The organism is Acinetobacter sp. CAU_H_S170_2, from assembly GCF_058890445.1.
Map to the genome: position 1 here is coordinate 1381933 of NZ_JBZYAE010000001.1, position 57671 is coordinate 1439603.

General features: G+C 40.8%; 57 protein-coding genes (2 of these 57 only partly in view). 36 read left to right on the plus strand and 21 right to left on the minus strand.

Annotation, left to right across the window (positions count from 1 at the left end; all coding sequences use genetic code 11):
• The 8 genes from AC5EUN_RS06755 to pyrF all read left to right on the plus strand — a co-directional run.
• Positions 1-529, plus strand: partial view of an enoyl-CoA hydratase/isomerase family protein gene (locus AC5EUN_RS06755; RefSeq protein ID WP_005401160.1) — the final stretch only. 593 nt of this gene lie to the left of the window's left edge; 529 of the gene's 1122 nt are visible here — the last part of the coding sequence; its start codon lies off the left edge, out of view; its stop codon occupies positions 527-529.
• A 5-nt stretch (positions 530-534) separates the two neighbouring features.
• A complete protein-coding gene (tadA, locus tag AC5EUN_RS06760) occupies positions 535-1035 on the plus strand; it encodes a tRNA adenosine(34) deaminase TadA (protein ID WP_005401161.1) in 501 nt (166 codons plus the stop codon).
• 75 nt (positions 1036-1110) lie between these two features.
• On the plus strand, positions 1111-1542 hold the full coding sequence (locus tag AC5EUN_RS06765; RefSeq protein ID WP_010326848.1) for an SRPBCC family protein: 432 nt from the start codon (positions 1111-1113) through the stop codon (positions 1540-1542).
• A gap of 17 nt (positions 1543-1559) precedes the next feature.
• Complete coding sequence (gene cmk / locus AC5EUN_RS06770) at positions 1560-2243, plus strand: (d)CMP kinase (RefSeq protein ID WP_005401162.1); 684 nt, start codon at positions 1560-1562, stop codon at positions 2241-2243.
• 113 nt (positions 2244-2356) lie between these two features.
• Positions 2357-4033 (plus strand): 30S ribosomal protein S1, encoded by a 1677-nt coding sequence (rpsA, locus tag AC5EUN_RS06775; protein WP_004696863.1) that lies wholly within the window; start codon positions 2357-2359, stop codon positions 4031-4033.
• 161 nt (positions 4034-4194) lie between these two features.
• Positions 4195-4500, plus strand: a complete 306-nt coding sequence (locus AC5EUN_RS06780) for an integration host factor subunit beta (RefSeq protein WP_004696865.1) — start codon at positions 4195-4197, stop codon at positions 4498-4500.
• 17 nt (positions 4501-4517) lie between these two features.
• Positions 4518-4883: a lipopolysaccharide assembly protein LapA domain-containing protein gene (locus AC5EUN_RS06785; protein WP_004696867.1), complete on the plus strand. Its 366-nt coding sequence runs from the start codon at positions 4518-4520 to the stop codon at positions 4881-4883.
• A gap of 238 nt (positions 4884-5121) precedes the next feature.
• Positions 5122-5802 carry an orotidine-5'-phosphate decarboxylase gene (pyrF, locus tag AC5EUN_RS06790; RefSeq protein ID WP_004984814.1) on the plus strand — a complete coding sequence of 227 codons (681 nt, stop codon included), beginning with the start codon at positions 5122-5124 and terminating at the stop codon, positions 5800-5802.
• A 127-nt stretch (positions 5803-5929) separates the two neighbouring features.
• Here pyrF and AC5EUN_RS06795 read toward each other — a convergent pair whose 3' ends face one another.
• Together AC5EUN_RS06795 and AC5EUN_RS06800 are read right to left on the minus strand one after the other, a co-directional pair.
• Complete coding sequence (locus AC5EUN_RS06795; protein ID WP_010326845.1) at positions 5930-6838, minus strand: LysO family transporter; 909 nt, start codon at positions 6836-6838, stop codon at positions 5930-5932.
• A gap of 45 nt (positions 6839-6883) precedes the next feature.
• On the minus strand, positions 6884-8389 hold the full coding sequence (locus AC5EUN_RS06800; protein ID WP_010326844.1) for a flavin-containing monooxygenase: 1506 nt from the start codon (positions 8387-8389) through the stop codon (positions 6884-6886).
• 148 nt (positions 8390-8537) lie between these two features.
• On the opposite strand from AC5EUN_RS06800, the gene AC5EUN_RS06805 reads away from it, so the two are divergent.
• From AC5EUN_RS06805 to AC5EUN_RS06820, 4 genes are all read left to right on the plus strand, one after another.
• Positions 8538-9545 (plus strand): AraC family transcriptional regulator, encoded by a 1008-nt coding sequence (locus AC5EUN_RS06805; RefSeq protein WP_010326843.1) that lies wholly within the window; start codon positions 8538-8540, stop codon positions 9543-9545.
• A gap of 85 nt (positions 9546-9630) precedes the next feature.
• Entirely contained in the window at positions 9631-10782 is a 1152-nt protein-coding gene (zapE, locus tag AC5EUN_RS06810) for a cell division protein ZapE (RefSeq protein WP_004696878.1), read from the plus strand.
• A gap of 362 nt (positions 10783-11144) precedes the next feature.
• Entirely contained in the window at positions 11145-13307 is a 2163-nt protein-coding gene (locus tag AC5EUN_RS06815; RefSeq protein WP_493352227.1) for a malate synthase G, read from the plus strand.
• A gap of 260 nt (positions 13308-13567) precedes the next feature.
• On the plus strand, positions 13568-14230 hold the full coding sequence (locus AC5EUN_RS06820; RefSeq protein ID WP_348960559.1) for an SOS response-associated peptidase family protein: 663 nt from the start codon (positions 13568-13570) through the stop codon (positions 14228-14230).
• 5 nt (positions 14231-14235) lie between these two features.
• On the opposite strand, the gene AC5EUN_RS06825 is transcribed toward AC5EUN_RS06820, so the two are convergent.
• Positions 14236-14700: a MarR family winged helix-turn-helix transcriptional regulator gene (locus AC5EUN_RS06825; RefSeq protein WP_004696885.1), complete on the minus strand. Its 465-nt coding sequence runs from the start codon at positions 14698-14700 to the stop codon at positions 14236-14238.
• A 153-nt stretch (positions 14701-14853) separates the two neighbouring features.
• Positions 14854-15171 carry a hypothetical protein gene (locus tag AC5EUN_RS06830; protein WP_058869726.1) on the minus strand — a complete coding sequence of 106 codons (318 nt, stop codon included), beginning with the start codon at positions 15169-15171 and terminating at the stop codon, positions 14854-14856.
• A gap of 539 nt (positions 15172-15710) precedes the next feature.
• On the opposite strand from AC5EUN_RS06830, the gene AC5EUN_RS06835 reads away from it, so the two are divergent.
• Both AC5EUN_RS06835 and AC5EUN_RS06840 read left to right on the plus strand, forming a co-directional pair.
• Entirely contained in the window at positions 15711-17237 is a 1527-nt protein-coding gene (locus tag AC5EUN_RS06835) for a TerC family protein (protein ID WP_010326838.1), read from the plus strand.
• 246 nt (positions 17238-17483) lie between these two features.
• Positions 17484-18215, plus strand: coding sequence for a hypothetical protein (locus AC5EUN_RS06840; RefSeq protein ID WP_005401169.1), 732 nt, complete (start codon positions 17484-17486; stop codon positions 18213-18215).
• A gap of 24 nt (positions 18216-18239) precedes the next feature.
• Here the strand turns inward: AC5EUN_RS06840 and thiM are convergent, their stop codons facing one another.
• From thiM to AC5EUN_RS06855, 3 genes are all read right to left on the minus strand, one after another.
• A complete protein-coding gene (gene thiM / locus AC5EUN_RS06845; protein ID WP_005401170.1) occupies positions 18240-19115 on the minus strand; it encodes a hydroxyethylthiazole kinase in 876 nt (291 codons plus the stop codon).
• Positions 19116-19126: 11 nt separating this feature from the next.
• The gene (locus AC5EUN_RS06850) at positions 19127-20284 is read right to left on the minus strand and encodes a hypothetical protein (protein WP_005401171.1); all 1158 of its coding nucleotides are present in this window, start codon (positions 20282-20284) and stop codon (positions 19127-19129) included.
• A 186-nt stretch (positions 20285-20470) separates the two neighbouring features.
• Positions 20471-20728 carry a hypothetical protein gene (locus tag AC5EUN_RS06855; RefSeq protein ID WP_005401172.1) on the minus strand — a complete coding sequence of 86 codons (258 nt, stop codon included), beginning with the start codon at positions 20726-20728 and terminating at the stop codon, positions 20471-20473.
• A gap of 423 nt (positions 20729-21151) precedes the next feature.
• Between AC5EUN_RS06855 and pepN the strand changes: the two genes are divergently transcribed.
• Positions 21152-23761 (plus strand): aminopeptidase N, encoded by a 2610-nt coding sequence (pepN, locus tag AC5EUN_RS06860; protein ID WP_010326837.1) that lies wholly within the window; start codon positions 21152-21154, stop codon positions 23759-23761.
• A 248-nt stretch (positions 23762-24009) separates the two neighbouring features.
• The gene (locus AC5EUN_RS06865; protein ID WP_010326836.1) at positions 24010-24228 is read left to right on the plus strand and encodes a hypothetical protein; all 219 of its coding nucleotides are present in this window, start codon (positions 24010-24012) and stop codon (positions 24226-24228) included.
• Positions 24229-24291: 63 nt separating this feature from the next.
• Here AC5EUN_RS06865 and AC5EUN_RS06870 read toward each other — a convergent pair whose 3' ends face one another.
• Both AC5EUN_RS06870 and AC5EUN_RS06875 read right to left on the minus strand, forming a co-directional pair.
• Positions 24292-24735, minus strand: coding sequence for a universal stress protein (locus tag AC5EUN_RS06870; protein WP_004696899.1), 444 nt, complete (start codon positions 24733-24735; stop codon positions 24292-24294).
• Positions 24736-24820: 85 nt separating this feature from the next.
• Positions 24821-25264, minus strand: a complete 444-nt coding sequence (locus tag AC5EUN_RS06875; RefSeq protein WP_010326835.1) for a universal stress protein — start codon at positions 25262-25264, stop codon at positions 24821-24823.
• A gap of 302 nt (positions 25265-25566) precedes the next feature.
• On the opposite strand from AC5EUN_RS06875, the gene AC5EUN_RS06880 reads away from it, so the two are divergent.
• From AC5EUN_RS06880 to AC5EUN_RS06890, 3 genes are all read left to right on the plus strand, one after another.
• Positions 25567-26580: an alpha/beta hydrolase gene (locus AC5EUN_RS06880; protein WP_010326834.1), complete on the plus strand. Its 1014-nt coding sequence runs from the start codon at positions 25567-25569 to the stop codon at positions 26578-26580.
• An 83-nt stretch (positions 26581-26663) separates the two neighbouring features.
• Positions 26664-27008, plus strand: coding sequence for a DMT family transporter (locus AC5EUN_RS06885; protein ID WP_005401176.1), 345 nt, complete (start codon positions 26664-26666; stop codon positions 27006-27008).
• 5 nt (positions 27009-27013) lie between these two features.
• Positions 27014-27571 (plus strand): TetR/AcrR family transcriptional regulator, encoded by a 558-nt coding sequence (locus AC5EUN_RS06890; RefSeq protein WP_010326832.1) that lies wholly within the window; start codon positions 27014-27016, stop codon positions 27569-27571.
• Positions 27572-27636: 65 nt separating this feature from the next.
• On the opposite strand, the gene AC5EUN_RS06895 is transcribed toward AC5EUN_RS06890, so the two are convergent.
• The 4 genes from AC5EUN_RS06895 to aceR form a co-directional block, all read right to left on the minus strand.
• Positions 27637-28812, minus strand: a complete 1176-nt coding sequence (locus AC5EUN_RS06895; protein WP_010326831.1) for a benzoate/H(+) symporter BenE family transporter — start codon at positions 28810-28812, stop codon at positions 27637-27639.
• 125 nt (positions 28813-28937) lie between these two features.
• Positions 28938-29588 carry a leucine efflux protein LeuE gene (leuE, locus tag AC5EUN_RS06900; protein WP_010326830.1) on the minus strand — a complete coding sequence of 217 codons (651 nt, stop codon included), beginning with the start codon at positions 29586-29588 and terminating at the stop codon, positions 28938-28940.
• A 70-nt stretch (positions 29589-29658) separates the two neighbouring features.
• Positions 29659-30645 (minus strand): transaldolase, encoded by a 987-nt coding sequence (tal, locus tag AC5EUN_RS06905; RefSeq protein ID WP_010326829.1) that lies wholly within the window; start codon positions 30643-30645, stop codon positions 29659-29661.
• Between the two features lie 92 nt (positions 30646-30737).
• A complete protein-coding gene (gene aceR, locus AC5EUN_RS06910) occupies positions 30738-31625 on the minus strand; it encodes an HTH-type transcriptional regulator AceR (RefSeq protein ID WP_063454283.1) in 888 nt (295 codons plus the stop codon).
• Positions 31626-31724: 99 nt separating this feature from the next.
• Between aceR and aceI the strand changes: the two genes are divergently transcribed.
• Complete coding sequence (aceI, locus tag AC5EUN_RS06915) at positions 31725-32159, plus strand: chlorhexidine efflux PACE transporter AceI (RefSeq protein WP_010326827.1); 435 nt, start codon at positions 31725-31727, stop codon at positions 32157-32159.
• Between the two features lie 46 nt (positions 32160-32205).
• On the opposite strand, the gene AC5EUN_RS06920 is transcribed toward aceI, so the two are convergent.
• Positions 32206-32757 carry a hypothetical protein gene (locus tag AC5EUN_RS06920; protein ID WP_010326826.1) on the minus strand — a complete coding sequence of 184 codons (552 nt, stop codon included), beginning with the start codon at positions 32755-32757 and terminating at the stop codon, positions 32206-32208.
• Positions 32758-32864: 107 nt separating this feature from the next.
• Positions 32865-34382 carry an acetyl-CoA C-acetyltransferase gene (locus AC5EUN_RS06925; RefSeq protein WP_029575037.1) on the minus strand — a complete coding sequence of 506 codons (1518 nt, stop codon included), beginning with the start codon at positions 34380-34382 and terminating at the stop codon, positions 32865-32867.
• 240 nt (positions 34383-34622) lie between these two features.
• Between AC5EUN_RS06925 and AC5EUN_RS06930 the strand changes: the two genes are divergently transcribed.
• The 5 genes from AC5EUN_RS06930 to dnaX all read left to right on the plus strand — a co-directional run bounded on the left by AC5EUN_RS06930 (position 34623) and on the right by dnaX (position 41225).
• Positions 34623-36014, plus strand: a complete 1392-nt coding sequence (locus tag AC5EUN_RS06930) for a 3-oxoacyl-ACP reductase (RefSeq protein WP_130235073.1) — start codon at positions 34623-34625, stop codon at positions 36012-36014.
• A gap of 147 nt (positions 36015-36161) precedes the next feature.
• Positions 36162-37016, plus strand: coding sequence for a MaoC family dehydratase (locus tag AC5EUN_RS06935; protein WP_130235072.1), 855 nt, complete (start codon positions 36162-36164; stop codon positions 37014-37016).
• A 74-nt stretch (positions 37017-37090) separates the two neighbouring features.
• Complete coding sequence (locus tag AC5EUN_RS06940; RefSeq protein ID WP_227557097.1) at positions 37091-38335, plus strand: serine hydrolase domain-containing protein; 1245 nt, start codon at positions 37091-37093, stop codon at positions 38333-38335.
• A 71-nt stretch (positions 38336-38406) separates the two neighbouring features.
• The gene (locus AC5EUN_RS06945; RefSeq protein ID WP_130235070.1) at positions 38407-38862 is read left to right on the plus strand and encodes a copper resistance protein NlpE N-terminal domain-containing protein; all 456 of its coding nucleotides are present in this window, start codon (positions 38407-38409) and stop codon (positions 38860-38862) included.
• A 260-nt stretch (positions 38863-39122) separates the two neighbouring features.
• The gene (gene dnaX, locus AC5EUN_RS06950; protein WP_131230386.1) at positions 39123-41225 is read left to right on the plus strand and encodes a DNA polymerase III subunit gamma/tau; all 2103 of its coding nucleotides are present in this window, start codon (positions 39123-39125) and stop codon (positions 41223-41225) included.
• On the opposite strand, the gene AC5EUN_RS06955 is transcribed toward dnaX, so the two are convergent.
• A complete protein-coding gene (locus AC5EUN_RS06955) occupies positions 41218-41661 on the minus strand; it encodes an acyl-CoA thioesterase (RefSeq protein WP_130235068.1) in 444 nt (147 codons plus the stop codon). The two genes, dnaX and AC5EUN_RS06955, sit on opposite strands and share 8 nt — an antisense overlap.
• Positions 41662-41713: 52 nt before the next feature.
• The gene (locus tag AC5EUN_RS06960) at positions 41714-42874 is read right to left on the minus strand and encodes an iron-containing alcohol dehydrogenase (RefSeq protein ID WP_010326818.1); all 1161 of its coding nucleotides are present in this window, start codon (positions 42872-42874) and stop codon (positions 41714-41716) included.
• A gap of 114 nt (positions 42875-42988) precedes the next feature.
• On the opposite strand from AC5EUN_RS06960, the gene AC5EUN_RS06965 reads away from it, so the two are divergent.
• From AC5EUN_RS06965 to AC5EUN_RS06980, 4 genes are read left to right on the plus strand one after another with little or no spacing between them, the layout of a single operon-like run.
• Entirely contained in the window at positions 42989-43498 is a 510-nt protein-coding gene (locus tag AC5EUN_RS06965; protein WP_010326817.1) for a low molecular weight protein-tyrosine-phosphatase, read from the plus strand.
• A gap of 13 nt (positions 43499-43511) precedes the next feature.
• A complete protein-coding gene (murB, locus tag AC5EUN_RS06970; RefSeq protein ID WP_010326816.1) occupies positions 43512-44549 on the plus strand; it encodes a UDP-N-acetylmuramate dehydrogenase in 1038 nt (345 codons plus the stop codon).
• A gap of 4 nt (positions 44550-44553) precedes the next feature.
• The gene (locus tag AC5EUN_RS06975) at positions 44554-45666 is read left to right on the plus strand and encodes a YdcF family protein (RefSeq protein ID WP_010326815.1); all 1113 of its coding nucleotides are present in this window, start codon (positions 44554-44556) and stop codon (positions 45664-45666) included.
• The gene (locus AC5EUN_RS06980) at positions 45666-46697 is read left to right on the plus strand and encodes an alpha/beta hydrolase (protein WP_010326814.1); all 1032 of its coding nucleotides are present in this window, start codon (positions 45666-45668) and stop codon (positions 46695-46697) included. The genes AC5EUN_RS06975 and AC5EUN_RS06980 overlap by 1 nt, the downstream gene beginning before the upstream one ends.
• Before the next feature lie 58 nt (positions 46698-46755).
• Here AC5EUN_RS06980 and AC5EUN_RS06985 read toward each other — a convergent pair whose 3' ends face one another.
• Positions 46756-48426: an FMN-binding glutamate synthase family protein gene (locus AC5EUN_RS06985; protein WP_010326813.1), complete on the minus strand. Its 1671-nt coding sequence runs from the start codon at positions 48424-48426 to the stop codon at positions 46756-46758.
• Positions 48427-48724: 298 nt separating this feature from the next.
• Between AC5EUN_RS06985 and AC5EUN_RS06990 the strand changes: the two genes are divergently transcribed.
• Both AC5EUN_RS06990 and AC5EUN_RS06995 read left to right on the plus strand, forming a co-directional pair.
• The gene (locus AC5EUN_RS06990; protein ID WP_004696942.1) at positions 48725-49411 is read left to right on the plus strand and encodes a LuxR C-terminal-related transcriptional regulator; all 687 of its coding nucleotides are present in this window, start codon (positions 48725-48727) and stop codon (positions 49409-49411) included.
• Positions 49408-51306, plus strand: coding sequence for a sensor histidine kinase (locus tag AC5EUN_RS06995; protein WP_010326812.1), 1899 nt, complete (start codon positions 49408-49410; stop codon positions 51304-51306). Before AC5EUN_RS06990 ends, AC5EUN_RS06995 begins: the two co-directional genes overlap by 4 nt.
• 26 nt (positions 51307-51332) lie before the next feature.
• Here AC5EUN_RS06995 and AC5EUN_RS07000 read toward each other — a convergent pair whose 3' ends face one another.
• Positions 51333-52499, minus strand: a complete 1167-nt coding sequence (locus tag AC5EUN_RS07000) for a ribosomal protein uL16 3-hydroxylase (RefSeq protein WP_010326811.1) — start codon at positions 52497-52499, stop codon at positions 51333-51335.
• A 193-nt stretch (positions 52500-52692) separates the two neighbouring features.
• On the opposite strand from AC5EUN_RS07000, the gene AC5EUN_RS07005 reads away from it, so the two are divergent.
• Complete coding sequence (locus AC5EUN_RS07005) at positions 52693-53115, plus strand: hypothetical protein (RefSeq protein ID WP_010326810.1); 423 nt, start codon at positions 52693-52695, stop codon at positions 53113-53115.
• 114 nt (positions 53116-53229) lie between these two features.
• Here the strand turns inward: AC5EUN_RS07005 and AC5EUN_RS07010 are convergent, their stop codons facing one another.
• Both AC5EUN_RS07010 and AC5EUN_RS07015 read right to left on the minus strand, forming a co-directional pair.
• Positions 53230-53823, minus strand: a complete 594-nt coding sequence (locus tag AC5EUN_RS07010; RefSeq protein ID WP_010326809.1) for a Maf family protein — start codon at positions 53821-53823, stop codon at positions 53230-53232.
• Positions 53820-54206: a DUF2237 family protein gene (locus AC5EUN_RS07015; RefSeq protein WP_004984725.1), complete on the minus strand. Its 387-nt coding sequence runs from the start codon at positions 54204-54206 to the stop codon at positions 53820-53822. The genes AC5EUN_RS07010 and AC5EUN_RS07015 overlap by 4 nt, the downstream gene beginning before the upstream one ends.
• 139 nt (positions 54207-54345) lie before the next feature.
• On the opposite strand from AC5EUN_RS07015, the gene AC5EUN_RS07020 reads away from it, so the two are divergent.
• The 4 genes from AC5EUN_RS07020 to AC5EUN_RS07035 all read left to right on the plus strand — a co-directional run.
• Positions 54346-55536: a phosphoglycerate kinase gene (locus AC5EUN_RS07020; RefSeq protein WP_010326808.1), complete on the plus strand. Its 1191-nt coding sequence runs from the start codon at positions 54346-54348 to the stop codon at positions 55534-55536.
• Between the two features lie 148 nt (positions 55537-55684).
• Entirely contained in the window at positions 55685-55960 is a 276-nt protein-coding gene (locus AC5EUN_RS07025; RefSeq protein WP_004696954.1) for a hypothetical protein, read from the plus strand.
• A gap of 121 nt (positions 55961-56081) precedes the next feature.
• Entirely contained in the window at positions 56082-57119 is a 1038-nt protein-coding gene (gene fba, locus AC5EUN_RS07030; protein WP_004984718.1) for a class II fructose-bisphosphate aldolase, read from the plus strand.
• Between the two features lie 89 nt (positions 57120-57208).
• Positions 57209-57671 carry the 5' portion of an EamA family transporter gene (locus tag AC5EUN_RS07035; protein ID WP_010326807.1) on the plus strand. Its footprint extends 395 nt past the window's final position, so the window shows 463 of its 858 coding nt (coding positions 1-463); the start codon lies at positions 57209-57211; its stop codon lies beyond the right edge, outside the window.

Genomic DNA, 57671 nt, shown 5'->3' on the forward strand with positions numbered 1-57671 from the left:
TAATACGGTGCTTGAGAAAGTTATTAATATCGACTGGAGTCATTATCCAGCAGGTGATTTTAGAGCCATTGATGACACATTAAACAGTATGCATCGTCCTGTAGGTCCAGGTCCATTACAGAACTCTTTGGATGTCATTCATAGTGTATGTCGTGGTGTGAACTTCGAGCATGATTATGATGCTATTGTTGGTTTAAGTGATGCGCGTAGCGATTGGCTTCGTCAAGCCAGTGAGAACTTACAAAAAGGCTCACCAACAACTGCTGCATTAACATGGTTGCTATGGCAGTGGGGCAAGCAGGTTCATTCTTGGAATGAAGTGTTCGAGCTTGAAACCCAAATTTCGGACTGGAAAATCCGTCATGCAGACTTTGTTGAGGGTGTGCGTGCGCGTTTAGTGGATAAAGACTTGTCGCCAGCCTGGAAACAAGGGGCTAGTAATAGCTTAAAGGGTATTTTCGCTGGTAATCCACCAACAACGAGTATTGAAAGCTGGAATGAACTCCTTAAACATTACGATGTAATCTAATCTTTATGACTGATGTTTTAAAAATAGATAGTGAATGGATGCAGCTTGCTTTAGAGCAGGCTGCTATTGCAGCGTCAAAAGGTGAAGTCCCTGTTGGGGCGGTCATTGTGAGTCAAAATAAAATTATTGGTTCTGGCTTTAATGCTCCTATTACGCTAAATGACCCTACCGCGCATGCTGAGGTTCAAGCACTTCGCGATGCTTGCCAAAATACACAAAACTATCGTTTGCCTGATGATGCGGTCATGTATGTGACACTTGAGCCTTGTACTATGTGCGTGGGCGCTTTGGTGCATGCACGCGTTTCAAAAGTAGTCTTTGGTGCGACAGAGCCGAAAGCTGGCTCTCTTATAAGTGCACGTAAATTATTTGAAACGGGTTATTATAATCATCAGTTCTTGGTTGAGTCGGGTTGTTTACATGAGCAATGCTCACAGCAGCTCAGTCACTTTTTTAAAATGCGCCGCGAACAAAAGCGACTATCCCGTCTACAAGAAAAGGGATGAATCCATTCGTAAAATAATAATTTCATGTAAAATGAAATGACAATAATTATTGTCAAATAAGGCGTTGGAACCACCATGAATAATATTCAGATTAAAAAAGAATTTAATGCACCCGTAGAGCAGGTATTTGATTTACTTTCTAAACACTCAACGTATAACGTTGCTTTTGCACCAGTTCAAGTTGTGCGAGTGAAAGATTCAGCAGATCCAGAACGTCCGGATGGGCTTGGTTCTGTACGTCGTATGGGGTTTGGTCCAATTAAACTGTTGCAAGAGCAAATTACATTAATGAATGTGAATGAGCGTATTGAATACAAGATTATTAAAAATCCACTCATCAAACATCATTTGGGTATTATTGAGTTTGAGCCGATTGACTCGAATAAAACGTTAGTGACCTATACGATTGAATTACAAGCACGTGCACCTTTTGTAAGTAAATTAATCCTTGCACAGCTTAAATCTGCGATTAAACTAGGTTTTTCAAAACTCGCTAAATCTGTATAACAAACTTTGGGTAAGCAATGACAGTTCAAATAATCACAATTGATGGTCCAAGTGGTTCGGGTAAGGGCACACTAGCTGCGAAAATAGCAGCTCATTATCAATTTCATTTACTTGATTCGGGAGCGTTATATCGCTTGTTGGGCCTGTCATTGCATCAACAGGATTTGTTGGATGCTTTGTCAAGTGAATTGAGTCAATGTGTCGAAATTGCTAAACATTTAGACATACAATTTTTAAGTTCTGCACAAGGCACACAAGTCTTGCTCAATGGTGAGGATGTTAGTCAAACCATTCGAACTGAGCGAGTTGGTGAGTTTGCATCAAAAGTTGCAACAATTCCTGAGCTTAGAGCTGCGCTGGTTGATCGCCAGCATGCTTTTGCACAAGCACCGGGCTTGGTTGCAGATGGTCGAGATATGGCCACATCCATCTTTCCAGAGGCTCAAGCCAAGATTTATTTAACCGCTTCAGCCCAATCTCGTGCTGAACGCAGAGTAAAGCAGTTGCAGGGTATGGGGCTGGATGCTAAAATAAACGATATTTTAGCTAATATTGAGGCGCGTGATAAACGTGACATGGAGCGCGAAGTTGCTCCACTCAGACCAGCAACTGATGCCTACATCATTGATAGTTCTGAATTGAACATTGATGAGGTGTTTCAGCTTATGATGGCTTATATTGATAAGCAATTAGCAAACTAACGAATTTTTATATTCAGCAGAAGCATAGCTTGATCAGTTCAAAATGGACTATGTAGACGCTTAACTAAACCGGCCTTGTCTGATCCAAGACCGCTGACTTTATCAGGTATATCATGACCGAATCTTTTGCAGCCCTCTTTGAAGAAAGCGAATTAAACCTCAACGTTGAAAAGGGTGCTGTCATCCAAGGCGTTGTAGTAAACATCGATTCTGATTGGGTAACAGTTGACACTGGCCTTAAATCAGAAGGTATTGTTGACCGCGCTGAATTCTTAAATGAACAACGCGAACTTGAAGTTCAAGTTGGCGACACTGTTGATGTTGTTGTTGAAGCGCTTGACAACGGCATGGGTCAAACAGTTTTATCACGTGAAAAAGCGAAACGTGCTGAAACTTGGACTAAACTTGAAAAAATCTTTGAAGACGGCGAAATCGTTACTGGTGTTATCTCTGGTAAAGTTAAAGGCGGTTTCACTGTTGACATCGGTCCAGTTCGTGCGTTCCTTCCAGGTTCTTTAGTTGATACTCGTCCTATTCGTGATACTACTCACTTAGAAGGTAAAGAGTTAGAATTTAAAGTAATCAAACTTGATGCTAAACGTAACAACGTTGTTGTATCTCGTCGTGCTGTTATGGAAGCTGAATCTTCAGCTGACCGTGAAGCTCTTCTTGCTCAGCTTGAAGAAGGTCAAACAGTTACTGGTACTATCAAAAATCTTACTGACTACGGCGCATTCGTTGACCTTGGCGGTATTGATGGTCTTCTTCACATCACTGACATGGCTTGGAAGCGTATCAAGCACCCATCAGAAGTTGTTGAAGTTGGTCAAGAAGTTACTGTTAAAGTACTTAAGTTTGACAAAGAACGTAACCGCGTATCTTTAGGTCTTAAGCAATTAGGCGAAGATCCATGGTTAGCGATCATGAACCGTTACCCTAAAGGTTCAATCGTTAAAGCTCGCGTAACTAACTTAACTGACTACGGCTGTTTCGCAGAAATCGCTGAAGGCGTTGAAGGTTTAGTACACGTTTCTGAAATGGACCACACGAACAAAAACATCCACCCATCTAAAGTTGTTCAGATTGGTGATGAAGTTGATGTTATGGTTCTTGAAGTTGACGAAGAGCGTCGTCGTATTTCTCTTGGTATCAAACAAACTCGTGCTAACCCATGGGAAGAGTTTGCTAAGAATCACGACAAAGGTGAAAAAGTTTCAGGTACGATCAAGTCAATCACTGACTTCGGTATCTTCATCGGTTTACCAGGCGGTATCGATGGTCTAGTTCACTTGTCTGACATTTCTTGGAACGAACAAGGCGAAGAAGCTATCCGTCGTTACAAGAAGGGTGACACAGTTGAAGCGGTTATCTTGTCTGTAGACGCTGAAGGCAACCGTATCAGCCTTGGCATTAAGCAAATGAACAGCGATCCGTTCAACGATTTCTTAGCTGCTAACGAACGCGGTGCACTTGTAAAAGGTACTGTAACTGCTGTTGACGCTCGTGGCGCAACACTTAAGTTAGCTGACGAAGTTGAAGCGACTCTTAAAGCATCTGAAATCAACCGCGACCGCGTTGAAGATGCAACTAAGTTCCTTGAAGTTGGTCAAGAAGTTGAAGCGAAAATCATCAACGTAGATCGTAAATCTCGCTCTATCAACTTGTCTATCAAAGCGAAAGACGAAGCTGAAGAGAAAGAAGCAGTTGCTAACTTGAAGACAGCAACTACTGGTCAAGACAATGGTCCTAAGACTATTGGTGATTTGATCAAAGCTCAAATGGGCAACTAAGTAGATGTTTGAATTGTATTGTTAATGTAAGTTAACTAATACTTTTTACACAAATACAATAAACGGTAGCGTAGTATTCACTTATTACGCTACCGTTTTGTATTTAAACAGGTTATTATCAATCTATCTACAAGGTAGCTTGATAATTAAAGAGGTCGCAGATGACTACTGAAGCACTTAATAAGTCTGACTTAATAGAGCGTATTTCTCTTAAAAACCCGCACTTAGCAGAGCCATTAGTGGAAGAAGCTGTTAAGATTATGATTGATCAAATGATTGCATCTTTGTCTTCAGATAATCGTATTGAAATTCGTGGTTTTGGTAGTTTTGCACTCCATCACCGTGAGCCTCGTGTTGGGCGTAATCCTAAAACGGGTAAGTCGGTAGAAGTGGCTGCTAAAGCTGTTCCACATTTCAAACCAGGTAAAGCATTACGTGATGCAGTAAACGAGACTGCAGGCGAATAAAATTTATTGGGGTGCTTATGCGTTACGTATTATTCGCATTATTAATTGTACTGTTTGGCTACTGCCTAGCTTTGGTACTACAAAACGGAACTGAGCTAACCGTTGATCTGTTGTTTATACAGGTTCCAGCAATGCGTTTAGGTCTATTGTTATTATTGACAATGGCTTTAGGAATTGTGTTGGGTTTGTTAATTGGTGTTCAGGTATTTCGTGTATTCCAGAAAGGTTGGGAAATTAAGCGACTACGTAAAGACATTGATCACCTTCGTAAAGAGCAGATTCAATCCGCTCAGCTGGCTGCTGCTGAAGCTGCAGCACATACAAGACATGAGAAAACGGTGTTAGATATCAATCCTAATGATCGTCCATCTACACCGCTTTAAGCCACAATATGAATTAAGGTTTTTATCTTAGAAGTATTGAAGCAAGTTTGATTTAAACGCCTTTGGATATATAGCCAAAGGCGTTTTTTATTGTGCTTTAATATATTGATAACTATATAAAAAGTATATGAATAAAGAACTTAGTTTAAATTTTAAATAGTTTTTAGAAAAATAGTCTTGGTCGTTTTGGGCTTAATCCGTATAATGCCATAATTTTGTGAGTTTGAAGGGTCTCCCCATGAGTATTATTGTTGCCTTAGACGCAAAAAGTCATTATGACGCAATGACGATTGCTGGGCAATTAGACCCTCAATTATGCCGTGTAAAAGTCGGTAAAGAATTATTTACCCATGAAGGCTCATCTATTGTTAAAGCTTTACATGGTGAAGGCTTTGAAGTCTTTTTAGATCTAAAATTTCACGATATTCCAAATACGACTGCGCAAGCGGTATGTGCTGCTGCAGATATGGGTGTTTGGATGGTAAACGTCCATGCTTCAGGTGGCCGTAAAATGATGGAAACCTGCGTTGAGCGCTTAAAGGCTGGCAACTATAACACTCAACTAATTGCAGTAACGGTGTTAACCTCAATGGGCCGTGAAGACTTAGCTGATATTGGTCTGGATATTGAACCATTTGAACAAGTCAAACGTTTAGCAAAACTGACTAAAGATAGTGGTTTAGATGGTGTGGTATGTTCAGCGCAAGAAGCAAAAATGCTGCGTGAGGCTTTGGGTTCAGAGTTTGCATTGGTAACACCGGGCATTCGCCCTGAGGGCTCAAGTGCTGATGACCAAAAGCGTATCGTAACGCCAAAACAGGCAATGTTAGACGGTGCAACACATCTAGTGATTGGTCGACCAATTACACAGTCTGCAAACCCATGTCAGATGCTCAAAGATATTTTAGCGACGCTTTAAGCATCTAGAAATCTAAAAAGCCTTTCATTTGAAAGGCTTTTTTATGGATTAAATTTTAAAAAGAATTGTTGGTGAGCGAAGTGGCAATAGCAAAATAAAAAGACAGAATTGAATAGAGCACCATGCTTTACAGAGCCGCCAATACACTGACGACAATCGGTGCCAAAACTGACAGGATGAAACCGCTCACCATGGCATGTGGAATAAAGTCATTCCCACAGGCTTGTTTGACCATCGGTAGGGTGACATCCATTGCTGTAGCTCCTGCAGATGAAATCGCAGAGCGAGGGTAACGCCAGCCAATGATGTACATAGACACAATCGCAAAAATTTCTCTGAACAAATCATTCATCAGAGCAATACTGCCTAAATGTGCATTCTTTAACTCCGTGACCACAATGCCAGTCATGGAGTAGAAACCATAACCTTGAGACAACATAATCAGATCTTTTAGTTGAATGCTCGGCACAAAATAGCCAGTTACAAACGCCCCGATAATTGAACCTAGAATACAACCAAGTGGAACGAGCAGGATTTGCCAGTTCAACCATGAGCGATCTAGTGGGGAATAGGCTAAATCAAGCCCGATCAGGAACATGAAAACCAGTAACAAGTTCCATGTGCTGATATGAAGCATATAGCCGAAACTTGAAGATAGCTCTGCCAAACCATAACCCAAGGCCAGTGCGATAAATGCATAACTGATATTGATTAATGATTTGCTCACAAGGCTCATGTATACTTTGCCATGACTCGGTTGGTAGCCTAAAAGTTTAAATAATATGTAACAACAGATAAAAGCACCGATACTGGTCATAACTGCTAAAAGCGCTGCATGATTGAGTATCTGCCAAGGTTCGGCAATGCTATGCAAAGTCGTTGAAAACTCAATCGCAATTGCGATTAAGAGAATATACGTAAAATAGGGTAGGATTTGAAAGGCAAGTCGTTCAAGCCATTTGGGTAAACGACGCGCCAAAACAAATCCAAGTGCTAAACAAATAAGAAGCTGAAAAATCAACCAAAACGATTGCATGTCAAATAAAGTGTGAAAAAATACTAACTTATTATGACCGCGATCTTAATTTATTGCTTGACTATCTTGCTTAGAATTTAAAAAACGATAGTCTGCTGGATTGGCTTTTCGTGTTTTTAGCCAATACTTCCATGTATAGCTGGGCCATAAAGAGAAATTTTTCCCGTCCGCTTGTTGATACCAGCTGACACAGCCAGATTGCCAAATGGTATCTGTAAATTGACTTTGTACATGGTGATTAAATTGGTCTTGAGTATCTGCTTTCACAACGATTGCTTGAGATTGGGTTTTTTCTGTCATCTCGATGAGCTGTAGAATGTAATTTACTTGTGACTCAATCATAAAAATAACTGAGTTATGACCTAAGACTGTATTGGGCCCTAAAAGCTGAAATAAGTTTGGGAAACCTTTGGTGCTAATTCCATAGTAACTTTCGGCCCCATCTTGCCATGCGTCTGTAAGCTCAATATGATTCAGCCCTGTGCAGCTAAAGGATTTAAGATAAATACGAGGGTCAGTCACAAAACCTGTACCATAGATGAGGCAGTCAATTGCACGCTTTTTTCCATCTTTGGTGATGATACTGTCCTCAGTTAATTCCAAAATATCATTGGTAACCAACTCCACATTTTTACGGTTGAAGCTTGGATAATATTTGTTGGAGACCAGGATGCGTTTACAACCCATAATATAGTTGGGAATTAACTTATCTGCGGTTTCAGGATCTTTGACTTGATGGTGAATATACGTTTCTGCTAGTTTTTGTGCATATTTCATGACCTGTGGTTTCATAATGGGAACTACACGAGATTCATTTGTCCAATACAGACGAGCTCGATGAATTTTTCGAAACCAATCAAATCGATTAAACAGTGTTTTCTCAATGGGTAAATAACGACGTTCATCCCGAGGAATAACCCATGCTGCTGTCCTTTGTAGTACGTAAAGTTGTTTCACTTTTTCTGCAATTTCAGGAATATATTGAATCGCGCTTCCCCCAGTGCCAATAGAGGCAACATTTTTATTGCTGAGGTCATAGTTATGATCCCACTGTGATGAATGGAAAACTTTGCCCTTAAACTTCTTGATGCCCGCAATATGTGGAATTTGTGGTACATGCAGTGGACCAGATGCGAAAATGACAAATTGAGCGGTCAGAGTTTCATTTTGATTAAGGGTGAGTTGCCATAAACACTGATTATCTAAGTAATGTGCAGCACTGACTTCGGTGTGAAAGCGGATATAAGGCTGCAATTGATGCTCAGCGGTAAGTGTTTGCATGTATTGATAAATTTCAGGTGCTTCAGCATAACGTTTAGACCAGTCGGTCTTGGGTGAAAAAGACAAGGAGTAGAGATGTGACTGTACATCACAAGCAGCGCCCGGATATTGGTTTTCACGCCATGTGCCACCTATTTCACTGGCTTTTTCCAAAATTACAAAATCACGAATATTATTTTGCAAAAGGCGAATAGCCATCGCTAAACCACCAAAGCCTGCACCAATAATGGCGATTTTTACCTGCGGGGGTGTTGAATTTGCTGCCTGCATTTGTTTTTCCTTTTTGTTTTACTTTATTGTAGAGCAACTATCCAGAAGGTCTATGATAGCCCTGACAAGAAAATTGATAGATTCGGCAATTGTTGTACGCTAGGTGGCTGTAGTAAAACATAGGCCAATATTTTGCTTTTAATTGATTATGAAACGTTCTGTACTTGGCTTGATGTATTTGATTCAAGGAATGCGTAAAGCAGGAGTCGCAGTCGATCAAAAGTTACAAAGCATTGGCTTACGTGTGGAGTCGCTTGATCCGAATGCGATCATCCATCCTGCTCTAGAGTGGGATATTTTGAAAATCATTGCAGAGGATATTGAGCCTGAGCAAGGCTTGTTCATTGGTCAGCATTATGTCTTGGCAGGATATGGCCCTTTACTGATGTTATTGATGACCAGTCCAACGACACATACCGCGTTAGAACAGGGTATTCGCTATCAAAGTTTGACACATTTGAGTGGCTTATTGGGTTTAAAAAAACAAAATGATCAAGTCGCACTGTGTTATCTACCACGAGACTTGCAAACACCTGTGGGACAGTTGCGTGCACATTCTGAAATAGCGGGAACCTATAAGTTTTTACAAGATATTTATAAGATGATTGGGCTGGAAATGCCTGAGATTCGAATTACTTTACCTGTTGCACGACCTGATGATGCGAAAAAACTGGCGCTCTACCAGCAGGTTTATGGTCAGCAAGTCAGTTTTGGTACGCAGCAAGCTGAATTTTGGTTTGATGAATGGGTTTTAAATGTACCAATTCCCTCAGCAGATTTGATGACATTTAACGTTTATGCAGGCAAATGTCAGGTGGAATTACAACGTTTGGAAGAAACGGCAGAACAGCCGAGTCTGATTCAGCGGGTACAGGATTATTTGGAGTTACAACGTGGTTTACTGCCGACCATGGCTGAAACCGCACAAGCGTTGAATTTGCCAGAGCGAACCTTAAGACACCAGTTGCAACAGTTAAATAGCAGTTATAAACAAATTCGTGAGCAATTAATGAAAGACCGTGCACTACATTTAATGGAATATCAGGAATATTCCATTGAAATGATTGCAGAGTTATTGGGTTACTCGGAGCCTGCAGCCTTTAATCATGCATTTAAACGGTGGTTTGGTTACAGTCCACGACAATATGGGAAATAGCCTAAGCATAATTATGCCAAAGTGTTATATATTAACTTTTCCACTCCGCTATAATTGATATAGCCTAAAAACAGTATTAAATGATATGTCAGATTTTAATTCACCTACCGCATTCAGTCCCTTATCTCCTGCAGAGCGTTATGCTCAAGCCTTAGCATCCGGGCAGTTCATGTCTGATGAGGCACAAGCTCAGGCCGTTCATGAGTTGGATCGCGTTTGGCATGAATTAATTCAACGCTTTAAGGCATCTAAAAAAGCATTCCGTCGTTTCCGTCGTCAAACTTCTCCCCGTGGTGTGTATATGTGGGGTGGTGTAGGCCGTGGTAAAACATGGTTGATGGATCAGTTTTATGACTCAATTCCATTTCGTCGTAAAACACGGATGCACTTTCACCATTTTATGCAACATGTACATCGTGAGCTCAACAAGCTTTCAGGTCAGCGTAACCCTTTAGATGCGGTTGCGGATCAAATTTATAAAGAAGCAGTGGTCATTTGTTTCGATGAGTTCTTCGTCTCGAATGTGACGGATGCCATGATTCTTAGTGATTTGTTCCAAAAGCTTTTTGCACGTGGCATTACCTTGGTGGCAACCTCAAACATTGCGCCAGATGGTTTATATAAAAACGGTATTCACCGCGATCGTTTCATTCCAACCATTGAAATGGTGAAACAGCAGTGTGTGATTTTAAATGTAGATGCAGGCGTGGACTATCGTTTGCGTGTTTTAAAGCAAGCGCAACTCTTTAAATCTCCTTTAACACATGAGCACCAACGTTGGATTGCGCAGCGTTTTAGCGCACTGACCCAAACCCAAACCATTTCAGATGAGCCGATTATTATTAATAATCGTATTGTAGAAACGGTCGGACATACCGAAGATGTCTTATGGTGTGAATATTCAGAGTTGTGTTTAAAACCACGTAGTCCTGCTGACTTTATCGAAATTGCAAATATTTATAATACGGTGTTGGTGAGTAATGTTCCGCATTTGACCGATTATCTTTCTGAAGGGACGCGTCGTTTTATTTATCTGGTTGATGAGTTTTATGACCGTGGGGTAAAACTGATTTTAACCTCAGAAGATACAATTATCGATTTGTACTCTGGTGATAAATTAGCCTTTGAAATTGAACGCACGCGTTCACGTTTATTGGAAATGCAATCAGATGATTACTTGAATGAAGCACATCGACAAATACAAGCTGAAGCAAGTAAACAACAAGAAGAAATTTAAAAATATAAGCACCCAAAAGGGTGCTTTTTTTATGTGCATTTTCATCGATTAATTTATCGACTTTTTTGAATAATCATGGCTTAATCAGGATTGAAAATAGGGAGAATATTGGTTTTAAGTGTAAAAAATATACAAAACTGCACTTAAGTCTAATTTCGGCATTTCAAAAACTTAATAAACTACTAAAGAGCATTTTGTAAATTGATAATGCTTGTGCCTTGAGCAGTATTTTATTTGGTAGTTTGTATACTTTATTAAATAAAAAATGATCACTATTTCGCACGGTGATATTACTATTCAGCCAAGTTTAAATCGGTATACTAGAATCTCTTGTATAAAAAGTAGCAATATCAGGAAAGACAATGACTGCACGTATTCAAAAAGGCAAGTTAGCGATTGCTAAAGAACTTTACGATTTCATCGAAAATGAAGCACTTCCAGGTTCAGGTTTGGACAGTGAAACTTACTGGAAAAACTTTGAACAAGTCGTTGTCGATCTTAGCCCAAAGAACAAAGCACTATTGGCTAAGCGTGACGACATTCAAGCGAAGATCGATGAATGGCACCGCAACAACAAATTTGAACTTGGAGCTTACAAAGCTTTCCTTACTGAAATTGGCTACTTAGTACCAGAAGTAGAAGATTTCCAAATCAGCACAGAAAATGTAGATGAAGAAATCGCATTATTGGCTGGTGCGCAATTGGTAGTGCCTGTGCGTAATGCACGTTACTGCTTAAATGCTGCAAACGCGCGTTGGGGCTCTTTATACGATGCACTTTACGGTTTTGACGTGATCCCAGAAGACGGTGGCGCGGAAAAAGGTAAAGGCTATAACCCTGTGCGTGGCGACAAAGTTATTGCATTTGCTAAAAACTTCTTAAATGAAACCTTCCCATTAGCGAATGGTTCGCATGCTGATGCGACAAAATATGCAGTTGAAGGCAAAAAGTTAGTTGTGACGTTAAAAGACGGTTCGACATCGACTTTGGCTAAAGAAGCACAATTTGTTGGTTTTAATGGCGAAGAATCTGCTCCAACAGAAATCGTACTTTTAAACAACGGCCTACACGTCGTAATTGAAATTGATGCAAACAGCCCAATTGGTAAAACAGATGCCGCTGGCGTAAAAGATTTAGTACTTGAGTCTGCTGTAACGACTATTCAGGATTTAGAAGATTCGATCGCTGCTGTAGATGCAGAAGAGAAAGTTGAAGGCTACCGTAACTGGTTAGGTTTGATGAAGGGTACGCTTTCAGAGTCTATCGAGAAAAATGGTAAAACTGTTACGCGTACTTTGAATAAAGACCGTACGCACAAAAACTTGATCGGTGGTGAAACGAAACTTCATGGCCGTTCATTGATGCTTCTTCGTAACGTGGGTCACCTAATGACCAACCCTGCGATCTTGGTAGATGGTGCTGAAATTTACGAAGGTATCATGGATGCATTAATCACTCCGCTATTGTCTTTTGCAGACATTAAAGGTGAAAACGAAAACAAGAACTCTCGTAAAGGTTCTATGTACATCGTAAAACCTAAAATGCATGGTCCTGAAGAAGTTGCTTTTGCTATTGAGTTGTTTGAGCGTTCAGAACAAGCGCTTGGCTTGCCTGCAAAAACTTTAAAAATCGGGATCATGGATGAAGAACGTCGTACTTCTGTAAATTTGAAAAACTGTATTGCGCAAGCAAAAGACCGTACGATCTTCATTAACACAGGTTTTATGGACCGTACAGGTGATGAAATCCATACCTTTATGGAAGCAGGCCCATTCGTTCGTAAGGGTGAAGTAAAATCACAAATTTGGTTCCCAGCATATGAAAACCGTAACGTAATGATCGGTCTTCAAGCTGGATTACGTGGTAAAGCGCAAATTGGTAAAGGCATGTGGCCAAAACCAGACATGCTTTTAGACATGTACAACACTAAGATTGAACATCCAGAAGCGGGCGCAAGCTGTGCATGGGTTCCATCTCCATCTGGTGCTGTTATTCACGCGATTCACTATCACCAATGCAACGTGTCTGAGCGTCAAAAAGAATTATTGAATACTCAGCCTTTATCATTAGATGATCTATTAACACCGCCTTTAGCGACAGACACAAACTGGACTGAAGAAGAGAAAACCAAAGAGCTTGAAAATAACCTTCAAGGGATCTTGGGTTATGTTGTGCGTTGGGTTGACTTGGGTGTAGGTTGTTCGAAAGTTCCAGACATCAACAACGTTGGTTTAATGGAAGACCGTGCAACTTTACGTATTTCATCTCAACACGTTGCAAACTGGTTGCGTCACGGCATCGTATCTGCGGCGCAAGTTGAAGAAGTGATGCAGCGTATGGCGAAAATCGTTGATGAGCAAAACGCAAACGATCCGCTTTACACCCCTATGGCGCCAAGCTTCGATGGTTATGCATACAAAGCAGCTTATGACCTTGTGTTTAAAGGTGGTGAGCAGCCATCAGGTTATACAGAACCACTTCTACATGCTGCACGCTTGAAGTTAAAAGGTTATACAGGTGACTAATCTGTAAAGCTAAAAAAGCCTCTTCGGAGGCTTTTTTATTGGCTGGAACAAGTCGTACTCTGTCTATAGAGGAAAACAATAAGACTGATTTAATTTCGGGTAATGGTGATCTATAGATTAGGACTTGCTCAGAGCTATGAATGGGTTTAAGCGTAGGGCTAAATCAGTATCTCAACTAGACGCTGCGGATAAAAGCCTTATACAATTCGTTATATAAAGCTCGTCATACTATTGTTAACCATCAAGTTGGATGAAAATCCATGTGCGCTAATTTTAAACCTCTAACCCTTGCTCAGGTACAACAGTTTGGTCTACCTGAAATTCCGTTTGATTATGTCGAAGAAGTCTATCCTGGTTATGAGTTGCCTTTATTGTTCAAATCAAATTTAGGTTTTGAGTGGCGTAAGGTACATTTTGGCTTAATACCGAAATGGGCAGAAGATAAGAGCATTGCAAGCAAAACCTATAATGCTCGAAGTGAGACACTTCTGCAAAAGGCTAGTTTTATTGAAGCGACTTCAAAGTATCAGTTTGGGGTGATTCCCGTTTTTGAATTTTATGAGTCAAAATATATAGAACAAAAGCCGCAGAGATGGGGTGTCAGACGACAGGATGGTCAAGTGATATTTGTTGCTGCACTTTATGAAATCTGTCGTATAACAGGTGAGGTAGTGCGTTCAGCAACCATGCTTACAATGGATGCTATAGACCACCCAATGATGCGGGAGTTTCATGAGCCGGGGAATGTGAAACGCTCAGTGATCGTGATTCCACATGAACGTTTAGAGGAGTGGCTCAGCTGGAAATCACCAAATATTCAATCCTTTGTACAAGGCTTTCCTGTTGAAGAGTTTGAGTGTTCACATGTGCCGAAAATAAAAGTCGAAAAAGAGAGTCCCCAACTCAACTTTTTCGACTTTTAAGCGGTTTAGCGAGCTAAATTTTTAAACACGTGTTTTAAGCTTTCCATCATTTTTTCAATTTGCAAAGGTGTTAAGCCTTCAAATGATTGCTCAAGTACAACACTGGTGAGATCATTGATCTTATTGGTCATTTCAACACCTTTTTCGGTGAGAAGGACACGGGTAATACGGGCATCGTCTTCACAAGAATAAGTTTCAACCAATCCTTCATCTTTTAAACGATAGACAATTTTGGTGGTTGTCGACATTTTAGAGACCACCATGTCAGATAAATCAGAAACACTGGCATGTGGCTTTGAGTCTAGAGCCAGTAAAATACGACGACGTGAGTTATCTAAACCATACTTTTTTAAAGCGTGATCGACATTGAGTACATACTGTGCATGTACTTGCGTTACCCAGTAAAATGGAAAACTTTCTAAAGAAAAATCTTCAGAACCTGGTAGGAACTTACTGTACTTTTTGGTCATGTGACGGATTCCCCGTGAATCGTATTTTTATTTTATAGATCATTTGAACACATTTTATGTGAACACTCATACACTTATCAATACAAAATTACTGGATTTATCACCATAAACGAAATTTGTTAATGGATAACCTTGGCCAGTAATCAAGAAAAGTTAAGCGTGGCTGTTTAGAAGAGACAGGGTATAGCCGTCTTTATCTTGATGGAAGCTCACAATGCTTTGTGCAAATTGTACAACTTCATCTTCGACTTCAGCATTCTGGTGAGAATCTAAAGAGAGTTTAGCCATGGGAACACCGTCCTGTAGAACGATAGGCAAGTGCATTTCAAACTTTTGGTTATTATGCGAAACCACAACTTTAACTTGATGCTGATCAAATGAGGAGTCTAAATGCAGATATGCGCCTTCATAGCTAGTATTGGCAAGCATTTTTGACGTCTTATTGAAGGTCAATGCTTTTTCATTGTTCATAGCGATGAATCCTGTCTTCGATTACTTTGATCGGATTGTCAATCCGCGCATCCTTGGTTTGGGTAATTGACCACTTTTACAACAATGCTGGTCGTGTTTCATTTTAGTGAAAAAAATGGATTTGTGAACTAGTGTTTTTAACAAAAAGTGTCATTCTTGGAAATCATAAATGTAGTGAATTGATATTTTTTAACTATTATTAAAATAAATAATTAAATAAAAACAATTATTTGGTTTTTATTTGAGATGGTTTTAATTAGAAAAACTAAAAAATGACCGTGGCGTCTAATCTTTATAGAATGCGATAATTGGCATTAAGTGACAAAATTGCGAACAGAGATTTCGATATTTTTATGTATTTTTTGCATAATAAGTGGTCGAATATTAAAATTTTGTTAAAAACCATAAAAAAATTATTACAAGCCAAACATCTCAGGCATAATTATTTCATCTTTAGTTGAATAGGTCACAAATATGGATCCGTCGCCGTGCAGGTCTATGCTTTTAAAACAGAAACATAATTCTGGGGTAATAAAATAATGGAATTTTTATTAGATCCGGGAATATGGGTAAGTTTACTTACGCTGATTATATTAGAAATTGTTTTAGGTATTGATAACCTAGTCTTTATTGCCATTTTGGCTGAAAAACTTCCCCCTGAGCAACGTGATAAAGCGCGTGTCATTGGTCTGTCGCTTGCACTTTTAATGCGCTTGGGCTTGTTGTTTATCATTACTTGGTTAGTCACGTTGACTCGACCGCTGATTACTGTCTTAGATTGGACATTCTCTGGGCGAGATCTCATTCTTTTATTTGGTGGCTTGTTCCTAGTCTATAAAGCCGTTACCGAATTGCATGAAAAAATTGAAGGTAAGCCCGAAGTTAAGCTGACCACCAATGTGGTCTACGCAGGTTTCACCGCAGTTGTGGCACAGATTGTGATCCTTGACGCGGTGTTCTCACTGGATTCGGTGATTACCGCGATTGGTATGGTCGACAACATTAATGTGATGATGGTGGCTATGGTCGTTGCCATGGTGGTCATGCTGTTGGCGTCGAAACCATTAATGACTTTTGTAAACCGTCATCCGACTGTGGTCATCTTGTGTTTAAGCTTCTTACTCTTGATTGGTATCAGCCTGATTGCGGAAGGTTTCGGCTTCCACATTCCTAAAGGTTATATCTATTCGGGTATTGGTGTTGCCATTGCGATTGAAGCCTTTAACCAGTTTGGTGAGCGTAATGCGGCAAAACATGAAGCGAAAATTCCACTACGTCATCGTACTGCGGATTCTATTTTAAAACTCATGGGTGGCAAGCTCCAAGCTGAAGACCCTGATCAGCTTCAAGCACAAGAAACTTTTGCGGATGAAGAACGTTATATGATTGGCGGTGTATTGACATTGGCTGAACGTTCGGTCGCGTCGATCATGACACCGCGTAGTCAAATTTCGTGGGTCAATCTTGATGATTCACCTGAGAAAATTCGTGAACAGGTACTGTCTGTGCCGCACAGTTTATTTCCAGTGTGCCGCGGTAGCTTGGATAAAGTGATCAGCATTGCGCGCGCCAAAGAATTGCTCGATGTCTTAGATGATGAAGAGCAATTGAAAGACCTGATCAAACGTCATCGTCCAATTTACATTTTTGAAAAAATGAAAGTCATTGATGCGATTAATACGTTAAGAACGTCTAAAGGTTCATTGGTTTTGGTGAGCGATGAGTTTGGTAATGTGCAGGGCCTTGTTTCACCGCTTGACGTATTTGAAGCGATTGCTGGTGAATTTCCCGATGCCGATGAGCAACTTGATTTGGTGAAGGTTGATGATCAGACGTGGAAGGCGACAGGCATGCTGGATTTATATCAGCTTGAACTGGAACTTGGGATGATCGATTTGGTTGAAGAAGATGCGGGCTATATTAGTGTTGCCGGTTTAATCCTAGATAAAACTCATGGTGATGTACACGTTGGGACTCAACTGGACTACCGTGGTGTTCACTTTGAAGTGCTTGAGTTGGATTCAAACCGAATTAAGACCGTGAATATTAGCTATCGTACTGCTTAATCATTGCAATAATAGATTGTGAGAAAAAATGCCAGCTTTGTGCTGGCATTTTTTCTGCTTATAAAATAAGCGCTATGCACTTAAATAAAAAGCAGTTATTCTATGCCCGCAATTGGGTTGTCGTATTGCGTACTTGAAATTACCTGTTTGGTGAAGACAGCTTGTTTCTATCCCTATGGTTATCAAAGCATTGCATTTAGACTATAGCAGTAAAACAAGTGATCAAAATAAGAACGGAAATACTTCATGCAACTTATGGAAAAGGTCGTTGATTTTAAAAAGCTTTCAGTAGAGAAAAAACAAGTTCTATTTGAAGAGCTTGAAACTTTTGATCGACAAATTTTCCCAAATGCAATCCAAGAAGAACTACATCAATTAGTATATAACCCTGATGTAGTGGCATTACCAATTATTCGTTTTTATCATCGCGGAAAAATAGTTGGGCAAAATATTATTGCTATATTGAAGCTTAAGACAGCGCATCAACCTTTATATATTCTTAGCTCGCGTGCAGCTTTTTTACCTGATTACCGAAATCAAAACAGAACACTTTTATCCGCAATTCGAGTGACCTTGGGTTATCGTTTAAAATATCCCACGCGTCAGTTATGGTTTGTTTCGAGTTTGATGCAGCCAAAAGTATATCGGCTGTTTGCTTCACGTTCAAAACGCTTTTATCCGCGTGCAGAAGTGCCAATGCCTAAGGATTACTTACAGGTTCTTGATCTAATGCAAAACCGTCATGTGAATGTGCAACAGCGCAGTGAGGATGTGTTTGTGCATCCTTGTGTACTGCCGCAGACCACGCCTGAACAATTGATTCGGCTTCGAAATCGAGCCAGTCGTCATATCAACTTTTATATGCAACATACGCCTGATTATTTTATTGGTATGGGTTTAATGTGTATCTGTAAATTAGATGTGCTGACTCTGCTAGAAGCGGCGATGAACGTGCTTTTAGGGCGAGAAGTTACCTAAGCAGAAACTCTCGCCATACTTTATTTAGGCTGAGGTACGGATAAGCTGTATATCCGCATATTTATAAATGGTTTCAGCTTTCATTTGATGAATGTGATCCATAAACGCTACATTAAAACTTCCTGTGCTTTGGCTTCGGGCATATGCAAGCTGCCCAGCAATGGCAAAGTGGACATGCGCAGACAGCGCTGCAATGACAGGATTGGTGACTGCGCTATAGGCTGCAATTAATGCACCAAGGGCACAACCTGTAGCAGTAACTTTGGGTTGTAAATGTGAACCACCATTGACTTGGATTACAGCATCAAGTTGTTTGGAGAGAATATAGTCAGACTCACCAGAAATGGCAATGACTTCAGCCTGCGCTAAAAGTGTTTTTGCTTGATGGTAAACATCAGCACTGCTTGCAGTACTATCAACGCCTTTGGTTTCGATCTGGTTTCCCGCAAGTGTGCTGATTTCAGATGCATTTCCACGAATAACCGTGGGTTGAAAAGCTAACAGCTGATTCACCATTTCAGAGCGCCACTTTAAAAACGGCCCATATCCCACAGGGTCTAATACCCACGGAATGTTTTGCTGCTGCGCGGTTTGTGCCGAGATTTGCATGGCTTGCATTTGTTCAGAGGTTGGCGTACCTAGATTAATACTGAGCGCTGCACTAATGCGTGTGAAACTTTCAGCTTCAAAGGGATTATCAATCATGGCAGGTGAGGCGCCTGCAGCCAATAAAACATTGGCTGCATAGTTGGCAGCCACACTGTTGGTGATACATTGTACCAAAGGTTGTTGCGTTTGCAGGGCAGTCCAAGCTTCAGCAACATATGCCACCAAGACATCGGTTTGGTCTTGAATCGATTGTTTTGTGTTAAGCAAGGACAGGTCTAAAAGCTGGGTCATAGTGGATGCCCTTATTTGGTGAAATAGTGGTCTTGATGCTTACATTTGCGACAAAATAAAGTCACATATTGGTCGGCATCATAATCTACGGTGAGCTCATTTGAACCGCAGTACATACAGCGTTTTTGTGAGTAGAAACTTAAACGTGGTTCAATTTTTTGCCATGAACGAGAGACAGGCTGAAAGAAAATGGCTTCGTCATAGCCTAAAAATCGGAAAAATAAGACTTCGCTCATTTTGCTGAATGGTAGGTTATGTGGTCGAGGCAGAGTTGATGTTTCCCATTTTTCAGCCACACTGCGTTCACGGTATTGTTGTAGAGTTTTTTTCAGTAAGTTGGTGTTAATAAAGTTTTCATTTCTGGGTTGTAAGGCTTTACGTTCATATAAATACTCCAATGCAGTTTGGATTAAATAATAAATTTGTCCGACCGCGAGTACATCGAGTAAACGATAACAAAACACTTGGAAACTGTTATTTCCTGCAATTTGAATGCCCCAAGTACGACAGTAAAACTGCATAAATTGGATAATTTCCTGATAGAGCAATTGGTACAAGGCATTTTTGACTTCATCCGCGGTCTTAAAAGGCACACCAAGGCTAAGGTTTTCATAAAACCAATAGCGTAACTGCTGCGTAACACTAAATAGGCTGGGTTCAGAGTAGCCGTCCAAACGCACATTAATATAATACTGATGGGCTTCACTGGCAAAATCTTTGGCAACGAGGATTTGTTCTTTTACCAGTTGTTTGACGAGACTATTTTGAAATAGATAATTGGGGGTGACACTAAAATATTTGATCTGTTCCCAATCAATAAACTCTTGATGCTGTGTATGTTCTTGTGCGTAGCCATCTAACAGGGCCAATAAAAATAATTTATGCATAAAACTGAGTTGACCCAGTTCAAACTCATAAATGTCCTTGGTTTTGGTTTTATGCTGTTCTTGCTGACGAGTTTCTTTCAATATTTTTTTGCGCTGGGCTAAACAACTGTCGCAGTGGCAATTTAGATTGGAATTGCTAAAAACACGATGTTGGCAGTGGCTACATTCATGAAAGTTAATTTCTTTGTCGTATTGTTCAGCATCCACCCAAAACATGGCCGCCTGACAAAGTGGACAAGGCGTGCTCTCATCAAGTTGTTTGTGCAAAATTTGAAGCGACATAAGATGAATTTGAAACTCAGGATTTTCTCAAATTATACACGCTAAAATTTCAGAAAGGCGTTGTAAATTGCAGTGTAATTGAACAAGTAGAGGTGCTTTGTAAACGCTAGATGGGTGAAGCAACGCAGTGGCGAATATAGGGCAAAAAAAATACGGCATGCACCGTATTTTTTGGACTAGTAGAATTTAAACGGGGCAAGGTAGAGAGTCATCTTCCATACCTAGTTTTTTAGCTTCAATCATGGCTTGAACTTTTTTGCTCGGCAACTTTTTGCTCCCTAGTGTGTCGTAGTGATTTAAAATGCTACTGACATCGTGTGCTTGTAAAGGTATTCCTTCACAGCTCATGAACAGGGCAATGACTTTATGATCAATTTTTGCAGCATGCATTGCTTGCAGCATTTTTATATTTTCGACGCGGACGATATGGTCTTTTAAGTACATCTCACACCTCTTTTATTTTGCTTAAGTTTTATCATGCGCTATGCATATTTAGATACAAGCAAAAACTGTGCACAAAATGTAGCCGATTTGAAAATTAAGTTGGATATTTGAAAAGAGCTGGCTTTAGATCTTATCGATGTCTTTAAGTTTCTCAGCGTTTGAATGGCGGAGAGCTAATGGCACTGTGCAAGTCTAAAGGCTGGTGCAAATATTGCTAGACAAGCACGGCACGATGTGAGGAGTTGTCTGTTTCTTATTCACTTGGTGCAGTCATATGAGCGGGATAAGAACAATAGAATTGAAAAGCCTGTTCAACGTGCCCATATAAATATCATTCAACATACACAGACAGTATGGCAAACTTGTCGTATGATCAAAACATACACAATATAAAGCTGTAGACCAATAGCATTAGGACATGACATGAATATTGCGGCAAATCCAATTATTGAAGCAGATCAAACCGTCTATTTAAAAGACTATCAAAAACCATCTTTTTTAGTAGACAGCATTCACCTCGATATTCAAGTCTATGATGAGCATAGCCAAGTTGATGCTGTACTGGAGCTGACGCGCCAAACCGAGGGTGATTTGGTTTTACTCGGTCGTGATTTAGAGCTGAAAAGTTTAGTGCTGAATGGTCAGCAACTTAGCCAAGAGCAATATGCGCTTGATGCAGAGCAGTTGGTGATTCGTAATGCACCAAATCAGATCAAGCTTGAGACATCGGTGATCATTCATCCTGAGTCAAATACACAACTTGAAGGTTTATACCAAGCCGCATCAGATTTGTTTGTTACCCAAAATGAGCCTGAAGGATTCCGTAAAATTACCTTTTACCCAGACCGTCCTGATGTCCTTTCAGTTTTCACCACACGTGTAGAAGCCGATAAAAAATATCCAGTGCTCCTTGCCAATGGTAACTTGATTGAAGCGGGCGAGGCAGGCGAAGGTCGTCACTATACCATTTGGCAAGATCCAACCAAAAAACCAGCGTATTTGTTTGCTTGTGTGATTGGTGATTTGGCTGTTTTAAAAGACCGTTATGTGACCTCGGAAGGCCGTGATGTGGCTTTAGAAATTTATGCCGAAGAAAAAGATATTCCGAAATGTCATATTGCAATGGAAGCCTTAAAGCATTCAATGCGTTGGGATGAAGAACACTATGGTCGTCCCTATGATTTAGACAACTATATGATTGTGGCTACCAGTGCGTTTAACATGGGTGCGATGGAAAATAAAGGTCTAAACATCTTTAATACGTCATGTGTTTTGGCGGATGAAGAATATACGACAGATGCCGCGATTATGCGTGTACAGTCGGTAATTGCCCATGAGTATTTCCATAACTGGACAGGTAACCGCATTACTTGCCGTGATTGGTTCCAATTGTGTTTAAAAGAAGGCTTAACGGTTTTCCGTGATCAATCTTTCTCAGAAGATTTGCAGTCTGCTGCGGTTCAACGTATTGATGACGTTGCGGTACTCAAAGCGCATCAGTTCCCAGAAGATTCAGGCCCATTGTCTCATCCACCGCGTCCTGATCATTTTGTGGAAATCAATAACTTTTATACTGCAACGGTCTACGAAAAAGGTGCGGAAATTAACCGCATGATGGCTACCTTATTGGGCAAAGAAAAATTCCGTAAAGGAACTGATGAGTACTTTGAACGCCATGATGGTCAAGCTGTGACCGTTGAAGACTGGGTAGCCGCTTTAACCGCAGGTTCAGGCGTAGATTTATCCAATTTCTTAACATGGTATAACCAACCTGGTACACCAAAGTTAGAAGCGGAAGGTCATTATGATGCTGCTGCGCAAACCTATACTTTAAACTTTAAGCAAAGTTTAAAAGCACATCCTAAGTATCCGAACCTAAAAGCTGTTCCAATTCCTGTCGCTTTAGCACTGTTCGATGCTGCAACAGGTGAGCAATTGGTTTTAAACTCAGACAGTTTATTTGAAAATGCAGTCAAAGACGGTGTGTATCTTTTTGACCAAGACCAAGCCAGCATTGTGTTTAGCGGTTTAAGCACGAAACCTGTCGTGTCATTACTGCGTAATTTTTCTGCGCCCGTCAACTTAGAATTTAACTATACCGATGAAGAGTTGGCGTTCCTGATTCAATACGAAACCAATGGTTTTAACCAATGGCAAGCAACGCAAACACTGCTTGAGCGTATTTTACTCAATGGTCATGATGCGCATATTTATATTCAAGCCATTAAAAACACGCTACCAGATCTTTTTGAACAAGATCCACTCTTGGCATCACGTTTATTTGATGTGCCAAGTGAAGGTTATTTAGGTAGTCGTATCGACACTGACTACGAACCAGCGAAGATTCAAGAACAACGTAATGCTTTGATTGAAAAATTAGCACGTGAGTTAGGTGCGTTCTGTAAAGACACTTATTTGGCTTTAGACCCAGATTTGCAAAAAGAGTTTTCACAAGCCATGGGTGTCCGTGCGCTGAAAAACATCATGCTTAGTATGATGGCGCGTCAAGGCGATGAAAGTGCTTTTGAGCTGGCATATCAGCAATATGAAGCCACAGGCAATATGTCTGAACGTTTAGGTGCACTACGTGTCTTGGTTTGGAATGATGCACCGCAAGCAGAAGCGGCTTTACGTGATTTTTACCTACGTTTTAAAGATGAGGCTTTGTCACTAGATCAGTGGTTCACACTTCAAGCGGCACATCCTTGTGCTACGACGGAAACCATTCAATACCTCACTTCACATGCCGATTATGATTTGGGCGTGCCGAACCGCATTCGTTCAGTGAGTGGTGGTTTAAATGCAAACCCAGTGAACACATGGAGTTTTGGTGTGGATCATTTCATTGGGCTGGCAAAATATTTAGATGAGAAAAACCCAATTGTTGGCTCTCGTTTACTTCAGGTTTTGTCACGTTGGTACACATTGGCAGAGCCACAGCGTAGCGAAGTGAAAGCGAAGCTTGAGGCTTTAAAACCACAAGTGAAATCTAAAAATGTCAGTGAAACTTTAAGCAGTATGTTAAGTATTTAACTGATCTACGCATAAAAAAAGTCAGTCAGTAGACTGGCTTTTTTTATGTAAACTGAAGAATGACAGCATGAAGAGTGCACATTGGTATTTTTATAAATAATGAACATTCATGTGAATAGTGTGAAATAAATCGCATTTTATGGGTATAATGTTATGGCATAACAGATGATTAGCTCAATATTCTGTATTTTTTCGGCTTCTGTATACAGGCTATTGGGCAGACAAACATGTAGAGTGTAAAAACAGATATGTTAGTTAAAATTGAAGATGGGTTTTATTTAAATACCGTTCATATTATTGCTATTCGTATTGCGAAAAGTGCTGAACTGGGAACATTTCAAGTCAATGTTGAATATAGTCCGCATAACCATCAGGCTTCGGGTTTATTTCAAAAAACTTTTATGCAACAGTCGGCAGCAGAGCATTATTTGCAAAATTTGCATCAGCAGATTAGTAAAAGCAAATGAAGTGAACGAGTTCTGCCAAATAAAAAAGACTGCTTCGGCAGTCTTTTTTATTTAAAACAATACTTAAACTTTTACGATCAGCACAGGTATTGGAGACTGCGTTAGAACATTTTGCGCCACACTACCTAACATCATCTTTTTAAAACCTGTACGGCCATGTGAGCCCATCAGAATCAGATCTGCACCGACTTCATCGGCCACATGAATAATACCTTCAGAAGGAGAGATGCCGCGGATCACTTTGGTATCCACCTCAATTTCATCACGGTCAAATGAGAGCTTTACTTCGGCTAAACGGTCTTGAGCGACTTTTTCAGCATGTAGAAAATAGTCGGTGATAGCTGGTGCTACTTTATAGAAGTCGACTCCGACAAATGGATCGACTGCAATCACGCTCATGAGCGTTACGCGACTATTTAAATCTTTGGCCAACTCAAGTGCTTGTTCAACAGCAGCATAAGACATCGGTGATTCATCGACGGCAACCAAAATGTGTTTGTAGCTCATTATCTTCTCCTTAATGGTACGTCTTTATGCGGATCATTTTGCAGTACATGCGAAATCAGCTCACATAAAGACGCGTTATAGTTGATTAAGCTTTAACAATGAGAACTGGGAGCTCAGTAGATTTGAGAACATCTTGAGCAAAGCTGCCTAATAGGAATTTTTGAAAGCCTTTGCGACCATGTGAACCCATTACAATCAGGTCATTTTTCAGTGAAGTTGCTGTTTCGACCACAGCATCTTCAGAGACTTCACCTTTAATGATTTTAGACTGAGCTGTTACACCTTGTTCTTGTGCAATTTGAACCGCATCCTGAAGGGCTTTCTCAGCATTGTTATAGGCTTGTATGAAATAGTCTTTCATGATTGGAGAGGTATAGTAAAAATCGGCATCTTTGAGAGGGTCTTCAGCAACTAAGCTAATCAATGTAAGTTGACTGCCAAAAACTTTGGCAATTTCAGCCGCTTGCTTAACCGCAGAAAAAGAAATTTGTGAACCGTCAACAGGGACTAAAATATGTTGGTAAGCCATCAGAGGGACTCCTTTTTGTATAAGATTTAGTTCTTGATTTATTGATAACACACTGCCATTAAATGTTCAATTTTGATCGGGCTAAAAATTGAAAATTCATGAAATTAAAAGAAAATAATTCAAGAAAATGCTGATTTTCGTGTCCAAAATCTTGAGTGAAAAACTCAAGTTTCAGATTTAATACGATATTCTTTAAAAGATACTTCTGGTGTTTAAATGAAGCTGAAATGAGATCTGTTTAATCATGCGATGTGATAGAGACTGTATTAGAATCATTTGAAAAAAGGATGGGGCCGAACAGTATGATTTTTCAACCAATAATAAAAGTACTTAGTACTGTTTTCATGATTGTGCTTTTGAGCGCGTGTCAAAGTGTAGAAAAGAACACCAAACTAATTGCGGGTACATTTAACACAGCAACCAATATTCAAATGAAAATGCTAGATCGCTTTGCGCCTCCCGATGTCATCGTACACAATAATATTACATATCAAGCTAGTCCTGAGCTGAATGTTGACATCTATCAACCCCAAAATATTGAACAATTAAACGCAGTGCCCACGGTGGTTTGGATTCATGGCGGCGGATGGGTTTCGGGCTCAAAAGAGCATGCGCGAGGTTATTTTAAGCTTTTAGCTAATCAAGGCTTTAACGTGGTCTCGGTAGAGTATCAGTTTGCACCTGAGGCTATTTATCCCACTCAGTTACAGCAAGTCGATCATGCACTGAATTTCTTACAATTGAATGCTGCTCAGTATCATATTAACCCGAACCAACTGTATCTAGCAGGAGACTCTGCTGGAGCCAATATTGCCAGTCATTATGCTGCGCTTTTGACGAATCCCGCATTTGCTCAAGCATCCAATTTTAAGCCGAGCATTCAGCCGAAACAGCTTAAAGGGCTAATTTTGCATTGTGGTATTTATGACTTATATCGCTTTGTAAACACCGCTCCTGAGGAACTCAGGCTCATTGAATGGGGCGTTTATAACTTGGTTCAAGCGTATACAGGAGAGCGTAAAGAGGATGCAGCTTTTTTAAAGGCAATTTCAACCAGTGAGCATATTACGCCACAGTATCCACCTGTCTTTATTAGTGGAGGAAATAAAGACTTTTTAACCAATAGCCAGTCTTTACCTTTCGTCGAGGTGTTGAAGCAGCATCAGGTTGCAGTCACGGAGGCTTTTTATCCAGACTCTAAGGAGTTTTTGGTGCATGAATATCAGTTCATGATGAGCAAACAAGCGAGTCAGATCACCTTTGATCGAACCATTGATTTTATAAAGCAAACCTCAAGGCCGACTGAAACAAAATAAAAAAGTATGCAGAAAGCCTTGTTTAATTTTTGCTATTTTAATAACATACCGACCGATTGGTATGTTTTTTTGTTGAGTTTCTGATGAATCCTATATTAATGGCTTATGCTTTGCTGGCGATGGCAATTATTTCTGAAGTGATTGGTTCGACTTTTTTGGTAAAGTCGGAAGGTTTTACCAAGCTATTGCCTTCTCTGGCCGTAGTCGTTCTATTTTCGTTGGCATTTTATTTATTGTCTCAAGTGATTAAAGTGATTCCATTGGGTATCGCTTATGCGATTTGGGCGGGTGTTGGTATTGTTTTAACCGCTCTGATTGGTTACTTTGTTTTCCGACAAAGTCTAGATTTCGCAGCAATGATCGGTATTGCACTGATTGTTTCTGGTGTGGTCGTGATTAACTTATTTTCAAATTCAACAGGGCATTAAGTTCGATGCAACAAGCAAGTCCACGTAAAAAGGCACCAGAACAGGTTCGCCAAAGTATCCTACAACATGCGATCTGTTTGGCTGCTGAAAAAGGCGTGACTGGGGTCTCCATACAAGCAGTGGCTGATTTGGTTGGCGTGAGTAAGGGTGGTGTTTTCCATCATTTCCCAAACAAACAAAAGCTACTTGAAGCGATGGTTGTGGAACAACTTGAACAATTGGATCGTGTTGTTGATGAGTTGATTAGTCAAGACCGTGATCGTTATGGTTGCTTTACCCGAGCCTATATTGAAATTACTCTAGAAAAGCAGGTGCTAGGCTTGGAGCATTCTTGGTCAGCTATTTCGATGATTATGCTGACGGATCGTACCTTTAATGAGTATTGGATTGAGTGGCTAGAAAAACGTTTAGCGCGACATCAGGATACAGATAATAATTTGGAGCTTAAAATTTTACGCTATGCTGCAGATGGCATTTGGCTCACAGCATTTACCGAGGTGGAAAATCTGTCTGAGACGATGCAGCTTAAGCAAGAATTGATTCAACGAAGTTATCAGCATTAAGTTTTCAATTTAGCAATATTTAAAAATGAAAAAGCACCCATCGAGGGTGCTTTTTGTATGAGGGCTTAAACTTTTTTGGCTTTAAATTTAAATATAAGCATAACTGCAAAACCAAAGAGTAGTCCCCAAAAGGCAGAGCCAATACCAAAGAACTGTACCCCAGATGCGCTGAATAAGAAGGTCATGAGGGCTGCCTCACGGTCTGATACCGCTTCAAATGCAATCGCGATGTTATGACTAATCGTGCCAAACAAAGCAATACCAGCCAATGCTGTAATAAAGATTGCAGGGAAAGACAGTAAAAGGCTGGTCAGGGTGGCTGCGAATAGTCCCATTAAGATATAGAAGAAACCGCAGCTCATGCCCGCAATATAACGTTTTGATGGATCAGGGTGAACTTGTTCATCTAAACTGACAGCTGCACTAATTGCTGCGGTATTGACACTATAACAGCCAAAGGGTGCGAGTAAGGCTTGAGCGGTACCCGTCCATCCAATCAGTTGATTGACGTGGGGGTTATAGCCATAGCTTTTAATCATGGCAATACCGGGTAAGTACTGCGATGCCATATTGATCACAAACAAAGGTAGCGCTAAACCTAAAATAGCAGACATGCTGAACTCAGGTGCCATCCAAACAGGTTGCGCTAGGCTCCATGTGATTTGAGGCGTATGGAAGTCTAAGAATAACGGGCAGAGTAACAAGCCTGCAATCACTGTAATGACAATGCAGTAACGTGGAGTAAGTCGCTTAGAAACAATATAAGCCGCCAGCATGGATAAAATAAAACCCCAATGGTCTTGCATACTAGCGAACAATGAAATACCAAACTTCAATAACACACCAGCTAGCATGGCACTGGTTAGGCTTTGCGGGATATACGTCAGAACTTTTTCAAAGATACCGAAAAAGCCCAAAATGGCAGTAACTAAACCACAGACCAAAAATGCGCCAATCGCTTCATGCAAACTATAACCACTGCCTGTCGCAATAATTAAGGCCAGTGCTGCCGTAGACCATGAGGTCGATACAGGATATTTAAGTTTCCAAGATAAAAGCAGCCCACTTAAACCAATACCCAGACCTAAAGCCCAGAACCATGAGTTGATTTGTGCGGTATTTGCACCTAAGACTTGGGCGGATTGAATGACCAAGACTGAAGACACACTAATGCCAATGAGGAAGGTAATAAAACCTGCGAATACTGCTGGAACTGAGAAATCTTGAAATAATTTTTGCATGAAGATCAAAACATAATTTGAATGAGTGAAAATAGCGATTGTTCAAGGATCATACGCTGGTTCTTGAAAAAGAAAACAGCATACAATGGTTTTTTTATCGAAAATAACGAGATTATTCACGAGAATTACAGGGTGGAAAGTGCGAGCTTTAAACCAAAACCACAAAACAGTAAACCAACAGTTGCCACTGCGACAGCGGCAACTTTAAACTGACGGTTAAAGTAACTGGCCAATTTAATCCCTGAGAAAATCAAAATGCTAAGATAAGCCATGCTAATGATCTGCAAGATGACTGAAAGTAAAGTAAAGCTGAGTGCAGGATAAGCGTATTTAGGGTTAACAAACTGCACAAAGAAAGACAAATAGAACAAAATAGCTTTAGGGTTTAAAAGACTAATGGTCAGCGCTGATCTAAACGGGTGTAGCGTTTGCAAAGTATTCTGGTTTGCACTTGCTTCAAGATGCTGTGGGGATGAATGCCACGTTTTGACGCCAGCAAATAAGAGTTTTCCACCTAGGTAGGATAGGTACAAAGCACCTACAATTTTTAATAAAATGAACAGCCAAGGAAAAGTATGTAAAAGAGATGCTGCGCCTAGTACCGTGCATAGAATGAGAATCAGGTCACCTGTGAAAACGCCTAATGCTCCCCAATAGCCGATCTTCGGACCAAAACGTGAGGCAATGGACATCACATAAAGAGAATTTGGGCCTGGTAGAATCACAATTAAAATTGTACCGATGATATAGGTACCGATGTCGATAATCCCAAACACAACATATTCTCAATAAAAAAGCCGATATTGCATGATAGCAAAATCGGCTTTTAAAAGAAGAAAAATCAAGTTAAGCTGAAATTTCTTCATCTAGACCAAAAGACTGACGCAATAGTGTGTTCAGCTGTTGACGGGCTTTAATAAATCCATCAATACCGCCTTGTAACAACTGCGTTGCCATCAAGTCATGTTCAATTTGATTCCTAAACTCAGTTTCACTGAGTGTGTTAAGTGCAGTTGTCGCTGGCGCAATATCACTTGCTGACAGTTGGGCTTTAACTTCACGTGTGTCTTGTTCAAGAGCTGCCAATAAGTTAGGCGCAACAGTAAGAAGGTCACAACCTGCAAGTCCTAAGACTTGGTCAACACTGCGGAAGCTTGCGCCCATAATTTCTGTTTTGATCCCATGTGCTTTATAGAACTGGTAAATTTGCTTCACAGAAAGTACGCCAGGGTCTTTCTCAACTGGATAGCTGTCCACGCCTTCGGCTTTTTTGTACCAATCTAAAATACGTCCAACAAAAGGTGAAATTAAAGTGACATTTGCCTCCGCACAAGCATGGGCCTGATGCACACCAAACAAAAGCGTTAAGTTGGTATGGATACCTTCAGCTTCTAACACTTTCGCTGCTTGAATACCCGCCCATGTTGAAGCGATTTTAATTAATATACGATTTTGATCTACGCCGTAGTTTTTATATAGCGCCAACAGCTCTTTGGCTTTTTCAATGGTGGCATCGGTATCGTATGACAGTGCAGCATCCACTTCTGTAGATACACGACCCTCAATCAATTTGAGAATTTCCACCCCAAACTTGACGGTAAGAATGTCGATTGTGCGTTCAATGAGTAAGTCTTCTTTATAGCCCTCAGTTTTGGCTTGAGCAAAAGCATCCTCAATCAACTCTTTATTTTCAGGTTGAATAGCAGCCGCTGTAATCAGCGACGGATTAGTCGTTGCGTCAAGCGGGCGAAATTGGTTAATCGCCGCTAAATCGCTACTGTCAGCAACAATGGTGGTTAAGCTTTTTAATTGGTTTAATGCAGTTTGTGTCATTGATCGTTAGTTCTTAAAGTTATTACCCATAAAATATTTATAACACAAACTGCTTCTAACCCAAGTGGATTCGGATGTTTTAACAGCAGTTATCACGATTTTTTACGTTGATTTCGGATGTATTGGATTAAAAAACGTGCAGCTGCACCCAATTCACTTTCACGACTCCAGACCAAATCGACAAAATATTCAAACTTTGGGGTGAAATCCAGCAGATCTAATATTTTCAACTGGGTTTTGAGCTGAGGGTTTTCATTCAGCATTTCCAAGGGTAAAACACCCCAACCGAAATTTTGCATAATGAGTGCGCAGGCAGAGTGATGATTGTCAGTCCGCCAGTATTCTTTAGAAAAAAGTAGTTCAGGTTTAATGCTTTTATCTCGGCTGGCAACCACGATCTGGCGACTGTGTTGAATTTGTTCAAAGCTGACTTGTGAAAATTGCGCCAGCTCAAAGTCTTTGTTTGCGACAGGGACTAAAGTTTCCATTTTTAATTCAACAAACTGTTCGCTGCTTTCCAGCTGTTCACGTTCGAACATCAGTGCAAGTTGCGCTGTACCGTTGAGTAACATTCTTTGCGCATCTTCCTGAGGTGCAGAAAAAATGTTGATCTGTAGACTGGGAAATTCAGCTTCTAATATTGCGATGTAGTCGATCCATTGCATATGTAGCAGTTCGGATACAACGACGATATTGAGCGAGGACTCCAAACCGTGGCTTAGGGCATGAGCATGCTGTTTCCATTGATTCATTTCGGTCAGTAGTTGCTCGGTCTTTTCATACAAGGTTAGGGCTTGCGCTGTTGCTGTAGGCTCACGTCCTTCGCGTAAGAAAAGTTGTAGGTTTAAGTCTATTTCCAAGTTGGCAATTGACATACTCACGGCCGATGGCACTTTGCCCAATTTTCGTGCGGCAGCTGAAAATGAGCCTGACTCAATCACGGTTTTAAAAATGATCAGTTGCTCTTGATTGATATTCATAATTTTCTATCTTTCAGTTTTACTGAAAGAACCTGACTCGATTAATCAATATTATAAAAATAAAATAGCCAACATCCAATCATGAAAGAGTAATTAAAAATGTTGATTTCCAAAAGAAGGATTATTCATGCGCTCAGCTATGAAATCATCCTATTGGTGATCATTGCTGTAGCTTTAAGTTTCATATTCCATATGCCTTTAGAGGTCACAGGCGTACTCGGTATTGCCATGGCAGTCACTTCGGTCATATGGAATATGGTGTTTAACCATTTTTTTGAAAAGTTTGAAGCAAAAAGAAAACTCAAAAGAACCATCGGCGTACGTGTTCTTCACGCGATTGGTTTTGAAGGTGGTTTGATGCTTGCAACCATTCCAATGGTCGCATATGCAATGCAAATGAGTATTTGGCAAGCCATCGTACTCGACTTCAGTTTAACCATGTGTATTTTGGTTTATACCTTTATTTTCCAATGGTGTTATGACATGGTGGAGGCCAAATTGGGTATTCAACCTGAAGCGCAATATTCAAATTAAAAATTAAGCCACGCAATGTCGTGGCTTTTTTAATGTGATGCGATTCTTATTTGAATTTTCTGACGTTTAAAATATAAGGGATCATTAAGGCAAAAAATACGGTGATGGCAGCATGAAAACTATTTGCTATAGCGCTTATATATGGATGCGCAAAGCCTTTGAGATAGATCATGGTTGCGCCTTTCTTTGTACTGGAATTTGTGTATGGGATTTCATCACTGATCAAAAACCAACTTAAGCAGAAAAAGAGCAACATAAAAATAAAAAACACTAAGCCTAGTGGATTAAACATTGAGCGTTGTTGTGTATTCAGTTTTGCGTAGTGTTGCCTGATGTGCTGAACTTGTGGTCGGTTGAGTTGTACACGAAAATAATTGATCAAAATAAGGGCAAGACAGATGAAAGTACAAATAGCAAAAAAGTCATTGAGAAATTTATGCGGGCTGGACAAGTTGGATGCAATGCTGGTTGGAAACACGCCTTGAAAGTGGAAGTCGAAGCTGACAATCAAAAGCGCTATGACTAAGGGAATGAGGTAAAAATAATAATAGCGAATCGGGGTATTGAGATAAACAATAAAGGGCGGTGAATTTCGCATAGTTTGTATTTGGTTATTTTATGTTTTTATCTATAGAGTAAATTGATGGTTTTGACCAGTAAAAAAAAGCACCTCAAAAGAGATGCTTTTTTACAGCGAAGGCGAGATTATTTCTCAATAATTGCTGTCACACCTTGACCACCTGCAGCACAGATTGAAACCAGTACGCGACCTGAACCTTTTTGGTTAATCAACTTCGCAGCAGTGGCAATGATACGACCACCGGTTGCAGCAAATGGGTGACCTGCTGCAAGTGAAGAACCTTTGACGTTGAGTTTAGTGCGGTCAATTGAACCGAGTGGAGCATCTAAACCTAAACGGTCTTTACAGAATTTTGGATCTTCCCAAGCTTTCAAAGTAGAAAGAACTTGTGACGCAAATGCTTCATGAATTTCGTAGTAGTCGAAGTCTTGAAGTTTAAGGCCAGCACGCTCAAGCATACGTGGAACTGCATAAGCAGGTGCCATCAATAAGCCTTCTTTTTTCTCAACGAAATCAACAGCAGCCGTTTCTTGGAAGGTTAAGTAAGCAAGGACTTCGTGACCGTTTGCTTTCGCCCATTCTTCAGATGCTAAAAGCACACAAGATGCACCATCCGTAAGTGGTGTTGAGTTACCCGCAGTCATGGTACGTGCATCGCCTTTACCAAAAGCTGGTTTGAGCTTAGCAAGTTTTTCAACCGTAGAGTCAGCACGTAAGTTGTTGTCACGCTCTAAACCTAAGAATGGTGTGATCAGGTCATCGAAGAAGCCTTCTTCGTAAGCCGCAGCCATTTTTTGGTGTGAAGATGCAGCAAGTTCGTCTTGCGCTTCACGTGCAATACCCCATTCAAGCGCGGTAATGGCTTGGTGATCACCCATAGACAAACCTGTACGTGGCTCACCATTTTTCGGCGCATCCATCAAGTCTTTTAGGTTGATTTTGGTTAAAGCTTTTAAACGGTCTTTACCCGTTTTTGCAATGTTGAGTTCAAGTAATGCTTTACGTAAACCATCACCAAACGCAATTGGTGCATCAGAAGTCGTGTCTACACCACCAGCCACACCCACTTCAATTTGGCCCAGTGCGATTTTGTTGGCAACTAAGAACGCTGCTTGTAAGCCAGTACCACATGCTTGCTGAATATCGTAAGCAGGTGTTTCTGGCGCAAGTGCAGTGTTTAGTACACATTCACGGGTCATGTTAAAGTCACGGCTGTGCTTAAGAACAGCACCAGCAACCACTTCACCAAGGCGTTGGCCTTGAATATTAAAACGTTCAACAAGACCGTTTAGCGCTGCTGTGAACATATCTGTATTCGAAGCGGTGAAATATGCGCCATTTGAGCGAGCGAAAGGAATACGGTTACCACCGATAATAGCCACGCGGCGAACAGTGTTTTGACTCATGGTTTGATCCTGTTGAACAGCAGTTTGAGTTTTTGGTTTTGAAGCATTTGTAGAAGAAGCAGGGCTTTTACTACGAGTTGACGCAGCACGAGTGCGAGTCGGCTTAGTCGTGTTATTTACTGATTGGGTTGTCGTGCCAGTACTTTTAGTTCTACGCGGTGTACTTTTTGATGTATTTGACACGGTTTCCGTAGCAGAATTTTCCACTGCTGGATTTTCTTGAGTTGTTTTGCTCATAAGGCTTTTCCAAGCATGTTAATCTATTCTTAGGGTGTACATTAGCATATTATAAAAAGGGCTGAATTGACTAGAATGACATTGCAACAGGCTTTCAGGTCAAGACATATCCTCTATAACTCAAGTATGATTCTACTGAAACCGATGGAACTATTGAAATATAAGACTCTAGACATCACTTTGAAGTTAAAAGGATATCTTTGAATCCATCAACAATTCATTTGTATGAGAGATAAAAACATGACTGATCAATACCAAACATTTGCAAAATCTCCTATTGGTAAATTTGTCATTAAAAATTTGGGTTTACCTGCACCAACTTTTTTAGACCGTTTTGAGTCAGCAACGCCTGTGATTAAAGGTGCTGTTTTACTGGGTGCAGCAGCAAACAGTTCACTATCTGGTGCAATTGCGCAAGTGTTGGCAAATGTCCACGCCAATAGCTATGCGGGTAACAATGCGCAACTACAACAAGCTGCGGCTCAAGTGGGCTTAAACTTAAGTGCATTTAATGCAGGCGACAAAGAGTCTAAATTCAAAGTTGTTATTTTTGATGCATCTGGCATTGAGTCATCAGAGCAACTTAATGAGTTATATAACTTCTTTAACCCGATTGCACGTCAAGTGGCTGCTTCTGGTCGTGTGATTGTGGTAGGCACGACCCCTGAAACTGCGGGTAGCGTTAAAAAAGCGATTGCACAACGCGCGCTTGAAGGCTTCGTGAAGTCAGTCGGTAAAGAATTTAAAAAGGGGATTGCAGCACATTTGATTTATGTGGATGCAGATGCGGAAGCAAATCTTGAGTCAACTTTACGTTTTGCAGCATCTCCACGTTCTGCTTATGTCTCCGGTCAAGTGATTCGTGTTTCTAAAGCTGATGTTGTAGATGTAGACTGGGCTAAACCACTGGCAGGTAAAACTGCTGTAGTGACAGGTGCGAGCCGTGGTATTGGTGAAGCGATTGCGCATGTCTTGGCACGTGATGGCGCGCATGTGATTTGTTTAGACGTACCACCGCAGCAAGCAGATCTTGACCGTGTTGCAGGTGAGATCGGTGGTTCAACACTGGCAATTGATATCACTGCAAATGATGCTGGTGAGAAAATTAAAGCTGCGGCAGCTGCTCAAGGTGGTTTAGACATCATCGTGCATAACGCAGGTATTACTCGTGACAAAACTTTGGCAAATATGAAGCCTGAGCTTTGGGACTTGGTGATTAACATTAACTTGTCTGCAATTGAACGTGTAAATGATTATTTACTTGCCAAAGAGGGTTTAAATACCAATGGTCGTATTGTATGTGTATCATCGATTTCAGGTATTGCGGGTAACCTAGGTCAAACCAACTATGCTGTGTCGAAAGCAGGTGTCATTGGTGTGGTTAAATTTACTGCTCCAACTTTGACGAATGGCATTACGATCAATGCGGTTGCACCAGGTTTCATTGAAACGCAAATGACTGCTGCGATTCCATTTGCAATCCGTGAAGCGGGTCGTCGTATGAACTCGATGAGCCAAGGTGGTTTACCTGTAGATGTTGCTGAAACCATTGCTTTATTTGCAGCGACAGCATCGACTGGTTTAAACGGCAACGTGGTACGTGTTTGTGGTCAAAGTTTGTTGGGTGCTTAATTTAAAAGCTTGAATTTATCTCTCCTTTAGGGAGGGATAAATTCTTTATATTATAAAAGGGAGGGAGTTTTCCCTCATCCCAACCTTCTCCCTGAGGGAGAAGGAGCTTTCAAAAATATTGAAATAAAAACTTCTCAAAGGTTCAGTATGAAGACTCGCCATTTTAGTCAACTTCCAAAACCATATATGGCTTATCCGAAAGTCATTCAAGGTTTGATCTTTAAAAAGCCAAAAGGTGAAAAAGTCTTACCGCAGGTTGAGTATGTGGTGGATTCTTTTAACGTCGATCAAAAGCATTTGAAAGCCTATAACCAAGTATGTGGCTTTAAAAATAATGGTTATATTCCTGCGATTTATTTGGCCGTATTATCGCAAAGCCTACAAATGCACATGATGGGGCAAGAGCCGTTTCCATTTCCTGTGCTAGGTTTGGTACATATTCGCAATCAAGTCAAACAAATGCGTAAAGTTGGCGTCAATGAAACCCTCACTTTATCATGTAAATATGGCGCGCTTGAGCCACATGATAAAGGTGTTCAGTTCGATTTTATTACCACGGTGAAAGTTGGCAATGAAGTGGTGGTTGAAGCATTAACCACGTATTTAGCACGTCAAAAGACCGATGGTAAAACAGCACCAAAATTAGTTGAAGCAACGACTCCAGATTATCAGCCGAATGCAGTCTGGGAAGTCTCTGAAAACACAGGTCGTCGTTATGCAATGACCTCGGGCGACTTCAACCTCATCCACATTCATGCGGTGACAGCAAAAGCCTTTGGTTTCAAACAAGCCATTGCGCACGGCATGTGGAGTAAGGCGCGAGCGTTGGCTTCGATCACATTGCCTGATGCTTATGAAGCGGATGTTTGGTTTAAACTGCCGATGTATTTGCCTTCAACGGTCGATTTTATGACCACGACAGAAGGTGTAAATACCGCTTTCTTAATTCGAAATAGTAAGAATCAAAAACCGCATGTGACGGGACAGGTCAAAGCACTATAATTTTAAAAAGCCCAGTTTAGATTACACTGGGCTTTTTTATGTCAGCTTAAAAATACAAGGATGTGTAAATGAAAATTTTAAAACAATATTTACAAGCGAATCCGAACCATTACCAAGGCTATGTTGACCCACGTTTTCAAAGTGTTGCCCATCTCTTTAGCCGCTTACAGGATGCTCGTTTAGCATATGGCGGTGCAGCTTGTGTTTTATATTTTCAAGGTGAAAAAGTTGTTGATATCTATACTGGTTTAGCAGCGGTAGATTCTCCTTGGCAGGCCAATACCATGTCGGTGTGTTATTCGACGGGCAAAGGCGTGCTTGCAACCTTGGCGCATATTTTAGTCAGTCAAGGTGTGCTGAGCTACGACCAACCGATTGCGGATTATTGGCCTGAATTTGCCCAAAATGGTAAAGGAAAGATGACGCTAAGACATGTGCTAAGTCATCAAAGCGGATTATTTGATATCCGTAATAACATTGCTGATGCGACAGAAATGTTGGACTGGACGCATATGTTAGACGTATTTGAAAAAGCGCAACCACGTTTTGCAATTGGTCAAGATGCTGCCTATCAACCTTTGTCATTTGGTTGGATTGTCGGTGGTACTTTGGAAAAAGCAACGGGCAAACCTTTAACTGAACTCTTCCAAACCTATTTAGTTGAGCCACTTGAGCTAGATGGGGCTTACTTTGGTGCACCCAGTGCTGAATTAAAACGTATCGCACGACCCATTGTCCGTCCTGTACCTATCCAACCAAATCAAAAAAGTCCAACGAAGGTACGTAAAGTTTCATTGTTTGATAAAGCGATGCAGTGGTCAGGGCAAGATCCACAAGATTTTCAGGATGGCATGATTCCCAAAGGCATGAAAAAGGTCAGCTTTTACCATGATGATGCGATTCAGGCGATCATTCCCGCAGCAAATGGTGTATTTACAGCCAATAGTTTAGCCAAAGTGTATGCGATGATATCTCAAAAAGGGATTTGGAAAGGTCAGCAGTTGATTCGTCCAGATGTGTTTTCTGAGTTGAGTCGAGTGCAATATACCGATCGAGATCGCGTGATGCCGATACCTATGCATTGGCGCTTGGGGTATCACCGTATATTAACCTTAGGAAAAACCGCAGAGCAAGGTTTTGGTCATATGGGCTTTAATGGTTCAGGGGCTTGGGGCGATAGTGAGCGAGGCTTAAGTTTTGCTTATACACATAACTTTGCTACAGGTTCTTTAACTGGGGATTATCGACTTTGGGCTTTGAGCCAAGAAAGTTTACGCTGCGTAGATGCGGTCTTAAAAGGTAAAAAAGGTTGGTTTTGACAGGTCTGAGATTTAGTCATCGTCTAAAATATGTTATGTTCGTCGCGGTTTAGGTTTTGAATATTTGTGACATGAAGGCTCCCATTCTTATCCCGCTGGTTGCTACAGGATTATTGTTAGGTTGTTCCGAGGCGAATCAAACGCAACATGATCAGTCTAAACTTCAAGTGGCAGAACAAAAGCAGATTATTCCTGCGTGGGTTGGGAGTTATCAGGGGACAATGCCGTGTATGGGATGTTTGTCCCGTTGTGAAGACTGTCCGGGTATGGCAGTTGCACTAGAGCTGCATGAAAACATGACTTATACCCTAAAACGAGAAAGTTTGAGTGGCCATAACGAAATCGAAACTTTGACTGGAGCACTTCGTTTTAATGCTCAAGATCAGCACAAGGTAGAGTTAGTGAATATGACAACGCGAAACTTGCTTTATATCGATTTAGAAGATCGTGTTTTAGAAATACGTGAAGATGTGACTGGAAAAAAATATCAAATGCAGAGTGATTTTATTTTAGTGAAACCAGCTTAATTTCCTAAATAGCTGTATTTTAGAAATTCATTTTAATATTTACACCTTTTTACTTTTCCAAAGCTCTCACTTTATTTCAAATCCATAATCTAAATACATAAATAGCTTGAGATAGAGAGTGGGATAAAAATGGAGCTAATGGTTTTTGGATTATTGATCTAAATCAGGTTTATAGCTTAGAAATGCGAGAACGGAGTGAAGTAATTCATTCACTCTTTGGCAAAAAAACAGTATGCTTAGGCCTATAAAAAGGAGCATACATGTATCAGGTACTTGCACGGAAATATCGTCCTCGCAATTTTAATGAGCTAGTGGGGCAAAACCACGTTTCTCGAGCACTAACCAGTGCTTTGGAGCGCGGACGTTTGCACCATGCTTATTTATTTACAGGAACGCGTGGGGTCGGAAAAACCACCATTGCCCGTATTTTGGCGAAGTGCTTGAACTGTGAAACGGGTGTGACTTCGACGCCGTGCGAAGTTTGCCCAACCTGTACCGCCGTGAATGAAGGCCGTTTTATTGATTTAATTGAAATCGATGCGGCATCACGGACTAAAGTTGAAGATACGCGAGAACTTTTAGACAATGTTCCTTATGCGCCGACACAAGGTCGTTTTAAGGTCTATTTAATCGATGAAGTACATATGCTGTCTACGCATTCTTTTAATGCTTTACTCAAAACATTGGAAGAACCACCTGAACATGTGAAATTCCTTTTTGCAACGACAGATCCGCAAAAGCTCCCAATTACCGTGATTTCGCGTTGTTTGCAATTTACATTACGCCCGTTGGCTGTCGATGAAATTACCGAGCATCTGGGGAATATTTTAAATAAAGAAAGCATCCAAGCCGAACAAGATGCGATTTGGCAAATTGCAGAGTCTGCCCAAGGCTCATTACGTGATGCACTTTCTTTGACAGACCAAGCGATTGCTTACGGTCAGGGTGCTATCCAGCACCAAGATGTCAAAGAAATGTTGGGTTTAATCGATCGTACTATTATTTATGATTTGATCCTTGCAATACATCAAAATCAAAAACAATGGGTGAGTGAGTTGCTGATGCAATTCCGCCAGCAAGCACTGGATGTATCTTTAGTTTTGGATCAGCTGATTTCGACTTTACATGAATTGGCATTACTACAATATTTGCCAGAACTTAGTCTTAAATATAGTGCTGAAATTAATAAAAAAATCATGCAATTGTCTCAGCAAATTGCTGCGCAAGACTTGCAACTTTATTACCAAATTGCATGTAAAGGACGTGCTGAATTACAGCTAGCAGTCACGCAAGAGCAAGGCTTTGAAATGTCGGTGCTGCGTATGTTGGCGTTCCGTCCATTACAACCGAATGAAGTGCTGGTGGCTCAGACGAATAGCGCTGTAGTTGAATCCGAATCTGTACAACAAACGGCAATACTGACTTCTGATCCAGAAACGGCTTTGCAGCAAGATGCTCAAACTGTAGATGTTGAAGTAGAATTTGAAGATGCTGCAATAACTCAGAATGCAGAACCTGAGTTTAAGCCTGGACTTGATGATGTCGATCTTTCAGAAAGCGCCGAAGATAATAAACCACCAGTGGATGCATCTCAGCAATCTGATCAAATCGTTTTTGATCCTTCAAGCGATGAAGTGTTGTTTGATTTAGATGAAGCAGACGAATTTAATGCGCAAAGCAATGACGATGAGCCAAATAGTGATGATTTCTTATTTGATGAAATTGTACCGCTAGATATAGAAAGTCAAAATAAAGCATCCGTTGAACCTGTCGCAGTAATAGCTGAACCTGCTGTGCAAGCGGAGTCGTTTGATTTAGCAAGTGGAGTACTTTCTGCTGATAGCGTACAGGACACCCAAGTTGTGGAAAATGAAAGCCAGCAAACTGTTGCTGCTATTGTAGAGTCTGTTCAACCTGAACAGGTTTCATCTGCATCAGTCGATTTAATGCCGCAAGATATTTTACAACTACAACCGCAGCAGTTAGTCGGTGAGTGGACGGTGGAGAAGTGGGAGTACTGGTTCAGAAGCAGTGGCTTATCACCCGCGGTACAAGAGCTGGCTCAGCAAGGTTTAATGGCTGGGCAAATTAATGCCGAGTCTGTGTTTATGATTCCGCAGCGTTATGAGCAACTCCTCACCCAATTACGTCATGTTTTGGAAGATGCGCTCAAAGCTGAATGGCCTCAGACGCGTTTTGATGTGAAATATGCAGAAGTTGAAACGATTACGCCGTACACCATGCAGGCGCAGCGCAAGCAAAAAGCATTTCAACGTGCGCATGAATTACTACAAAACGAAGACACGGTCAAAGGTCTTGTACAAACTTTTGATGGTGAATTACACAATATTCAACTTAAGTAATGTCATGGCTTAAGTAGTGGTGCAAAGCACTCCGCATTTCAGAGGGAATCGGTGTGCTTTTTCGTGTTTCACGGTCTATAAAGACATGAACAAAATGTCCTTGAGCTGAAGCAGTTTCTTGACCAAATTTGAAAATGGCAAGTTCGTATGTGAGTGAAGAGTTCCCTATTTTGGAAATAGTCACACCAACATCAATAATCTCAGGATAAGACAACTCATGTAAGAAACTGCATGCTGAGTCGACCACTAAACCAATAATAGGGGATTGGTGAATATTAAAATTTGCTTTTTCAATCAGTAAGGCATTTGCGGCAGTATCAAAATAACTATAGTAGGTGACGTTGTTGACATGGCCATAGAGGTCATTGTCCGACCAACGTGTTTGAATCGGTAGAAAATAATGAAATTGATCACGTGTCTTTGCAGCTTGTCTCATCGATATCATCCTTAAAAATCATCTTATAAGTAGCCTAAGTTAATTATATGGCTTAGCTGTAAATGGCTTGATAAATTTCGCGTGCCTGTTGCCACTCTAGTTCTCTTGGGTTGTTTTGTAGTAGGCGTGTTTGCAACATGGCATCGGTTGCAAGCTGATCTAGACTGTGTTCAGAAACATTTAATTCTTTGAGTTTTAAGGTTAAACCACTGCGGTCTAAATGGTTTTGCATATGATCGACGAAAAGATCAGAAAGACCATCGGTACAGCCTGTACTTTTTGGGTCGAGCCAGCAGATCAGTTCCGCATAATGTTGCTTAGCTTGGGGGAGGTTAAACTTTAAAACCTCTGTCAGCACTAAGGCATTACTGTGTCCATGAGAAATGTGAAAATGTCCACCCAATGGATAAGCCAGCGCATGAACAGCACCTACTGGGGCATTGGCAAAGGCTTGTCCTGCCAACATCGAACCGACTAACATATTTTGTCGAGCTTCTAAATTTCGACCATCTTCTAGCACCAAGTTGAGGTTTTGATTCAGCAGTTTTAAAGCCTGTTTTGCTAACATGTCTGCATAGGGGTTTTTCTTGATTTTAGAGGTATAGGCTTCAATCGCATGTACCATCGCGTCAATGCCTGTGGCAGCACTAATATGACGCGGCAGGTTTTCAGTAAATGTCGCATCCAAAATCGCTACATCGGCAAAAAGAACGGGTGCTACGATGCCAGTCTTTGTCGTTTCACCTGTGGTAACGATCGAAATTGGTGTGACCTCAGAGCCTGTCCCTGCAGTGGTAGGGACTAAAATTAAGGGTAGACGAGGTGCTTGGGCATTATTCACCCCATAAAGATCTGATAACTTTTGCTGCTGTGCAGGATGGCTGAGGATGGCAATAATTTTTGCAACATCCATAGAGCTGCCGCCACCAAAACCTAAAACGATATCTACCTTTTGCTGTTTGGCATAATCAACCGCATTTAAAACAATTTGTTCACTCGGATCTGCTTCAACCTCACTGTAAATACTGTAAGTGAGTGAGAGATCTTCTAAAATTTCTAAGATGGGAAGGTGAAGCTGATGCTTTAACATGCCTGCATCTGTAACCAATAACAGATGTTGATAAGGGCGTGCTGTTAAAATTTCTCTGAGCTGTTGAATGCTGCCTAAGCCTGAAATAATATTCGGCACAGTTTGAAATTGAAATTGGTTCATAACAGCATCCTTTTTTATATCTTATCCAACAATATTGTTTTGTACTTCTATAGGATTCATCCTCTAAATAACTTAACATAAGACACTTGAAAATAAAGCTGTTTCGAGGTGGTTATGTCATTCACAGCGCCCTATAAGGTGTTATGTGTCTGTTTAGGAAATATTTGTCGTTCTCCCACGGCAGAAGTAGTTCTCAGACATTTTTGTGATGCACATCAGCTCAACATCGAAATCGATTCGGCGGGAACCAGTAATTACCATCCCAACAAAGCACCTGACTTGCGTAGTCAAGAACATGCTTTAAAACGGGGCTATGATTTATCCAGTTTACGCGCACGACAGTTGCAGACCCGTGATTTTGTCCATTTCGATTTAATTTTGGCGATGGACTACAATAATTTTGACGATATTCAAGCGTTGTATCAAACAGCGCAAATTGAATTTGGTGCTCAACCTCTCCGCGCTAAAGTTGCACTGATGTCTGAACATGATGCGCAGTATCCGCAGCAAGCATTACCTGATCCTTACTATGGTGGCTTTGATGGTTTTGAACGTGTTATTGACCAATGTGAGTCAAGCAGCCAAGCGTGGGTCAGTATTTTTAAACAACAATTTGAACAGTAATTAAGGTTCGTGCATGCAAATCGAAACACAAAAACAGCTTAAACCTTTTAATACGTTAAGCTTAAATGCGATAGCCTCTCATTATGTTCAAATTCACAGTCCAGATGAGCTTGTAGAAGCATTGGATTATGCACAGCAACACGCTTTGAATGTCATGATTCTATCTGGTGGAAGTAATATGCTGCTTCCTGCACAAATTAATGCTTTGGTTGTGCATATGAACATTCTAGGCGTAGAAAACCTGTCTGAAGATGCAACTACCAAAACTATACGGGTCGGTGCGGGTCAAGTTTGGCATGACTTTGTGCTTTGGACGACAGAACACCATTTATTTGGCTTACAGAATTTGGCGTTGATTCCAGGCCTCGTGGGTGCATCTCCTGTACAAAATATTGGGGCTTATGGTGTAGAGGTCGGTGAGTTCATCGAAAGCGTGCAAGTCTATGACCGACAGTTGAAAACATTTAGCGATATTCAAGCTAAAGACTGTGCATTTAGTTATCGTCATAGTATTTTTAAAGATGATCCAAATCGCTATGTGATTACGCATGTGACCTTCAAGTTGTTGAAAAAAGAAGATTTGAAAATTAGCTATGGTGACTTAAAACAAGCCGTAGGTGATGAGCTAACAGCTTTTAATTTACAACAACAAGTGATTCAGATTCGTCAAAGTAAACTGCCTGATCCGAAAGAATTTCCAAATGTAGGTAGTTTTTTTAAAAATCCAATTATTAGTCAGCAAACTTATGACCTTTTAGCCGAACAATTTGAAAAATTGCCACATTATCCGCAGCCGAATGGTGATGTTAAAATTGCAGCAGGTTGGTTGATTGATCAATCAGGCTGGAAAGGTAAGCAGCTTGGTGTGGTCGGGATGTTTGCCAAACAAGCCTTGGTTTTAGTGAATTATGCCAATGCAGATTTGAACGATGTACAGAGCACATACCGTGCAGTACAGCAGGATGTGTATAATAAATTTAAAGTTTTGTTGGAACCTGAGCCTGTGCTATTTAATTCAGCGGGTCTCATCCAATCTTATCAGGATCGTTAAAAGTATGAGTAAAACCCATAAAATGGTACGTTTAATGCAAATCACTTCGGTGCTGTTTGCATTTTTCGGCTGTTTAATGATTTTTATTTATACGCCTTTTTATTCTAAGCTGATTGTGGCGACATTGAATACCTTTGTCCCTGTAGACGTCAATGAAGTTGCAGCACAAAGTCAAAAAATGGCGGCACTCAGTGAGCAAGAAAGCTTAGAACCGGGCTCTGATTTGTGGATTGCCCGTCAAGCGTACTTACAGTTGATGGAAGAGCAAATCAAAGAACATAATTCGCAAAACCTAACCACGATTCAGGCACGTTATAAAGCACTACAACAGTTAATTATTTCTGAACAGCGTGAAGAGCAAGAAAAAGAGCAAAAGCCTCAAATTCCTTTGGTGATTGAGACAGCAAGTTCTGAGGTTGACCCGACTGAAAATGTCAAAGAACTGCTAGAGCTGAATAGCAAAGAAAATAAAGCCTTGATGGAAAATTATCTCGACTTTTTAAAAACGCATAAAGTAGAGACTGTAGAGGAAGAGCCGATAGATGAACAAATCTATCAGGACATCGCACAAATACATGCACAAAATGAAGAGAGAAAAGCGGCATTAAACATGCCGAATGCCATAGTCGTTTTGGGTGGTGGATTAACTTTAGATAAAAACCGTAAAGATATTGTGGTGAATGAATATACGCGACTACGTCTTGAAACCACATTGCAGGTCGAAAAACAGTTCAAGCTGCCCATTGTGCTTAGCGGTGTCGAAGCCCCGTATATGCAAAAATGGTTAAAGGCACGTGGAGTCGATGCGAAACTATTGGAAGATCGTAGTATGAATACCTGCGAAAACTCGCGCTTTAGCTCTTTGCTGTTGCAGAAAAAAGGTGGTGCGCCTAGAGTGATTTTAATTACAGATCAATATCATATGCCACGTACACGCCGTTTATTTGCTTTAAATGGTATCGAAACACAGCCCATTGAGGCGCCTATGCCGACTCAATTAACCCAATGGCGTCCAAGTGAACAAAATTATGATCATAGTCGCCGTGCCAATTATGAAATGCTCGCAACGATACGCGATGTACTGTTGGGTTCGAGTGACTGTAGGGAGATTCCATAATGCCTGAACTTCCTTTTTTAAATCCATCTGTACTCAAACAGCTTGAACTTCCTGTGCCGAGTCGTGAGACGACACCACAGCTTCTAATGCCTTTGAATCTAAACCAGCCGTATGAGGCATCGGTGGAGATGGTGTCTTATCGTCGTTTATATGGTTTAGACGCATTGGACTGTGACCACTGGCAAGGTTATGTTCAAATGCCTTTGTTTAAGCTGCATGTCCAAGTTTTTGCACCAAAAATCGAAAAAATTAAAGGTACAGTCTGTCTGTTGCATGGTTATTTAGAGCATAGCGGAATTTACCAACCCATTATTAAAGAACTACTTGACCAAGGCTTTAGTGTACTGACCTATGATCTTCCAGGGCATGGACTCAGTGATGGATCACCCGCGAATATCCAAAATTTTGATCATTATCAAGATGTGTTACATGCTGTGGTGCGCTATGTCAAACATGCAGAACAGCTACCGCAACCGTGGCTAGGCATAGGGCAGAGCACGGGTGGTGCGATTTTGATGCATCATTTGCTTGAGTTTGCCGAACGCCGTGAAAACCCTTATGTGCAACGTGTTTTGTTGTTGTCGCCACTCATTCGGCCTGCAAAATCCGCTTGGTGGCATAACTCGGTTGGATTAGGCATTATTCGTCGGATTAAACGCCAAGTACCGCGTCATTTTAGGCGGAATAACCATAACCCTGAGTTCTTACGTTTTGTCCGTTTAAAAGATCCGTTACAACCTCGCATGATGGGTATGGACTGGATTTTGGCTATGTCCAAATGGATGTTGGAAATGGAGCAACGCCCAGCCTGTCGCATTCCTGTCTGGTTAGCTCAAGGTGCGCTGGATCAGACGGTAGACTGGCGTTATAACATTGAGTTTATTCGTGAAAAGTTCCGCTTACAAACTTTATTGATGTTGGAGGAAGGTTCGCATCAATTGATCAATGAACGTTCGGATATTCGTGCGGCCTTAACAGGACTAATCCCAGCCTTTTTACATGCACAGGGTTCATCAAGTGGATATTACTAACATTCTGTGATTTCTGTTATCGAAAATAAAAAGGAGGCTAATAGAGCCTCCTTTTTATTTAGAAATGTTCTAATTTGGACATATTCCACATACGGAAATAGAAGTTCTCTTCATCTTTATTTTCACAAGACAGCAGCTCACCATCTTTTAACCAAAAATGTAGCTGCGCATAGTTTCGAATTTCTCGGTCATTAATGCGCTGCGCTAAATGGCGCGCTTTAATTTCTGCTGGATGTTTTAAGCCCGCTGAAGCAATCATTTCTGAAAGTGCCTTTAATGTGTTGTCATGAAAATGCAGCACGCGTTCGGCTTTGGTGGGCACATGTAGTGCTTTTTGACGCTCTTTGTCTTGTGTCGCAACACCGACTGGGCATTGGTTGGTATGACAACTTTGCGCTTGAATGCAGCCCACTGCGAACATAAATCCTCGTGCAGAATTGACCCAATCTGCACCAATTGCCATGGTACTAGCAATATCAAAGGCACTAACCAATTTGCCACTGGCACCAATTTTGATCTGATCACGTAAACCCGCACCGACCAGTGTGTTGTGTACGAAAAGTAAGCCTTCACGTAGTGGTACGCCCATATTGTCTATCAGTTCGATAGGTGCTGCACCTGTACCGCCTTCGGAACCATCTACAACAATAAAATCAGGAATAATTTGAGTATGTAGCATGGCCTTAACAATACTCATAAACTGCCAAGGCTGACCAATACACAGCTTGAAACCGACTGGTTTACCTTCAGATAACTCACGCAGTTTTTGAATAAAATGCATCATCTGAATTGGCGTTTTGAAGGCAGAGTGACTCGAGGGAGAAACACAGTCATGATCGCGACTGACGCCACGTATTTCAGCAATCTCTTCAGAAATTTTATCTTTCGGTAGAATCCCGCCATGACCGGGTTTTGCTCCCTGAGAGAGCTTGATTTCGATCATTTTGACTTGAGGTCGTTTGGCTTGAACGGCAAATTTTTCAGGGTCAAATTGGCCATCTAGAGTACGGCAGCCAAAATAACCACTGCCTAACTCCCAAACAATATCGCCTCCATACTCAAGATGGTACGGACTTAAACTGCCTTCGCCAGTATCATGGTAAAAACCACCCATTTGCGCTCCTTTGTTTAAAGCGCGAATGGCATTGGCACTCAGGCTGCCAAAACTCATGGCTGAAATATTGAAAATAGAAGCACTATAAGGTTGTGAACATTGCGAATTGCCCACCAAAATACGGAAGGTTTTAGGGTCAGCAGGTGTGCATGGGCTCAGTGAATGGGTCATGAAGCGGTAGTTGTCTGCATAGACATCGATAATGGAGCCGAAGGGTTTATCTGCATTTTGGTTTTTTGCACGTTGATAGACCAAACTGCGTTGCATACGCGAAAAAGGCAGTGCGTCTTGATCGGCCTCAATAAAATACTGGCGAATTTCAGGGCGAAAATCTTCAAAAATAAAACGAAAATGCCCCATAATCGGGTAGTTCTTTAAGATCGAATGTTTATTTTGTAAAACATCATGCAAGCCAACAAGACTCAGTAAACCTGTTATCAGCCAAATACTGTTTAGTAAAGTGTCTGAAATAAAATAATTAATATAGATGGGGGTATGACTATAATGAAAAAAAGAAATGCTCAAAAAAATAAAAATACACAGTAGCCAAATGGAGTGCCGTGAAAAAAAAGTATTGAGTAATTTATGACGTATGGATTGAGCAGGGCTAGACATATGGCTGGGCATCCTTCCAGATTGTTTAAACCTAATGTGCCAAGTCTCTGTTTCATCTACAAGTAATAAATTGTTGTTACGCCCGTTATTATTTGCTGTGGGAATCCAATATTAAAATTATGGATAAATTTTATACAGATTGATATCTTTCAGAATTTAAAGTATATAAAATGAATATGAATAAGCGCTTATTGTTCAAAAGAAAAAATTATAAATTACTTACTTCTAGGGATAGGTTAGGCCAAGTTTGCATCGGTATAGTGTGGTTGAAGAATGATAAGAAAGAGGGGAAGCTTCAGTGAAAAATAAGGAAACTGTTTTGCCTGCACCTGTTTTAATCGTGGAAGATGAAGCCATGATTCGCTCGCGCCTAGATCTGATCCTGTCGGAACTGGGCTATAGTCAAGATATGCTGATTTTTGCTAAAAATTTAGCTGAAGCCATGCAAATTATTGCATCACAACCGATTTCTTTAGCTTTAGTTGATTTAGGGTTGCCTGATGGAAATGGCATCACCTTAATTGAAAAACTTAGAGAGATAGACGAAAGCGCCTTAATTTTGGTGATTTCTGCATGGAGTACACAGCAAAGTTTATTTGCCTCAATTAAGGCAGGAGCAAATGGCTATGTATTGAAAGAACGTGATGATGCCGAAGTGCTGATGTCCATACGGAGTATTTTGCGCGGCGGAGCGCCAATTGATCCCTTTATTGCTCGCGAAATTTTAAATCAAATCTCAACCTCAAATACCCCCCAAACTGAGCGTGTAGAGCAGTTGGATGGTCAGGACTATGATCAACTGACCAATCGAGAAACTGAAATTCTCAATTTGGTGGCACAAGGCCTGAGTAACCGCGAAATTGCTGAGCAATTATTTGTTTCGCGCTATACCGTTGAAAGCCATATTAAGCATATTTACCGCAAGCTTTCTGTTTCAAAAAGAACCAAAGCAGTCAGCACTGCGCGTTCTTTAGGTATTTTATGAGAAATGGCTGGCTGAGCATTTTTGTCACACTGTGTTTGTGTGTGCTTAGTTTTGCCAGTTCCGCACAAACCAACTTTGCTGTTAGTCCAACTTGTAAAGTGAATGTCGATAAAATTTCTGCGGTGAAAACAAGTTCTATCGATGTTGTTCCGAAGACGGGATGGGTAGAGGTCAAAAACCCTGACGTGTGGACAGAACGCTGGCCACATTACGATGGCGGCGTTTGGTACCATTTTAATTGGCATTGGAGTTGTAACGACAGTAATGAACTGAAGCAGCCTTTAGCATTTTCTGTGGAAGGCATGAGTAGTGCAGGCGCTGTTTTTTTTAATCGAAACCTGCTTTGGAAAGATAAGCATTTAGTTGAACCCCTATCAAAAAGCTGGAATACTCCGCGTTTTTGGATCCTTCCTGTCGAAAGCTTAAAACAAAAAAACAATGACATTTGGGTGTATGTGGTTGGTAATAGTTATGAAAGTCCGGGTTTAGGCAAACTAGAATTTTCTGATATCACAACAGCATATGATAAACAACAAAAAAGAATTTGGAACAAGAGAGCACTGTTTCAAGTCAATTTAGTCATTTCCACCACCTTAGGTTTGGTGTGCTTTGTCATTTGGTTTTTTAGACGCAATGAAACGACATTTCTGTGGTTTTCTGTTAGCTGTTTGTTTTGGGTCTTGTTTATTTGGAATGTCATCAACCGAGAAGTGTTTCCTTATCCAAACTCCCTGTGGGTCATGAAAACTAACCTGACTTTTTTTGTTTTATACAATGTTTGCTTTTGCATTTACCTGCTGCGTTTTGTAAGAACAAAGTTTGCTGAGTTAGAAAAAACCTTATTTTTAGTTGCTGCGGTGTGTATTGTTACCATCTTATTTATCCCGAGCTTGATGGTTAATATCGTAACTGCGGTGATTTTCTTATTGTGCATTGTGCTCTTTATCGTATCATTCTTTTTTGTGATTTATCGTGCTTATAAAACGAAGCGCCCTGATTATATTTTATTGGCTGTTTGTTTAAGCGTGATTCTTATAGTTATGCTTTACGATATTTCACTACTTTTTGATGGGCATATTAATGACCATCAGCCTTTGTCGCCGTATACCTCACCGGTGATCACTTTTTTTATTGTGATTATTCTCGCAACACGGTTAGATAAAAATATCAAAAAAATACAAAGATTTAATAGTGAACTTGAGCAACGAGTGAGCTTTGTGACCAGTAACCTGTCCTCTAGTTTATATGCTCGACACCAATTAGAGCTTGAAAATGTCCGCTTACAAGAGCGTATTCATTTAGCACATGATTTGCACGATGGTTTGGGTGCATCTTTGGTTCGTTCCATGATTTTGGTGGATCAGAGCTCCAGCACCATGTCGAATCAACAATTTTTATCCATCCTCAAATTGCTTCGAGATGATTTAAGACAAATTATTGACAGCGGGTCTTTAACCAATAACAAAACGCCAGATAATCCTGTGTTATGGATTGCTCCTGTTCGGCATCGGTTTAGTCAGATCATGGATGAGTTGGACATTGAGGCGACTTGGAGCATTCCAGAGGCATGGGAAATACAACCGACAGCACTACAATGTTTGACTTTAATTCGTGTGCTTGAAGAAAGTTTGACCAATATTATGAAGCACAGCCAAGCACGGCATATTGATGTAAAAATGTATTATCCAAGTACAACTCACTTGGTCATGATTATTCAGGATGATGGCGTAGGTTTTAATGTGGAGTGTGTGCTTAACCACGGGATGGGCATTGGTATGCGCAGTATGAAAATGCGTTTAGAAAAAATTGGTGCTGAGCTCAATATCGAATCAGAAAAAGGCTGTACCAAAATTATTGCCAGTTTAAGGTTTGGTGAGGGAGAAAGTGCTGAGTAGATTAGATTCCTCAGCACTTGGTTTGCTTAAGCTTCGTCAGGTGGGAGTAGCATTAAGACGGATTCGTTCATCAGCATTGCAATGTCTTCTAGAATATCGGCATCATATAAGCTTTCATCAAGTAACAGTGCTTCACCATCTGCTAAATTCTTGAGTAATGGTGCAAATTGCTCCGAAATGCATAGCCCTTCACCGTTGGCCCAAAATAAGAATTCATCTTCATCGTGAGTATAAAGTAGGCGAGAAGCAGGTTCTAAGATCAGCTGATAGCCTTGGTCTAAAATACCTTCTAAATCTCCTGTGCCAATTTCTTCAGCTTCAGGAATATTTTCAGGGTATTTCGGCTCTGACATCAAGGTCATAATAGCATCTTCAAGTAAAGTTGAGTTTTGCAGCTGAGCCAAAATTTCTGCCTTTAAATAATCCAATTCGTTTTGTGTTAATTGACCGATCGGACTTTGTTGGTCACGAACAATATCGAGTAAAGGATTACGTAGCAGAGCGTTATCAGACAGTTTGTCGCCTACACGGTCTACCATGTCGGTGACGTTTGGCATACGGAAGCCAAAAGAGAAAGTCAGGCAGTCATCTTCGGCTACACCAAAATGTGATAAACTTGGTGGTACATAAAGTAGATCACCTGGTGCTAATACTTCGTCAAAATGTACGTCAATTTCAGGTAGTAATTTTAAAGGTTGGCCTGCAACAATCTCAGATTCAGCATCGCACATTTGACCCAATTGCCAACGACGGTGTCCATAACCTTGAACTAAAAAGACATCGTAAAAGTCAAAATGCTTTCCGACAGAGCCACCTTTAGGCGCATAAGACACCATGATGTCATCACGGCGCCACTGCGGAATAAAAGGAAATTTTTTCCACAGTGCTGCTAAGTCAAAAGAGTAGTGATCTACGGCTTGAACCAATAAAGTCCAGAGTTTTGGCATCTTTTGGAAATCAGCTTTTAACAGCGGTGAAGACTTTACCGACCACTGATTTGGGTCACGGTCTTTTTGTTTGATGAGACGAGCTGTGACATTTTCATCTAAAGCCAGTTCCATAATATCGCTAGGTTCTAAAATATTGATAATTTCAGGCAGCGCGTTACGGACCAGTAATGGCTTTTTTTGCCAATATTCGGCAAGGAATTGTTCAGCTGTAATACCGCCAAGAACATCAAGAGATTGGGACATGAAAATAGCCTAAGCAAATTTAAAACAATATTGTGACTATTGTCTTATGATCGAAGGCCTATGTGCAAGTATCGTTAGATTTATTTAAATGCGCTTGGTTGATTTAAATAAATTGAGTTTGTCTGAGTCGTTATGATTGCAGGCATCAAAATTTTTACAGCATAATTGGTCTAAAATATAGTGAAGAAAAATAATGTTAAGTAAAGAAGATGCCGAGAAAATGGCGAATGAGATATTGCAAAAAGAAAGAGAGAAAAGTCAGTCCAAATTAGCGAAAAAATCATCCTCAATCGATAGGATATACAAAACAAAAGATTTGGCTAAGGTGCCGCAATATCAGCATATCTTACTTTTTAGACAAGCCAAAAGTCTCGCTGAAGATCATCCGCTATATAATAAAATGTGGTATGGCTATTTGGTATTGGCATTGTTATTTGTCAAATATCTCTTTAGACAGAGGGAAAGTGTGAGTAGCTTTGACCCTAATAATATTGGTCTATTTTCCTTTCTTATTCTTTTTATGCTGATTACGCTGTACCGTAGTCTATTAATTCGAATGTATTTTAAACGACTCATTCAAGCTTATCTCTCAGTAAATTCGTCTAAAAATCTTTGAGCGATTGGTCATATATTAATATTTATGCTGTTGTTAAATTTAATGCTCATAAACGAACAGCAACACCTGCTGCTGTTCAATTTATTGGGAATTAACTAAAAATACTTCTAATAATTATGGCACAAGCACTTTTAATTCACGCAGAATATGACACAACTGAATCATAGGCATACCCATCAACGTGGTTTGATCTTGTCCTATCATTTGTTCAAATAAGCTGATACCAAGGCTTTCACACTTGAAGCTTCCTGCACACATCAGTGGCTGTTCAACGTCAACATAACGCTGAATTTCAGGTAGTCCCAATTTACGGAACTTAACTTTATAATGTTCAACCAGACTACGCTCAAAACCTGTTGAGTGTTGCTGCACGCTGAGTGCGGTACTGAAGTAGACAATTTTGTCCGAATTGGCCTGTAGCTGTTTAATGGCTTTTTCAGTACTCAAAGGCTTACCAATAAAAATATCGGGTGCACCTTCACGCCATGCCACTTGATCTGAACCAATCACGATTGCTTCAGGATTTTGTGACGCAATGACATGCGCTTTTTCAAAAGCAAGTCGCTTGGCTAAATCATCGGCATGGCTTTCACCACGAGGCGATTCGTTTATATCAGGGACAACGCAGCGGTAGTCTAGACGTAAACGGTTCATGAGGTCTTTACGAGTTTGACTGCTTGATGCCAAGATAATTTCTGAAGTATTCATTCGACTGCATATTCCATAAGCACATTCAGCGGGACATAGGACAGTACAGCTTGATGGCAAGCTTGAACTTTAACAGGAGGCGCAAAACCGGCCTGATAAGCTTCTACCCAACGGGTCACACAGATACACCAAAAATCACCAGGTTGTAGACCTGGAAAGTCAACTTCAGGCACAGGGGTAATGAGATCATTACCTACACGCTGCGAAAAATTTAAAAACTCAGAGGTCATTTCGACACAGATCGTGTGTTGTCCCAAATCAGAAGGTGCTGTATGACAAAAACCATTACGGAAATATCCAGTGATCGGGGAATAACAACAGCTGGCTAAAGGTTCACCCAAAACGTTTAAACGGTTTAGATTTGGATCAGGATGAATAGACATAAATGCTAAATCTAGTGAGACTTTTCACTATGATAGCAAAACTTTGCCTTTCGTTTGCTTTTCTGCAAAAGAAGCTAACCTTTTTCTGCATAATCATTTAAAATCGATGCGATTTTTATATATAGAAAGAGAGCTCTACATGAATTTTCAGCGTATGACTGACCTCGATTTAACGGGTAAACGTGTTCTTATTCGCGAAGATTTAAACGTTCCTGTTAAAAATGGTGTGATTACAAGCGATGCACGTTTACGCGCCGCTTTACCAACAATTAAAGCAGCGTTAGCACAAGGCGCAGCCCTAATGGTTTATTCTCACCTTGGTCGTCCAGTTGAAGGTGAGCCAAAACCAGAACAATCATTAGCACCTGTTGCTGCGTATTTGACTGAAGCATTGGGTCAAGACGTTCAATTAGTGACGGACTATCTCGATGGTGTTGAAGTTACAGCAGGTCAAGTGGTACTCCTTGAAAACTGCCGTTTTAACGTGGGTGAAAAGAAAAACAACCCAGAACTTGCTGCAAAATATGCAGCACTTTGCGATGTATTTGTGATGGATGCATTCGGTACAGCGCACCGTGCAGAAGCATCAACTGAAGGTGTGGCACGTTTAGCGAAAGTTGCAGCGGCTGGTCCTTTATTGGCAGCTGAGTTAGATGCACTTGGTCGTGCATTACAAACACCTGAAAAACCAATGGTTGCTATTGTTGCGGGTTCTAAAGTATCGACTAAGTTAGATGTGTTGACATCACTTTCTGACATTTGTGATCAATTGATCGTGGGTGGTGGTATTGCCAATACCTTCTTGGCAGCAGCAGGCTTCAATGTCGGTAAATCATTGTGTGAAAATGATTTGATCGATACAGCAAAAGCGATTGCTGCAAAAGTTTCTGTACCTCTTCCAACAGATGTTGTCGTGGCAGATGCTTCTGAAATCGATTTTGCAGACTTCTTGGGTTCATTGGCTGCTGCTAAAGCAGTCGTGAAAAAAGTTGAAGATGTGACTGACAATGACATGATTTTGGATGTAGGTCCAGAAACAGCAAAAGCATTTGCAGACATTTTAAAAACGTCAAAAACGATTCTTTGGAATGGCCCAGTGGGCGTATTTGAGGTTGATCAATTCGGCGAAGGCACAAAAACTTTATCTTTAGCGATTGCTGAATCTGCTGGCTTCTCTATTGCAGGTGGTGGTGACACTTTAGCTGCTATTGATAAATACGAAGTTGCAGACAAAATTGGTTATATCTCAACTGGTGGTGGTGCTTTCCTTGAGTTTGTTGAAGGTAAAACACTTCCAGCAGTTGCAGCGCTGATAGAGCGTGCACAATAATTATTGTGTGCTAGTGCTGTTGTAAAAAGGTTGACTTCGGTCAACCTTTTTTATGAGCTTAACAAATCTATTCATCATTCAGTCATGAAAATGAAATAATGCTGAAATAAACTACAGGGCATTAAATCATCTGTTCTAGGAAAACATTATGAATTTAAAAATGACCCTTGCTGCACTTTTGTTAGCACCATTGGCACTGACTGCTTGTAAGAAAAATGAAGCACCAGAGCAAACCGCTGCGGCATCTGAAACAGCAGCAGTTGAAGAAGCTGTAACGGCTGAACAACAAGCGGCAATTGATGCGATTGATCAGCCAGAATTGGATGAAAAGAACAAAGACATTCCTGCTGAAGTTGCAAATGCACCTGCAGATGCTGCAACTGCCGATCCTGCGGTAGAGGCTTCGGCTGCTACAGCACACTAAATACACGCGAATTTCGTAAAAAGTCCCTGCAATTGCGGGGATTTTTTTTAAATAGTGTTATTTGTTGCTGAATTGAAACCTTTGAGCATGTAGAATATGTCGCATCAACTGGGAGGACATTATGGCTCTTATTTCATTGCGCCAGCTCTTGGATCACGCCGGCGAACATGCTTACGGCGTACCAGCATTCAACGTAAACAACTTAGAACAAATGCGCGCAATCATGCTTGCAGCAGATGCGACAAATTCACCTGTTATCGTACAAGCATCAGCGGGTGCGCGTAAATATGCAGGCGCTCCATTCTTACGTCATCTTATTTTGGCTGCAATTGAAGAATGGCCACACATTCCAGTGGTAATGCATCAAGACCATGGTACAGATCCAGACGTTTGCCAGCGTTCAATTCAATTGGGTTTTTCATCTGTAATGATGGATGGTTCATTGGGTGCAGACGGTAAAACACCAACAACGTATGAATACAACGTTGATGTAACACGTCGTACAGTACAAATGGCGCATGCATGTGGTGTTTCAGTTGAAGGTGAAATCGGTTGTTTAGGTAGCCTTGAAACTGGTATGGCGGGTGAAGAAGATGGCGTAGGCGCTGAAGGTGTTCTTGATCATTCTCAACTTTTAACTTCAGTTGAAGAAGCACGTCAGTTTGTTGCAGATACCAATGTAGATGCACTTGCAATTGCGGTGGGTACTTCTCACGGTGCATATAAGTTCACTCGTCCACCTACAGGCGATATTTTGGCGATTGACCGTATTAAAGAAATTCATGCGGCGCTGCCAAATACCCACCTTGTGATGCACGGTTCAAGCTCTGTTCCGCAAGAATGGTTAGCGATCATTAACCAGTACGGCGGCGACATCAAAGAAACTTATGGTGTTCCTGTTGAGCAATTGGTTGAAGCAATCAAGCACGGTGTACGTAAAATCAACATCGATACCGATTTACGTTTAGCATCTACAGGTGCAATGCGCCGTATGATGGCTGAACAACCAAGCGAATTTGATCCGCGTAAATTCTTTGCAAAAACTGTTGATGCAATGAAACAGATCTGTGTTGATCGTTATGAAGCTTTTGGTACTGCGGGCAACGCCGACAAGATTCGTCCAATTTCTTTAGAGAAAATGGTTGATCGTTATAAATAATTCTTTTTGAATGATTTATATTGGAAAAGCCCACCCTGATGTGGGCTTTTCTATGTGTGTAATCCAAGTGACAATAATAAGAGTGTGCTATGGAACTGATATTTGCTGCGGCCTGTTGTAGTGTGGTGGTCTCCATTCTTTTAAAATGGGGCAAAAACAAAGGATTTGATCCGATCCAGATGATCAGCTGGAACTATGCTTCAGCCAGTTTACTGTGTTACGTCTGGTTTAAACCTGACCTAAGCCACGTTTCTGTTTCAAATACTCCGTGGTGGCTGATTATAGCACTTGGTGTCTTGTTACCGAGTGTATTTTTATTTTTAGCCAAGTCTTTGCAATATGCAGGCATTGTCAAAACAGAAATCGCACAGCGTTTGTCGGTGATTTTATCTTTATTGGCGGCTTATTTTATTTTTCAAGAACAGTTTAATCAGCTCAAAATTATCGGGGTAGTCTTGGGGCTTGCCGCCGTGATGTGCATTTTATTTACCAATGCCTCTGGTGGTGGAGAAGGTCAAAAACAGGCTGTGTGGTATTTAGCACTAGTCTGGT

Bases quoted from the DNA above. Each gene is read 5' to 3' on its own strand.
- tadA (WP_005401161.1), top strand. From the start codon at position 535: ATGACTGATGTTTTAAAAATAGATAGTGAATGGATGCAGCTTGCTTTA.
- AC5EUN_RS06765 (WP_010326848.1), top strand. From the start codon at position 1,111: ATGAATAATATTCAGATTAAAAAAGAATTTAATGCACCCGTAGAGCAG.
- cmk (WP_005401162.1), top strand. From the start codon at position 1,560: ATGACAGTTCAAATAATCACAATTGATGGTCCAAGTGGTTCGGGTAAG.
- rpsA (WP_004696863.1), top strand. From the start codon at position 2,357: ATGACCGAATCTTTTGCAGCCCTCTTTGAAGAAAGCGAATTAAACCTC.
- AC5EUN_RS06780 (WP_004696865.1), top strand. From the start codon at position 4,195: ATGACTACTGAAGCACTTAATAAGTCTGACTTAATAGAGCGTATTTCT.
- AC5EUN_RS06785 (WP_004696867.1), top strand. From the start codon at position 4,518: ATGCGTTACGTATTATTCGCATTATTAATTGTACTGTTTGGCTACTGC.
- pyrF (WP_004984814.1), top strand. From the start codon at position 5,122: ATGAGTATTATTGTTGCCTTAGACGCAAAAAGTCATTATGACGCAATG.
- AC5EUN_RS06795 (WP_010326845.1), bottom strand. From the start codon at position 6,838: ATGCAATCGTTTTGGTTGATTTTTCAGCTTCTTATTTGTTTAGCACTT.
- AC5EUN_RS06800 (WP_010326844.1), bottom strand. From the start codon at position 8,389: ATGCAGGCAGCAAATTCAACACCCCCGCAGGTAAAAATCGCCATTATT.
- AC5EUN_RS06805 (WP_010326843.1), top strand. From the start codon at position 8,538: ATGAAACGTTCTGTACTTGGCTTGATGTATTTGATTCAAGGAATGCGT.
- zapE (WP_004696878.1), top strand. From the start codon at position 9,631: ATGTCAGATTTTAATTCACCTACCGCATTCAGTCCCTTATCTCCTGCA.
- AC5EUN_RS06815 (WP_493352227.1), top strand. From the start codon at position 11,145: ATGACTGCACGTATTCAAAAAGGCAAGTTAGCGATTGCTAAAGAACTT.
- AC5EUN_RS06820 (WP_348960559.1), top strand. From the start codon at position 13,568: ATGTGCGCTAATTTTAAACCTCTAACCCTTGCTCAGGTACAACAGTTT.
- AC5EUN_RS06825 (WP_004696885.1), bottom strand. From the start codon at position 14,700: ATGACCAAAAAGTACAGTAAGTTCCTACCAGGTTCTGAAGATTTTTCT.
- AC5EUN_RS06830 (WP_058869726.1), bottom strand. From the start codon at position 15,171: ATGAACAATGAAAAAGCATTGACCTTCAATAAGACGTCAAAAATGCTT.
- AC5EUN_RS06835 (WP_010326838.1), top strand. From the start codon at position 15,711: ATGGAATTTTTATTAGATCCGGGAATATGGGTAAGTTTACTTACGCTG.
- AC5EUN_RS06840 (WP_005401169.1), top strand. From the start codon at position 17,484: ATGCAACTTATGGAAAAGGTCGTTGATTTTAAAAAGCTTTCAGTAGAG.
- thiM (WP_005401170.1), bottom strand. From the start codon at position 19,115: ATGACCCAGCTTTTAGACCTGTCCTTGCTTAACACAAAACAATCGATT.
- AC5EUN_RS06850 (WP_005401171.1), bottom strand. From the start codon at position 20,284: ATGTCGCTTCAAATTTTGCACAAACAACTTGATGAGAGCACGCCTTGT.
- AC5EUN_RS06855 (WP_005401172.1), bottom strand. From the start codon at position 20,728: ATGTACTTAAAAGACCATATCGTCCGCGTCGAAAATATAAAAATGCTG.
- pepN (WP_010326837.1), top strand. From the start codon at position 21,152: ATGAATATTGCGGCAAATCCAATTATTGAAGCAGATCAAACCGTCTAT.
- AC5EUN_RS06865 (WP_010326836.1), top strand. From the start codon at position 24,010: ATGTTAGTTAAAATTGAAGATGGGTTTTATTTAAATACCGTTCATATT.
- AC5EUN_RS06870 (WP_004696899.1), bottom strand. From the start codon at position 24,735: ATGAGCTACAAACACATTTTGGTTGCCGTCGATGAATCACCGATGTCT.
- AC5EUN_RS06875 (WP_010326835.1), bottom strand. From the start codon at position 25,264: ATGGCTTACCAACATATTTTAGTCCCTGTTGACGGTTCACAAATTTCT.
- AC5EUN_RS06880 (WP_010326834.1), top strand. From the start codon at position 25,567: ATGATTTTTCAACCAATAATAAAAGTACTTAGTACTGTTTTCATGATT.
- AC5EUN_RS06885 (WP_005401176.1), top strand. From the start codon at position 26,664: ATGAATCCTATATTAATGGCTTATGCTTTGCTGGCGATGGCAATTATT.
- AC5EUN_RS06890 (WP_010326832.1), top strand. From the start codon at position 27,014: ATGCAACAAGCAAGTCCACGTAAAAAGGCACCAGAACAGGTTCGCCAA.
- AC5EUN_RS06895 (WP_010326831.1), bottom strand. From the start codon at position 28,812: ATGCAAAAATTATTTCAAGATTTCTCAGTTCCAGCAGTATTCGCAGGT.
- tal (WP_010326829.1), bottom strand. From the start codon at position 30,645: ATGACACAAACTGCATTAAACCAATTAAAAAGCTTAACCACCATTGTT.
- aceR (WP_063454283.1), bottom strand. From the start codon at position 31,625: ATGAATATCAATCAAGAGCAACTGATCATTTTTAAAACCGTGATTGAG.
- aceI (WP_010326827.1), top strand. From the start codon at position 31,725: ATGTTGATTTCCAAAAGAAGGATTATTCATGCGCTCAGCTATGAAATC.
- AC5EUN_RS06920 (WP_010326826.1), bottom strand. From the start codon at position 32,757: ATGCGAAATTCACCGCCCTTTATTGTTTATCTCAATACCCCGATTCGC.
- AC5EUN_RS06925 (WP_029575037.1), bottom strand. From the start codon at position 34,382: ATGAGCAAAACAACTCAAGAAAATCCAGCAGTGGAAAATTCTGCTACG.
- AC5EUN_RS06930 (WP_130235073.1), top strand. From the start codon at position 34,623: ATGACTGATCAATACCAAACATTTGCAAAATCTCCTATTGGTAAATTT.
- AC5EUN_RS06935 (WP_130235072.1), top strand. From the start codon at position 36,162: ATGAAGACTCGCCATTTTAGTCAACTTCCAAAACCATATATGGCTTAT.
- AC5EUN_RS06945 (WP_130235070.1), top strand. From the start codon at position 38,407: ATGAAGGCTCCCATTCTTATCCCGCTGGTTGCTACAGGATTATTGTTA.
- dnaX (WP_131230386.1), top strand. From the start codon at position 39,123: ATGTATCAGGTACTTGCACGGAAATATCGTCCTCGCAATTTTAATGAG.
- AC5EUN_RS06955 (WP_130235068.1), bottom strand. From the start codon at position 41,661: ATGAGACAAGCTGCAAAGACACGTGATCAATTTCATTATTTTCTACCG.
- AC5EUN_RS06960 (WP_010326818.1), bottom strand. From the start codon at position 42,874: ATGAACCAATTTCAATTTCAAACTGTGCCGAATATTATTTCAGGCTTA.
- AC5EUN_RS06965 (WP_010326817.1), top strand. From the start codon at position 42,989: ATGTCATTCACAGCGCCCTATAAGGTGTTATGTGTCTGTTTAGGAAAT.
- murB (WP_010326816.1), top strand. From the start codon at position 43,512: ATGCAAATCGAAACACAAAAACAGCTTAAACCTTTTAATACGTTAAGC.
- AC5EUN_RS06975 (WP_010326815.1), top strand. From the start codon at position 44,554: ATGAGTAAAACCCATAAAATGGTACGTTTAATGCAAATCACTTCGGTG.
- AC5EUN_RS06980 (WP_010326814.1), top strand. From the start codon at position 45,666: ATGCCTGAACTTCCTTTTTTAAATCCATCTGTACTCAAACAGCTTGAA.
- AC5EUN_RS06985 (WP_010326813.1), bottom strand. From the start codon at position 48,426: ATGTCTAGCCCTGCTCAATCCATACGTCATAAATTACTCAATACTTTT.
- AC5EUN_RS06995 (WP_010326812.1), top strand. From the start codon at position 49,408: ATGAGAAATGGCTGGCTGAGCATTTTTGTCACACTGTGTTTGTGTGTG.
- AC5EUN_RS07000 (WP_010326811.1), bottom strand. From the start codon at position 52,499: ATGTCCCAATCTCTTGATGTTCTTGGCGGTATTACAGCTGAACAATTC.
- AC5EUN_RS07005 (WP_010326810.1), top strand. From the start codon at position 52,693: ATGTTAAGTAAAGAAGATGCCGAGAAAATGGCGAATGAGATATTGCAA.
- AC5EUN_RS07010 (WP_010326809.1), bottom strand. From the start codon at position 53,823: ATGAATACTTCAGAAATTATCTTGGCATCAAGCAGTCAAACTCGTAAA.
- AC5EUN_RS07015 (WP_004984725.1), bottom strand. From the start codon at position 54,206: ATGTCTATTCATCCTGATCCAAATCTAAACCGTTTAAACGTTTTGGGT.
- AC5EUN_RS07020 (WP_010326808.1), top strand. From the start codon at position 54,346: ATGAATTTTCAGCGTATGACTGACCTCGATTTAACGGGTAAACGTGTT.
- AC5EUN_RS07025 (WP_004696954.1), top strand. From the start codon at position 55,685: ATGAATTTAAAAATGACCCTTGCTGCACTTTTGTTAGCACCATTGGCA.
- fba (WP_004984718.1), top strand. From the start codon at position 56,082: ATGGCTCTTATTTCATTGCGCCAGCTCTTGGATCACGCCGGCGAACAT.